39 protein-coding genes, 2 pseudogenes and 1 other annotated feature are annotated in these 50,693 nt (G+C 46.0%); of the genes and pseudogenes, 11 read left to right on the forward strand and 30 right to left on the reverse strand.

All coding sequences use genetic code 11. From position 1 onward, the window contains the following. Positions 1-1,901 (reverse strand): annotated as a pseudogene (locus RT269_RS16480) (penicillin-binding transpeptidase domain-containing protein); the annotation flags it as partial. Between the two features lie 306 nt (positions 1,902-2,207). On the opposite strand from RT269_RS16480, the gene RT269_RS16485 reads away from it, so the two are divergent. The 5 genes from RT269_RS16485 to RT269_RS16505 all read left to right on the forward strand — a co-directional run bounded on the left by RT269_RS16485 (position 2,208) and on the right by RT269_RS16505 (position 6,151). Beyond that, positions 2,208-2,741, forward strand: a complete 534-nt coding sequence (locus RT269_RS16485; RefSeq protein ID WP_313184167.1) for a hypothetical protein — start codon at positions 2,208-2,210, stop codon at positions 2,739-2,741. A gap of 106 nt (positions 2,742-2,847) precedes the next feature. Continuing rightward, positions 2,848-3,267 (forward strand): metal-dependent transcriptional regulator, encoded by a 420-nt coding sequence (locus tag RT269_RS16490; RefSeq protein WP_313184168.1) that lies wholly within the window; start codon positions 2,848-2,850, stop codon positions 3,265-3,267. Between the two features lie 72 nt (positions 3,268-3,339). Then, complete coding sequence (locus tag RT269_RS16495; protein ID WP_313184170.1) at positions 3,340-4,536, forward strand: NADP-dependent isocitrate dehydrogenase; 1,197 nt, start codon at positions 3,340-3,342, stop codon at positions 4,534-4,536. An 87-nt stretch (positions 4,537-4,623) separates the two neighbouring features. Next, a complete protein-coding gene (locus tag RT269_RS16500; protein WP_313184171.1) occupies positions 4,624-5,172 on the forward strand; it encodes a GNAT family N-acetyltransferase in 549 nt (182 codons plus the stop codon). Positions 5,173-5,272: 100 nt separating this feature from the next. After that, positions 5,273-6,151 carry a LysR family transcriptional regulator gene (locus tag RT269_RS16505; RefSeq protein ID WP_313184173.1) on the forward strand — a complete coding sequence of 293 codons (879 nt, stop codon included), beginning with the start codon at positions 5,273-5,275 and terminating at the stop codon, positions 6,149-6,151. A 66-nt stretch (positions 6,152-6,217) separates the two neighbouring features. On the opposite strand, the gene RT269_RS16510 is transcribed toward RT269_RS16505, so the two are convergent. From RT269_RS16510 to aspS, 5 genes are all read right to left on the reverse strand, one after another. Continuing rightward, positions 6,218-7,510, reverse strand: coding sequence for an aminotransferase class I/II-fold pyridoxal phosphate-dependent enzyme (locus RT269_RS16510; RefSeq protein WP_313184175.1), 1,293 nt, complete (start codon positions 7,508-7,510; stop codon positions 6,218-6,220). Positions 7,511-7,541: 31 nt separating this feature from the next. Continuing rightward, positions 7,542-8,975 (reverse strand): Asp-tRNA(Asn)/Glu-tRNA(Gln) amidotransferase subunit GatB, encoded by a 1,434-nt coding sequence (gene gatB / locus RT269_RS16515; protein ID WP_313184177.1) that lies wholly within the window; start codon positions 8,973-8,975, stop codon positions 7,542-7,544. Then, the gene (gene gatA, locus RT269_RS16520) at positions 8,976-10,481 is read right to left on the reverse strand and encodes an Asp-tRNA(Asn)/Glu-tRNA(Gln) amidotransferase subunit GatA (RefSeq protein WP_313184179.1); all 1,506 of its coding nucleotides are present in this window, start codon (positions 10,479-10,481) and stop codon (positions 8,976-8,978) included. It lies immediately after the preceding gene. Between the two features lie 13 nt (positions 10,482-10,494). Then, positions 10,495-10,788 carry an Asp-tRNA(Asn)/Glu-tRNA(Gln) amidotransferase subunit GatC gene (gene gatC, locus RT269_RS16525; RefSeq protein WP_025234740.1) on the reverse strand — a complete coding sequence of 98 codons (294 nt, stop codon included), beginning with the start codon at positions 10,786-10,788 and terminating at the stop codon, positions 10,495-10,497. Between the two features lie 121 nt (positions 10,789-10,909). Continuing rightward, entirely contained in the window at positions 10,910-12,241 is a 1,332-nt protein-coding gene (gene aspS / locus RT269_RS16530; protein WP_313184181.1) for an aspartate--tRNA(Asn) ligase, read from the reverse strand. 930 nt (positions 12,242-13,171) lie between these two features. Between aspS and RT269_RS16535 the strand changes: the two genes are divergently transcribed. Both RT269_RS16535 and RT269_RS16540 read left to right on the forward strand, forming a co-directional pair. After that, positions 13,172-13,693, forward strand: coding sequence for an NYN domain-containing protein (locus RT269_RS16535; RefSeq protein ID WP_313184183.1), 522 nt, complete (start codon positions 13,172-13,174; stop codon positions 13,691-13,693). Between the two features lie 60 nt (positions 13,694-13,753). Next, positions 13,754-14,317 (forward strand): manganese efflux pump MntP, encoded by a 564-nt coding sequence (locus RT269_RS16540; RefSeq protein WP_313184184.1) that lies wholly within the window; start codon positions 13,754-13,756, stop codon positions 14,315-14,317. On the opposite strand, the gene treC is transcribed toward RT269_RS16540, so the two are convergent. The 3 genes from treC to treR all read right to left on the reverse strand — a co-directional run bounded on the left by treC (position 14,314) and on the right by treR (position 18,324). Further along, positions 14,314-15,972: an alpha,alpha-phosphotrehalase gene (treC, locus tag RT269_RS16545; RefSeq protein WP_313184186.1), complete on the reverse strand. Its 1,659-nt coding sequence runs from the start codon at positions 15,970-15,972 to the stop codon at positions 14,314-14,316. The genes RT269_RS16540 and treC overlap by 4 nt on opposite strands. Further along, positions 15,973-17,382 (reverse strand): PTS system trehalose-specific EIIBC component, encoded by a 1,410-nt coding sequence (gene treP, locus RT269_RS16550; protein ID WP_313184188.1) that lies wholly within the window; start codon positions 17,380-17,382, stop codon positions 15,973-15,975. It abuts the gene before it with no gap. 228 nt (positions 17,383-17,610) lie between these two features. Next, positions 17,611-18,324, reverse strand: coding sequence for a trehalose operon repressor (gene treR, locus RT269_RS16555; RefSeq protein WP_313184190.1), 714 nt, complete (start codon positions 18,322-18,324; stop codon positions 17,611-17,613). Positions 18,325-18,578: 254 nt separating this feature from the next. Between treR and RT269_RS16560 the strand changes: the two genes are divergently transcribed. Further along, a complete protein-coding gene (locus RT269_RS16560; protein ID WP_313184192.1) occupies positions 18,579-19,910 on the forward strand; it encodes an HD-GYP domain-containing protein in 1,332 nt (443 codons plus the stop codon). Between the two features lie 41 nt (positions 19,911-19,951). Here the strand turns inward: RT269_RS16560 and tyrS are convergent, their stop codons facing one another. From tyrS to RT269_RS16575, 4 genes and pseudogenes are all read right to left on the reverse strand, one after another. Beyond that, positions 19,952-21,175, reverse strand: a complete 1,224-nt coding sequence (tyrS, locus tag RT269_RS16565; protein ID WP_313184224.1) for a tyrosine--tRNA ligase — start codon at positions 21,173-21,175, stop codon at positions 19,952-19,954. A gap of 40 nt (positions 21,176-21,215) precedes the next feature. Continuing rightward, positions 21,216-21,472, reverse strand: a binding site (T-box leader). A gap of 146 nt (positions 21,473-21,618) precedes the next feature. Then, positions 21,619-23,523: a hypothetical protein gene (locus tag RT269_RS16570; RefSeq protein ID WP_313184194.1), complete on the reverse strand. Its 1,905-nt coding sequence runs from the start codon at positions 23,521-23,523 to the stop codon at positions 21,619-21,621. Positions 23,524-24,382: 859 nt separating this feature from the next. After that, positions 24,383-24,586, reverse strand: coding sequence for a hypothetical protein (locus tag RT269_RS30415; protein ID WP_442913824.1), 204 nt, complete (start codon positions 24,584-24,586; stop codon positions 24,383-24,385). Beyond that, positions 24,566-30,373 (reverse strand): annotated as a pseudogene (locus tag RT269_RS16575) (fibronectin type III domain-containing protein); the annotation flags it as partial. The gene RT269_RS30415 and the pseudogene RT269_RS16575, both read right to left, overlap by 21 nt. Before the next feature lie 491 nt (positions 30,374-30,864). On the opposite strand from RT269_RS16575, the gene RT269_RS16580 reads away from it, so the two are divergent. Further along, positions 30,865-32,073 (forward strand): winged helix-turn-helix domain-containing protein, encoded by a 1,209-nt coding sequence (locus tag RT269_RS16580; protein ID WP_313184198.1) that lies wholly within the window; start codon positions 30,865-30,867, stop codon positions 32,071-32,073. 99 nt (positions 32,074-32,172) lie between these two features. On the opposite strand, the gene RT269_RS16585 is transcribed toward RT269_RS16580, so the two are convergent. The 16 genes from RT269_RS16585 to RT269_RS16655 all read right to left on the reverse strand — a co-directional run bounded on the left by RT269_RS16585 (position 32,173) and on the right by RT269_RS16655 (position 48,560). Continuing rightward, positions 32,173-32,922 (reverse strand): tyrosine-protein phosphatase, encoded by a 750-nt coding sequence (locus RT269_RS16585; RefSeq protein WP_313184200.1) that lies wholly within the window; start codon positions 32,920-32,922, stop codon positions 32,173-32,175. 612 nt (positions 32,923-33,534) lie between these two features. Then, on the reverse strand, positions 33,535-33,807 hold the full coding sequence (locus RT269_RS30420) for a restriction endonuclease subunit S (protein ID WP_442913825.1): 273 nt from the start codon (positions 33,805-33,807) through the stop codon (positions 33,535-33,537). A 164-nt stretch (positions 33,808-33,971) separates the two neighbouring features. Then, positions 33,972-34,532, reverse strand: coding sequence for a pyridoxal 5'-phosphate synthase glutaminase subunit PdxT (pdxT, locus tag RT269_RS16590; RefSeq protein ID WP_313184201.1), 561 nt, complete (start codon positions 34,530-34,532; stop codon positions 33,972-33,974). A 10-nt stretch (positions 34,533-34,542) separates the two neighbouring features. Next, positions 34,543-35,415, reverse strand: a complete 873-nt coding sequence (pdxS, locus tag RT269_RS16595) for a pyridoxal 5'-phosphate synthase lyase subunit PdxS (RefSeq protein WP_334308555.1) — start codon at positions 35,413-35,415, stop codon at positions 34,543-34,545. Between the two features lie 135 nt (positions 35,416-35,550). Then, positions 35,551-36,921, reverse strand: a complete 1,371-nt coding sequence (locus RT269_RS16600; protein ID WP_313184202.1) for a PhoH family protein — start codon at positions 36,919-36,921, stop codon at positions 35,551-35,553. A 79-nt stretch (positions 36,922-37,000) separates the two neighbouring features. Further along, the gene (locus tag RT269_RS16605) at positions 37,001-37,822 is read right to left on the reverse strand and encodes a MurR/RpiR family transcriptional regulator (RefSeq protein WP_313184203.1); all 822 of its coding nucleotides are present in this window, start codon (positions 37,820-37,822) and stop codon (positions 37,001-37,003) included. Between the two features lie 624 nt (positions 37,823-38,446). Then, entirely contained in the window at positions 38,447-39,226 is a 780-nt protein-coding gene (locus RT269_RS16610; RefSeq protein WP_313184205.1) for a DeoR/GlpR family DNA-binding transcription regulator, read from the reverse strand. 121 nt (positions 39,227-39,347) lie between these two features. Beyond that, positions 39,348-40,388 (reverse strand): alcohol dehydrogenase catalytic domain-containing protein, encoded by a 1,041-nt coding sequence (locus RT269_RS16615; RefSeq protein WP_313184207.1) that lies wholly within the window; start codon positions 40,386-40,388, stop codon positions 39,348-39,350. 89 nt (positions 40,389-40,477) lie between these two features. Further along, on the reverse strand, positions 40,478-41,494 hold the full coding sequence (locus RT269_RS16620; protein WP_313184209.1) for a Gfo/Idh/MocA family oxidoreductase: 1,017 nt from the start codon (positions 41,492-41,494) through the stop codon (positions 40,478-40,480). Between the two features lie 26 nt (positions 41,495-41,520). Next, complete coding sequence (locus RT269_RS16625; RefSeq protein WP_313184211.1) at positions 41,521-42,885, reverse strand: PTS fructose transporter subunit IIC; 1,365 nt, start codon at positions 42,883-42,885, stop codon at positions 41,521-41,523. After that, positions 42,882-43,343 (reverse strand): PTS sugar transporter subunit IIA, encoded by a 462-nt coding sequence (locus RT269_RS16630; RefSeq protein WP_313184212.1) that lies wholly within the window; start codon positions 43,341-43,343, stop codon positions 42,882-42,884. The genes RT269_RS16625 and RT269_RS16630 overlap by 4 nt, the downstream gene beginning before the upstream one ends. A gap of 22 nt (positions 43,344-43,365) precedes the next feature. Further along, a complete protein-coding gene (gene deoC, locus RT269_RS16635; protein ID WP_313184214.1) occupies positions 43,366-44,064 on the reverse strand; it encodes a deoxyribose-phosphate aldolase in 699 nt (232 codons plus the stop codon). A gap of 253 nt (positions 44,065-44,317) precedes the next feature. Further along, entirely contained in the window at positions 44,318-45,643 is a 1,326-nt protein-coding gene (locus RT269_RS16640) for a 6-phospho-alpha-glucosidase (RefSeq protein WP_313184216.1), read from the reverse strand. Between the two features lie 35 nt (positions 45,644-45,678). After that, positions 45,679-47,271 carry a PTS transporter subunit EIIC gene (locus RT269_RS16645; protein WP_313184217.1) on the reverse strand — a complete coding sequence of 531 codons (1,593 nt, stop codon included), beginning with the start codon at positions 47,269-47,271 and terminating at the stop codon, positions 45,679-45,681. A gap of 188 nt (positions 47,272-47,459) precedes the next feature. Next, on the reverse strand, positions 47,460-48,269 hold the full coding sequence (locus tag RT269_RS16650) for a MurR/RpiR family transcriptional regulator (protein ID WP_331664181.1): 810 nt from the start codon (positions 48,267-48,269) through the stop codon (positions 47,460-47,462). A gap of 3 nt (positions 48,270-48,272) precedes the next feature. After that, positions 48,273-48,560: a hypothetical protein gene (locus tag RT269_RS16655; protein ID WP_313184219.1), complete on the reverse strand. Its 288-nt coding sequence runs from the start codon at positions 48,558-48,560 to the stop codon at positions 48,273-48,275. Between the two features lie 173 nt (positions 48,561-48,733). Here RT269_RS16655 and RT269_RS16660 point away from each other — a divergent pair, with 173 nt between their 5' ends. After that, entirely contained in the window at positions 48,734-49,762 is a 1,029-nt protein-coding gene (locus RT269_RS16660; protein ID WP_313184221.1) for a 3-deoxy-7-phosphoheptulonate synthase, read from the forward strand. 274 nt (positions 49,763-50,036) lie between these two features. Then, positions 50,037-50,282, forward strand: a complete 246-nt coding sequence (locus RT269_RS16665; protein WP_313184222.1) for an HPr family phosphocarrier protein — start codon at positions 50,037-50,039, stop codon at positions 50,280-50,282. Between the two features lie 90 nt (positions 50,283-50,372). On the opposite strand, the gene RT269_RS16670 is transcribed toward RT269_RS16665, so the two are convergent. Next, a partial coding sequence (locus tag RT269_RS16670; protein ID WP_313184223.1) for an undecaprenyl-diphosphate phosphatase occupies positions 50,373-50,693 on the reverse strand: 321 nt, incomplete at its 5' end.

Here is a 50,693-nt window from a genome sequence, read left to right on the forward strand (position 1 = left end):
TCATAACCCGGATAGCTTACGCAGGCCAGCACCTGTCCGTCTTTGGGGTTAACCACTACAGCCGAACCGGAACAGGGGTTTAACGCCAGCTGGGCTGGGGTGATCTCCAGATTCTTTATTTTCTTACGTATAAACTGCCAGGCATTCAGCTCTCCATTGAAAAGAAGGGCATAATCCGGGTCTTCTTTTGATAGGATCCCCTGATCATAAAGGAGTTTTTCCACATCCTCCCCAGCCAAAGTACCTTCTGTTAACATTGCCTGAAATATCAGTAAATCAAAACCGGAATCCTTCTTTAAATTGTCCAGGATCATTTCTTCCGTCAGACTTCTGCTGTTTTCAAGCGTCATATATTTTTCAGAGGCTGCCACCTGGCCTAAATCAATCCAGCCATTTGCAATACAGTCGGAAAGATACTGGCGGAAGCTTTTTTCCTTCCGGTCCCAATCCCCGCTTTTTTCCGAAAGTATTTTTTTCTTCTTTACTACATCCAGAAGATAATCATAATAACCTTTCACCTCACTGCTTAAAGAGTCATACCCGGAGCCTGAAACATCAAAGGAATCAGAAAACTCCCTAAAAACCTGTTCTTTCTTATTCGTAAACCTTTCATAGACAGCCTTCTCCAGATCCGTTGCATCCGCTTCCTGAAACCGTCCGGTATCAATGACATGATTCTTTATTAATGCAAAATACACTTCATCCGATGAAATCCGGATCTGGGAGGCATCGGATGCTTTGGGCATGTCCGCCCTTTTGCTCTCTGACATATTGGCAAGAAGGATTCCGGCAATCTGCTGTTCCAGCATCTGATAAACCGCATTCTGCAAATCCTTGTCAATGGTTAAGTAAATATCGTTTCCAGACTGGGGTACCCTGGTAATTTCCGGGTCTGATTTCCGGTTTCCCACGACGTCCGTATAAAACTGTTCCATGCCATCCTGGCCCCGAAGCCGGTCTTCCATAGACTTCTCAATTCCGCCTTTTCCTATTGTGGACTGGTTCGTGTAGACAGTATCTTCCCGATTCCCTGCTTCCAGTTCATCGGCGGAAATCGGCCCGGTATACCCCAATATGGAAGAAAGGCTTTCTCCTCCGTCGTAAACACGGATGCTGCCTTCCTGGATATCCGCTCCCGGCAGACTGCGTTTCTTTTCCAACACTGCGACCATCGCTTCCTCGGGCACATCCGAAGCAACCAGATATGGAAGGTACTTGCGGTATGAATTTAAGGAAATGCCGTAACGGATGTCTGCTATCTGCAGAATCTCCTTGGCAGTCAGGGTATGAGGCAGTCCGTATTGATCCTGTTCCTCATCTGTGTAAGTATCCTCAATCAGGAACTTTTCCTTGCCGCATAATTTTTTCATGAGATCTTCCGCTGTTACGGTTTTTTGTTCTTCCGTCAGTTCATCCACCGTGCTTTTTCCATAAAAATCAGCTTTGAAACGGCTGAGCTTCCACCCTTCTTCTGTAAACCCATAGTTTCCCTGTTCGTCCACAGATATAGGCAAAACTGTATTCAGCTTGTTCTCATCCTGAACCAGGCGGATCAGCTGATAGGCGATTCCGTTCAAGGACCTCTGACGTTCTTTGTTGGATCTGTAATTCTGGGAATCCTCCAGGGTAATATCATAGGAAAGCCGGTTGGAAGCCAGTAAATTTCCATTCCTGTCATAGATGTTTCCGCGGCTTCCGGCAAGTCTCTGAGTCTTCATAATGGAACTCATGAACTCTTCCTGATTCGCTGCCCCCTCCAGGATCTGAAGACGGTACAGCCGTGCAATAAGAACCAGAAACAGGAATCCGAAAAAAACAGTCAGGATCGCCAGCCTTGGAATCCGGTCTAGTAATTGAAGTCCGGAAAATTTCTCATTTTTCCATAATTTATGATTACGCAAATTGGTTCTCCTTTAATCTTACATTTGTAAGATTTCATTATACACGGATTTGGTTCTGATGTAAACTTTTTTTTATAAAATCACATCTGATAATTTATCATAAAGCCTTGCAAGAGTTCGCATCCACCCCCGCACGGGCAGCCACTGCATTAAGCTAAGAGGCATGGATGCTATGCAGTTTCGATAAGATTATTATAGAATTGTATTGAGAATTTTTCATTATTTTGATAAAATTTAATTGATAAATAGTCAGAATAGATCAAATCCACAGACATCTTAATTAAAATTTAAAATGGGGGTAGAATCATGAAAAAAGTGAAACTTTTAGTTGCAGCAGCCGTTCTTTCTATTACAATGAGTTTTTCCGCGTTTGCCGGACAATGGAATCAGGATGCCAAAGGCTGGTGGTACCAAAATGATGATGGCACCTATCCGGTAAGCAGTTGGCAATGGATTGATGGAAATGCAGACGGTGTATCAGAATGCTATTATTTCAATGATATCGGCTATTGCCTGACCAATACCACGGCTCCCGATGGAAAAACAGTGGATGCAAACGGAGCATTGGTCATATCCGGCACAGTACAGACAAAAACCGCCGCCAATTCTCCAACAAACACCACAACGTCAAACAGAAATACAGAAACCGCCGCGCAGCCGGCCCGGGATACCTCTCAAAGTACTGCTGTAAGCAATAATAAGGAAAAAATGGTATGGGTGTCCAGAACCGGCACAAAATATCATTCAAATCCAAACTGCAGCAATATGAAAGGCCCTGCCCATATGACGCAATCAGATGCTGAAGCCCTGGGCCGGACTCCATGTTCAAAATGCTATTAAGGTACGTTAAACGAATCATCCTGCCTTTTACCCTACCCACTCATAGATCTCCTCATATGAGAATAAATATAAGTAATATTCAAAGGTTAAAAGAAAGGATCGAACCATGGCCCAAACCGATAATTTCTATACTCTGAAGGGCTACTCCCTTCTGGAGCATACGCAAATCACCTCTTCCATGGAAGATTATCTGGAAATGATATGCAGGATCCATCAAAACGGCCAGCCTGTCCGCATCAAAGAGCTGGCGGAATGCCTGCATGTAAAGCCTTCCTCCGCATCAAAAATGGTCGGAAACTTAAGGAAGCAGGGGCTGGTATGCTTTGAAAAATACGGCACCGTATCCCTGACAGAAGACGGCTTAGTGCTGGGAGAATATTTATTATTCCGCCACGAAGTCCTCCACCGTTTTTTCTGCTACATCAATCAAAATTCCGATGAGCTTGAGCAGGTGGAAAAGGTAGAACATTTCATTGAGCCGAAAACTGTGTATAATATTGAAAAATGGCTGGATAAGTTTACATAGAAACGCTTGTGTGATTTTATAATTCATCGTATACTATAGCATAACACGAACATTTCTAAGGAGGACAAACACATGGATAAGATTAAGATGACAACCCCTATCGTCGAAATGGATGGCGATGAAATGACCAGGATTCTCTGGCAGATGATCAAAGAACACCTTCTGCTGCCATATATTGATTTAAATACAGAATACTACGACCTGGGCCTGGAATACCGTGACAAGACAAACGACCAGGTGACCATTGACTCCGCCAATGCCACCAAAAAATATAAGGTCGCCGTCAAGTGTGCCACCATCACTCCCAACGCAGACCGTGTAAAGGAATACAGCTTAAAAGAGATGTGGAAAAGTCCCAACGGCACCATCCGGGCAATCTTAGACGGAACCGTATTCCGCGCTCCCATTGTTGTCAGGGGAATCGAACCATGTGTGATGAACTGGAAAAAACCTATTACCATAGCAAGGCATGCTTACGGTGATGTTTATAAAGGATCTGAGATGAAGATCCCCGGAGCCGGTAAAGTAGAGCTTGTCTATACCGCAGAAGATGGAAGCGAAACACGGGAGCTGGTCCATTCCTTTAACGGCCCTGGAATCGTACAGGGAATGCACAACTTAAACGATTCCATTGAAAGCTTTGCAAGAAGCTGTTTTAATTACGCTCTTGACACCCGTCAGGATGTATGGTTTGCCACTAAGGATACCATTTCAAAGAAATACGACCATACCTTCAAGGATATTTTCCAGGACATTTTTGAGGCTGATTACAAGGACAAATTTAAAGAGGCCGGCATCACCTATTTCTACACCCTGATCGATGATGCAGTCGCCCGTGTCATGAAATCAGAAGGCGGCTATATCTGGGCCTGTAAAAACTATGACGGTGATGTGATGAGCGATATGATATCATCTGCTTTCGGCTCTCTGGCCATGATGACCTCTGTCCTGGTATCTCCGGATGGGGACTATGAATACGAGGCCGCCCACGGAACCGTACAGCGCCATTACTACAAGCACTTAAAGGGGGAGGAAACCTCCACAAACTCCGTTGCCACCATCTTTGCATGGACCGGGGCACTAAGAAAGCGGGGAGAACTGGATGGTAACCCAGAACTGGCCGCATTTGCGGATAAACTGGAGCAGGCGACCATCGATACCATCGAAGCCGGTGAAATGACAAAAGATCTGGCACTCATTACTACCATTCCTAATCCAACAGCATTAAACAGTGAGGAATTTATAAAGGCCATTGCTAAACGGCTGTAAAGATACCTGGTTCCAAATAAACTAAGACAGAGAAAGAAAGCCGCAAAATAAGCTGCTTTCTTTTTCCTTTCAGGAGGTAATACAATCATGGAATACAAACCAAAAGAAGTCCTGTTAAAAAACGGGACCCCATGCCTCTTAAAAAGTCCCGGCCCTGGCGACGCGGCCGCTATCTTAAGACACATGAGCCAGACTTCAGAGGAAACCAGGTATATGTCCCGGTACGCAGATGAGATCAACATTTCTCTCCACCATGAACAGGATTTTCTTTCTTCCCTCCTTAAGAGCCAGAAGGATTTGATGATCTGCGCCGTAGTAAACGGGAAGATTATTGCAAATGCCGGAATCAACCCCATTGCATTATTTGATCGTTATGCCCACCGGGCCACCTTTGGCATCTCCATATGCAAGCCATACTGGGGGCTTGGGATCGGTTCCCACCTCCTTGGAGCCATCATAAGGGGAGCTCGGGAAATGGGATATGAGCAGTTGGAGCTGGAAGTAGTCAGTGAAAATGAACGGGGCCTGGCTCTTTATAAAAAGTATGGTTTCGAGATTTACGGCACCAGGGAGTACTGCTTTAAATACCGGGATGGAAGTTATGCGGCCGCCCATTTGATGATGGTAAGGCTATAAAAATTTTTGACATTTTTTTCTAAATCTCTGTTCATACCATTATCAAAATGATATAATGAAGATTGTTATATAACATCTTGGTAATGGAAGGATCCCTGATATGAACTTAAGACATCTTACTATCTTTAAAACGGTGTGTGAAGAAGGCAGCATCACCGGAGCGGCCAAAGCGCTGTCCATGACCCAGCCTGCCATCTCCCACGCCATCAACGAACTGGAAGAATCTGTTGGTTCTCCTCTGTTTAACCGTGTGTCCCGAAGAGTGGTCATCAATGAAAACGGAAAATTTTATTTGTCTAAGGTCATTCCTCTCCTGGAATTGTATCAGGATCTGGAAAACTACTCCGGCTCCCTGCATCTGCAGGCTCCTTTGCGGATCGGCTCCTGTGTAACCCTTGCCAGCTACTTACTTCCCAAAGTGGTATCCCGCTTTACCCTGACAAACCCTGATACCCAGTTAAAGGTCACTGTTAACAATTCTCTTGAATTGACAAATAAGCTTTTAAAAAACGAATTGGATATCGGTCTGATCGAGGGTGTCATAGCGGATGAGCAGTTGGAGAAAATTCCTTTTTCCTCCTATCCCATCGCAGTTATCTGTGCTCCCGTCCATCCTTTTGCAGAACGCCTTGCACAGCCGGTGGCGCTTGACCGGCTTATTGAAGAACCTCTGCTTTTGAGAGAACAGGGCTGTACCATCCGGGATACCTTTGACTGTGCCCTGGCATTAAACAATTTATCGGCCGAGCCACACTGGGTAAGCACCAACTCGGAGGTGATCCTGCAGGCGGTGAAGGAAAATATCGGAATCGGCATTGTTCCCAGGATTTTAGCCGATGAGTCTATAAAAAGAGGGGAAGTCACTGAAATAGAAGTGAAAAACTTAGATATCAGCTGTATGAATCATGTGGTGTTTCATAAAGACAAATTTCAGACAGAATCATTCCAGGCATTTATCAACCTGGTACTGTTCGAATAGATGATGATAATTGGTAAAGGAACGCCGCAAAATGACTGTAATTCAATCATTTTGCGGCGTTCTTTTTTATGAAACCTTCTCAGCCAGAATCTTGTCAATGCTTACGATCTTCACACAAAGGGCGAATAATTCCATCGCCAGGATCAGATCAGATAAGGGAGGATAAGAAGGCGCAATGCGGATATTGTTATCCCGGGGATCCTTTCCATAAGGGTAAGTAGCTCCTGCTCCGGTCATGACCAGACCGGATTTCTTGCACCTTGCCACAATGGCTTTTGCACATCCGTCAAGGGAATCAAAGGAAATGAAATAGCCGCCTTTAGGACTGGTCCATTCACCGATTCCAAGTCCGCCCAGCTCTCTTTCCAGGATCTGGTTCACTGCTTCGAATTTTGGTCTCATGATGTCTGCATGCTTTCTCATATGCTCTACCATGCCGTGAATATCTCCAAAGAAACGTACATGGCGCAGCTGGTTCACCTTATCATGTCCGATGGTCTGGATCTTTAACTGCTTCATTATGTCAACCAGATTGTTCTGGCTGGCCGCGATGGTTGCGATACCTGAACCTGGGAAGCTGACCTTAGAGGTGGAAGCGAATTTATATACCATATCCGGATTACCGGCTCTCTTGCACTCTGCAAGGATTTCAATGAGATGATCCTGGTCCCTGTCGTATAAATGATGAATGGTATACGCATTGTCCCAGTAGATGCGGAAGTCTTTGGCAGCCGGTTTTAACCGGGCAAAACGGCGAACCGTATCATCGGAATAGGAAATTCCCTGAGGATTGGAATACTTCGGAACGCACCAGATCCCTTTGATGGAGTCATCGTTTGCCACCAGCTCTTCCACCATATCCATATCCGGACCGGTTGGAGTCATGGGAACATTCACCATCTCGATCCCAAAATATTCGGTTATGGAGAAATGTCTGTCATATCCAGGAACAGGGCATAAGAATTTCACTTTATCCAGCTTGCTCCAGGGAGTGCTTCCCATAACGCCGTGGGTCATGGAACGTGAAACCGTATCATACATGACATTCAAGCTGGAATTACCGTAAATAATGATATGGTCAGGCGCAACCTCCATCATATCGGCAAGAAGCTCCTTTGCCTCCTTGATTCCGTCAAGCACCCCATAGTTACGGCAGTCGGTACCGTCATCACAGGTCAAATCGACGTCGCTGCTCAATACATCCATCATTCCCATGGAGATATCCAGCTGTTCCGTGCTGGGCTTTCCTCTGGACATATCAAGCCTTAAGTCCTTGCCCTGAAACTCCTTATACTGAACGTGAAGCTGTTTTCTCAGTTCCTGTAACTCTTCCTTTGTCATCTCAACATATGGCTTCATAGATTTCTTTTTCCTCCTCATATAGACTCCTTTAACCTAATAGTTCCTTAAGAATCCTGTTGACCGCTCCCGGATCGGCTTTTCCCTTCATGGACCGCATGGTCTGGCCTACCAAAAACCCAAAAGCTTTCTCTTTCCCACTATGATAATCCTCCACAGACTGTGGATTTGCGGAAACGATTCCCTCAATTACCCTGTGCAGCTCCTCTTCGTCATTAACAACCCTTAATCCTTTTTCTTCCACATACTGTTCCGGATCAATGTTTTCTGCGAAGATCTTTTCAAAGACTTCCTTGCCCACGGTACGGTTAATGGTACCATTATCTACTAAAAGGATTAATTTTGCAAGGTTTTCCGCGGAAAATGTCATTTTTTCAGGATCCATGTCATGCTCTTTTAAAAGCCGCATGGCCTCTACCATCAGCCAGTTAGCCGCCTCTTTCGGCTTACGGCAGATTGCGGTGACCGCTTCAAAAATATCCGCCATATGCTTAGAGCCGGTGATGATATCCGCATCATATTCAGAGAGCTTAAACTCCTCCTGATAGCGGGCCATCTTCTCCGTCCGCAGCTCCGGCTGTCTGGCCCTTATACTCCTGATCCATTCATCACTTATGGCCACTGGCGGCAGATCCGGGTCCGGGAAATAACGGTAATCCCTGGCATCCTCTTTGGAGCGCATGGCATGGGAGGATTCCTTATTGTCATCCCACCGCCTTGTTTCCTGAATCACCAGCTTCCCTTCTTCAAGCAATTCGATCTGGCGTTTCCGCTCTCCTTCAATGGCACGGGCAATGGCCTTAAAGGAATTTAAATTCTTCATCTCTGTTCTGGTTCCAAGTTCTAAGGAACCGGTCTCACGGACAGATAAATTCACATCGGCTCTCATGGAGCCTTCCTGAAGCTTACAGTCCGAGGCACCAAGATACTGAATGATGAGTCTCAGCTTTTCCAGATAAGCGATCACCTCATCCCCGCTTCTCATATCAGGTTCTGAAACGATTTCAATGAGAGGGACCCCGCTCCGGTTAAAGTCCACCAGGGAACAATCCTCCCATTCGTCATGGATAAGCTTTCCCGCATCTTCCTCCATATGGATCTCATGGATTCCGATTTTTTTCTTTCCTGCCGGTGTGTCAATCTCCACACAGCCATCGTGGCAGATGGGAAGATATAGCTGGGATATCTGATAGTTCTGCGGATTATCAGGATAGAAATAATTTTTACGGTCAAACTTGCAGTACTGGTTGATCTGACAGTTTACCGCAAGGCCTACCGCAAGAGCATATTCCACCACCTGTTTATTCAGGACCGGCAAGGAACCGGGCATACCAGTGCAGACCGGACAGGTGTGGGTATTGGGCGCTCCGCCGAATTCCGTAGAGCAGGCGCAGAAGATTTTCGTGTTTGTGGCTAGTTCCACATGGACTTCCAGTCCTATAACTGTCTCATACTGTTTGCTCATTTACCTCTCCTCCTTTCCCTCGGGCCTTAAAATAGCAGCTGCCGCCACAGGGGGCATCTCATAGCTTCTGCTCTGCTCAAAAGCAAAGCCTGCCCGGATGATGTTCTTCTCCTTAAAACAATCTCCAATAAACTGAACTCCAATGGGAAGCCCCTTCGAATCCTTTCCACAGGGAACCGTAAGACCTGGAAGTCCGGCAAGGTTTACGGAAATGGTATAGATATCGCCCAGATACATCTTTAAGGGGTCGCTTAAGCTCTCCCCAAGCTTTGGTGCCGTGGACGGGGAAGCAGGCCCCAGAATCACATCGTATTTTGAAAATGCCTCGTCAAATGCTTTCTTGATCAAGGCCTTTGTCTTTAAAGCCTTCAGATAATAGGCGTCATAATAACCGGAGCTTAATACAAAGGAACCAAGCATGATGCGTCGTTTTACCTCCGGACCAAAGCCCTGGGAACGGCTCTTTTTATACATGCCGTGAAGTCCGTCGTATTCTTTTGCCCGATAGCCGTATTTGACACCGTCAAACCTGGATAAGTTGGAGCTGGCCTCTGCGGAAGCGATCACATAGTATGCTGGAATCGCATATTCCACCATCCCAAGGTCAAAGGTCTCCAGGATAGCTCCCTTTTCCTCCAGAACCCTGGCGGCATTTAAAACCGCTTCCTTTACCTCTGGATCAAGGCCTTCCCCCAGATAATCCGCCGGTATGCCGATCCGCATTCCCTTCACATCATCTCTTAAAGCCTCAGTAAAGTCACAGTCTTTCCGCTCCACGGATGTGCTGTCCTTCTCATCATGGGAAGCCAGAACCTCAAGAACCGCGGCGCAGTCCGTCACATCCTTTGCAACGGGACCGATCTGGTCTAAGGAAGACCCATAGGCAATCAGCCCGTACCTGGAAATGGTTCCGTAAGTAGGCTTTAATCCGGTAACACCGCAGAAGGAGGCTGGCTGCCTTATGGAACCTCCTGTATCCGACCCTAAGGCATAAAAGCATTCCGCCGCCGCAACCGCCGCACAGGAACCGCCGGAGGAACCGCCGGGAACGTGGTCCGGGTTCCATGGGTTTCTCGTAACTCCGTATGCCGAGGTTTCCGTGGTGCTTCCCATGGCAAATTCATCCATATTGGTTTTTCCAAGAATCACTGCTCCGGCCTTTTTTAAATTCTCCACTGCCGTGGCCGTATAAGCAGGAACGAAGTCCCAGAGGATCTTAGAGCTGCAGGTGGTCTTCATTCCATCAATGCAGATGTTATCCTTTACCGCTACCGGTACGCCTGCCAGAGGACCGGTCAGTTCACCGGCTGCGATCTGCTTCTGCACCTCCTCCGCCTGTTTCAGTGCTTTTTCTTCTTCTATGGTCACAAAGCTGTTAAGCACCGGCTCCATGGCCTTTATCTGACCCAGGACTGCCTTTACTGCTTCTACAGAGGTAACCTCTCCGTCTTTTATTTTTTTCCCCAGCTGTACCGCCGTGAGGGATAATATTTCTTTCACTGTCATACAAGACTCCCCCCTATTCCACTGTTTTTGGCACCTTAAAAGCTCCATCCTTACTTTCCGGAGCATTTTTTAAGATGTTCTCTCTGTCGTCACCGTTTTCCACCACATCCTCACGGAAAACGTTGTGTACCGGGAATACATGGGACATGGGTTCCACGCCATCGGTATTCAGTTCGTTTAATTTATCAATATAATCCAGCATACGGCCCATATCGTTCTTTGCCGCTTCCCTTTCTGTCTGGTCAAGTTCAAGCTGCGCCAGGATTCCTACGTATTCGATTGTAGCATCATCGATCATGTGTGCCATCTTTTCTTCCTCCTTTCATATTTCAAGCCCACGTATTCCGGGCATGGTCCGCCCCGTTTCAGAGCCTGCCCCGCTTTATCGGGCACCGGGCGTAAAGGTATACCCGCAGGGTGATTCCTCTTTATGGTTCCAGTCTCGTTACATCTCTTGGAAAAAGGGTGGTTTCCCTTATATTCCCTTCGTCTAGAAGACGCATGGTAAGGCGCTCCAGACCGATTCCAAGGCCTCCGTGAGGCGGCATACCATATTGGAATATCATTAAATAGGAAGAAATATCCTCTGGTTTCATGCCTCTGGCCTCCATTTTCTTGAGGATCGCTGCATAATCATGGATTCTCTGGCCCCCGGTAGTCACTTCCAGTCCTTTGAACAATAAATCAAAGCTTAAGGTAAACTTAGGATCTGCCGGATCGTCCATGGCATAGAAAGGACGCTTCTTTGACGGATAATGAGTAACAAATACAAAATCACTGCCATACTCTTCCTTAAAGTACCGGCCGATAAGCACTTCCTCCTCCGGTTCCAGATCATAGGGGTTTCTGATTTTGCGGTTGTATTTCCCGGCAACCAGCTCCTTTGCTTCTGCAAAGCGGACCGTAGGGATATTGGTTACATCAGGAAGTGTGACCTTAAGCATCTTAAGCTCTGCTTCATATTCCTCGCAAAGAAGTCCAAAGGTATACTGGAGCATCGCTGTCTCCATTTCCATGATCTCCTCATAGCTGTCAATGTATCCCATTTCAAAGTCCATACTGGTATATTCATTTAAATGTCTTGTTGTATTATGCTTTTCCGCACGGAAGACGGGAGCGACCTCAAATACCCGGTCGTATACGCCTACCATGGTCTGCTTATAAAACTGTGGGCTTTGGCCCAGTTCTGCTTTTTTATTAAAATAATCCAGTTTAAATACGTTGGAGCCGCCTTCTGCTCCGCGGGCTACGATCTTTGGTGTACGGATCTCCGTAAAACCCTGGCTGTGAAGGAAGTCCCGGAAACCTCTTACAATGCCTTCCTGAATACGGAACTTTGCCCTCTCCATGGGATTTCGAAGGGTAATGGGGCGCAGCGTCAGCTTTGTCTCAAGGGAAGTGTTTAATTTCCACTTGCTGATTGCCACAGGAAGGGCCTCTGCCGGCTGGGACAAAAGTTCAATCTCCAAAAGGCGGATCTCAAACCCATGGGGAGCCCTCTCTTCTTTCATTACGATTCCAGTGACCCGGACCGCTGACTCTTCCTTTAAAAGGCTTAAATCAAAATCCGTTTTCCCTTCCTCATACACACACTGCACAAGTCCTTCTGCTTTCCGAAGGATCACAAAAGCAACCTCTCCCATATCCCTTATGGTATGGACGCTTCCTTCCATTTTTACGGTCCGGCCTTCATAACCGCCGGATTTAATGCGGTCCATAGGGACCGTCTCCTTTTCTTTAACACCTCTGATAAATTCCATATCTGCATTCTCCTTACCTGAATGTAATTGTTTTGATTCCGGTAAAGGGTACTTTATCGTTTAGCAGTGCTAAGCATAAAAATATCCCGCCCCGGAATACAGTTACATATTCCGGGACGGGATTTATATGGCTATAAGTTCCCGCGGTACCACCCGCATTGAGACAGCTGCTTCTTCCTCCGGCCGCAGATATGACAGCCGGATAAGCAATTGCCCCCACTCAAACATTTAACGCATGTGTACGGATATACCTACTCATGTCACAATCAATCCCTTTAAGAATTGACTGCCGCTTCGGCATATCGGCTCCGGAGTGTTCCCTTAGCCAAGTCCCACGTGACGGCGCTCTCAGTCGGTGACGCCCTCTTCCTGTTGAGGTCCATAGGCCAGAGTCTCCTTCTCTGCCTTTTTCAATATAGCGGAAGTTCGGTTCGCCTTTGGCTCACCGAATGCCGTTAAACTCCTGTTGATTCATGATTCCCTGTATAAGCCTGTTTTATAACAGTTCATCACTTCACTACAATGAATTTTACTTATAATATCATAATCCATTTTAACTAGCAATATTTATTTTTCACAAATTATCACCAGCTTTGGGAATCAGAACCTAAAAAATCATACAATATTGACTTTTCCTGTCGAAGCAGTTACAATTATGAACACGTTTACTAAAGAATCAGGAGGGGCTTTTTTTATGTCTGACTCCTGTCCGATGCCTCCGGGCACATGATCTCCATCGGGGTACCCGCTCTTCGCGAAAGTCTTTGGACTTCATGCAATCTGGTTTGACTTCCCTCTGGCTGAAATCTTGTCTCTGGTTTTAACCACCATACTGTTTAAACAAATTTATGTAAACTGCATCAAGAAGCTATAGGTTTTCCACGCAACTGAATATGCAAGCATTCCGCTTGCTTCATTAGGAGGCAAACAATGAGTTCCGAATATCTTTTAATAGACGGCTACAACATCATATTTGCCTGGCCTGAGCTAAAGGAACTGGCGGAGACCAACATGGACTCCGCCAGAACGAAACTTCAGGATATTCTATGCAATTACCAGGGTTATAAAAAATGCAATGTCATTCTGGTTTTTGACGGCTACAAGGTCAAGGGAAACCCAGGCACGGTCATAAAATACCACAACATTCATGTGATTTTCACCAAGGAAGCGGAAACCGCAGACCAGTACATTGAAAAGGTCTCCCAACAGATCGGCAGGAAGTATCAGGTACGGGTAGCCACCTCAGACAAGTTAGAACAGATCATCATCCTGGGAACAGGCGGCACACGACTTTCCGCCAGGGATTTAAAAAAAGAAATCGATGAGACGAATACTGAGATTAAGAAGGAACATCTGGAGAGAATTCCTACAAAGAAAAACCGCCTCTTCGACAACGTAGACCCGGAGCTTTTTGAATATCTGGAAAAAATACGGCTGAATAAAAAAGATTAACTCATTTCCTTTTTTTCCATGGCATATATTTATTAAGCCTATACATAGGAGGAATATCACATGTCATTACTTGAATTGTTCATCATCGCGGTAGCCTTATCCATGGATGCCTTTGCGGTTTCAATCTGCAAAGGATTATGCATGCCAAAGATGAGCTGGAACAATGCAGTCATCGCAGGCCTGTATTTCGGGGGATTCCAATCCGGGATGCCTCTTATGGGCTACCTGCTGGGATCGCAGTTTAAGGAGGCCATCACTTCCATTGACCACTGGATCGCTTTCATTTTGCTTGGCGCCATTGGCATCAGCATGATTAAGGAATCCTTTAGCAATGAAATGGAAGAATGTGAGGATTCCCCTATGTCTCCCCAAAACATGATCCCGCTGGCGATAGCAACCAGCATTGATGCTCTGGCAGTGGGGGTTACCTTTGCATTCCTGCAGGTACAGATCGTTCCAGCTGTTTCCTTTATCGGAGCTACCACCTTTACCCTGTCTGTCCTGGGGGTTAAAGTAGGAAATGTCTTTGGAACACGCTATAAATCAAAAGCGGAATTTGCCGGCGGACTGATCCTGATCCTTATGGGATTCAAAATTCTGGTGCAGCATCTGTTGGAGTTTTAAACCTTCTCACAGGAATGCAGCATGACTGCGCCAAAGGGGGCCAGCACAAACTTTTTCCCATTGATCTTTGGTGCGCAGTCATTGGATAACAGGATCTCCCAGTTGTCCAAGGCTTCCCTTCCTTCTATCTCCTGGCGCTTTCCGGTAAAATTTGCAAAGACCAGCAGCTTTTCTTTCTGCCAGCTTCTCTGATAGGCAAATATCCCTTCCTGCTTAAGTGGAACAGGCTCATAGCTTCCTTCACTGATCACGTTGCAGCGTTTCCTCAGTTCAATCAGCTTCTGATAGTAACAAAAGACCGAATCAGGATCAGCAAGGCTCTCCCTCACATTGATCTCCTCACAATTTTCATTGACACCGATCCATGGGGTGCCTGTGGTAAATCCGGCCTGCTCTCCCGCCTCCCACTGCATAGGGGTCCTGCTGTTATCCCTGGACCTCTCTCTTAATACCCGGTAAATTTCTTCTTCTTTTCTTCCCTGTTCTTTCAAAATTTCAAAGTAATGAAGGCTTTCCACATCACGGTACTGGGAAATATGGGTGAAATTCGCATTGGTCATGCCGATTTCCTCTCCCTGGTAAATATAGGGCGTGCCCCGCATCCCGTGTATGACAGTAGCCAGCATCTTTGCGGTACGCTTTCTGTATATTCCATCATCACCAAACCTGGACACAGCCCTTGGCTGGTCATGATTGCACCAGAACACCGCATTCCAACCGTTCTCTTCGGCCATGGAAGTCTGCCATGTGTGGAAAATCTTTTTCATTTTTTTTAAATCAAAGGGCATTAAAGACCATTTATCCCCGTCCTTATAATCCACCTTTAAATGATGAAAATTAAAACACATCTTAAACTGCTTTTCATCGGGATTGGTATATCGGATACAGTGATCAATGGTGGTAGAGGACATCTCTCCCACCGTAATGATCTCATCGGCATCTAACCCCGTATCCACCACGATTTCCCTCAGATACTCATGAATCCGGGGACCGTCGGTGTAAAACCGGCGGCCGTCTCCCTCCTCATCATCCTCCCAGGCGGAAGGCTTGGAAACCAGGTTGATCACATCAAACCGGAATCCCTTGATCCCTTTTTCCTTCCAGAACCGGATCACCTTTTTTATCTCTTCCCGTACCATGGGATTCTCCCAGTTTAAGTCTGCCTGGGTCTTATCAAACAAATGAAGGTAATATTTCCCCACTTCCTCCGAATATTCCCATGCACTGCCGCCAAATTTTGACTGCCAGTTGGTGGGCGGATTCCCCGGAGTTCCTTCCTTAAAGAAATAGTAATCCTGGAATTTCTTATCGCCGTTAAGAGCCTTTTGAAACCATTCATGACTTGTGGAGGTATGGTTAAAAACCATATCAAACATCAGCCCCATACCCAGCTCTCCGGCCTTTGCGGTCAGCCGGTCCAAATCCTCCATAGTCCCAAACAGAGGATCGATCCGGCAGTAATCCTGGATATCATACCCATTGTCATTCTGAGGAGACAGGAAAAAAGGGGTCAGCCAGAGGCAATCCACTCCCAGCATTTTTAAGTAATCCAGTTTTTCCATCATTCCCTTTAAATCTCCGATCCCGTCACCGTTGCTGTCCCGGAAGGATTTGGGATAGATCTGATAAACACATGATTTCTTAAAGCTCTCCATTTATACAATTCCTTTCTTTTTTCCAACCATGACTGTCAGTGCAAAGGGTACTGCAATGGCAATCAGCATGCACAAGCCGAAGATTCCCATATACTGAGGCTGGATAGACAGGATACCTGGAATACCGCCCACGCCGATGGAATTTGCCATAACATTCATTCCTACGGAAACCGTAGCGGCTATGGCGGAACCGATCATGGCAGAAAGGAACGGAAAGCCCCGCTTTAAGTTCACACCGAACATAGCCGGCTCCGTAACTCCCAGATAGCAGGAAATACAGGCAGGAATGGAGATCTGCTTTGCTTCCTCATCCTTTTTCTGGAGGTACATCATGCCAAGTACTGCTGAACCCTGGGCAATATTGGATAAAGCGATCATAGGCCATAGCATCGTTCCTCCAAACTCTGCCATGAGCTGCAAGTCAATGGCATTGGTCATATGATGAAGGCCGGTAATAACAAGCGGAGCATATATAAAACCAAATAAGGTTGCAAACAGCCAGCGGAAGCTGGAGGTGAGCCCTGCATAAACTACTTTTGAAATCCAGGATCCAATCGCCCAGCCAATCGGACCTACCACTGCGTGAGCAGCGATTACCGCCAGAAGCAGAGAGCAGAATGGAACCACGATCATAGAGATTGCCTGAGGCGTAATCTTCTTAAAGAACCGCTCCAGATAAACTAATACAAAGCCAGCTAAAATGGCCGGAATGACCTGAGCCTGGTAGCCGATCATCTCCATTTTCACAAATCCAAAGTCCCAGACCGGTACCTCAGCGCCTGATGCCATGGCATAGGCATTTAAAAGCTGGGGAGATACAAGGGTAAGACCCAGAACAATTCCAAGGATCTGGGTAGTTCCCATTTTTCTTGTAACAGACCAGGTGATTCCTACCGGCAGGAAATGGAAGATCGCCTCGCCAAGGAGCCAGAGAAAGCTATGAACACCTGCCCAGAACTGTGACACAGAAATGAGAGTCTGGGTTCCCCCATTCATAAGATTGATCTCTCCTATTATGTTACGGAATCCAAGGATCAGACCGCCTACGATGATCGCGGGAATCAATGGAGCAAAAATCTCCGCGATATCCGCCACCGCCCGCTGCAAAAGGCTTAAATTCCCTTTAGCCTCTTTCTTCACTTCATCCTTGGATACCCCTTCCACACCAGATACGGATACAAAGTCATTGTAAAAGGACTGTACATCATTTCCAATGATTACCTGAAACTGTCCGGCCTGTGTAAAGGTACCTTTGACACTGGAAAGCGTTTCAATCTGCTTGGTATCCGCTTTTGCCGGATCCACCAGGGCAAAACGCATTCTCGTCATACAGTGGGTCACTGCCCCTATATTTTCCTTTCCCCCCACATACTCTAATAGTTTCCTGGCATCGCTCTCATACTTACCCATATTCATACTCCCTTCATACATGTTTTTGGCGCTCCCAAACTTATACGTTTATTTTGTGATTATACTATAACATATACGTATATCTTTGTCAATATGCAGAAAAGATAATTTAACTTGTCCGTCTGCGGACTAGCGACGCCCCATGCAGTTGTTTGTACGGACCTGGTAAGATAGGGTTAGACCGTTTCGTCTGGAGTATATGAGACGCCCATTCTTCTCTTCTTATTATTACAACTTCCTGCGGGCAAAATCCACGAACTTAAACTTGTCCGGCCTGTGGCGCGATTCCGTGTACTGGAATAAGGTAGAGTCCTCCAGATACGTATAGCTCTTCACCACCACCACCATATCATAACGTCCCATATCGAGAAGCCGGTAATCCTCATCCGTTGCCGTATGGACCGTGATCTCCTTCATGGCAAAGCCGATTTTAAGCCCCTGTTCATTCTCCAGATATTCATAAACAGAATCCTGGGCAGCGCGCAAAGGCAGATTCTCCACGACTTTCCTTGAAAAATAATCCTTATCAATAATGATCTTTTCCCCATCGATTTCCCGGACCCGTTCCAATACAAAGGCCTCATCCTCCGGGCCGATCTGAAGGGCTTCCATCAGCTTTTTATCATTTTTTACTATTTCCAAATTCTCCACAAAGGTTCTGGGCCTGGAATCTGAATAACGGTAGATTTCCTTAAAGCTTGCTATCTCCGATACCGGGAAATTAAACTTACTCTTATCCAACACCTCAGCGGCCTTTCCCCTGGCTTTGCGGATGCAGCCATCTTCCTCCAAAAGCCCCAGGGCTTTGCGGACAGTGTCACGGGATGCACCGTATATCTCCATCAACTCTCCTTCCGCCGGAAGCTTGTCTCCCGGACGGTATTCCCGCCTTTCTATTTTTTCAAGCAGCTCCTTATAAAGACGCCTGTATTTACTTTCCATAGGCCAATTCCTCACTTTACCTGTCTTTTTCATAGATTTACATATCAGTCTTTATTTTAACATATACGTATACCTTAGTCAAATAATTCGGATTTATACAAAAAAATAAGCATACATCAATTTATTTTTTTACATACACCTTTTCCTATATTAAGTAGAATTAAATATGCAATAGCCCCCTTTCTTTTCTTTCCATATATGGATTGATATGGTAAACTAATTTTAGAGCAACGACTACATAGGAGGACACAAGCATGCAAATACAATATACTAAAAATTTAAATAACAAAGGCGTCTTAGGCATTATCCGGCGCTTCTGTAATTATATTGATCCACGGCTGACGGAACACGGTTCCCACGTAGCTTATATCATTTCCCGTATGCTGCAGGATTCCGGACAATATTCTAAACAGGAGCTTCGGGATATCTGTTTTCTGGCCCAGCTTCATGATATCGGAGCATACAAGACAGAAGAAATCTCCAGGATGCTTCAATTTGAAACCGATGATATTTGGGATCATTCCTTCTACGGTTATCTTTTCATACGATATTTTTCTCCCCTCAAGGAATTGGCTCCTGCAGTGCTCTTACACCACATCACCTGGAATTTCCTGGAACAAGGTGATGAGCCCAGCACGAAATTAAAAGATCTATCCCAGATTCTTCACATTGCAGACCGCATTGATGTCTCCATGTCACTGGAAAAGCGTTCCTGGGAGGAAACCCTCCGGCTGATCTCACAGGGAACGAATAACGTATTTGCCCCTCACATCGTAGATCTTGCAGCCAGACTTGACTTTCAAGATTCCATTGAAAATGAATGGAGAAAAGATTCAGAATACTTCGACTTTTTAACCAGCATTCCACTTTCCGAAGAAGAGACTACGGAATATTTGAAAATGCTGGTCTTTATCATTGATTTCAGAAGCCATTACACCGTAACCCATACCATAACCACTACCAGCATCAGCTATGAGATTGGAAAACTCCTGTCCTTAAATGAGGATCAATTAGACCAGGTTCTCTGCGGCTCACTGCTGCACGATCTGGGTAAAATCGCCATTCCTGTGGAAATTCTTGAGTATCCGGGAAAATTAAGCCAAAAGGCCATGGGAATCATGCGGACCCATGTATACTTCACGGAGAAAATATTTGGCGGCAGCATTGATAAAACCATTGAGCGCATCGCACTGCGTCATCATGAAAAACTAAATGGATCCGGATATCCAAAAAAGCTGAAGGCCGAGGATTTAACTACGGAAGAACGCCTCGTAGCCGTTGCCGATATCATCAGCGCCTTAACCGGTACCAGAAGCTATAAGGCTTCCTTTCCAACAGACGGCATACTGTCCATCCTCACCCGGATGAAGGATGACGGCCTCCTGGATGAATCCATTGTTGACCTGGCAGCGGAACATCTTGACGATATCCTTGATACGACCGCTATCCGGTGTCAGCCCATATTAAGCATTTATGAAAAGCTGAGAAAAGAATATGAAACTCTGCCTCAATTTGAAACCTACAATGAAAAGCTTCACTTTGCACTTACTTTAAGAGATCCGGAGCTTATTCCGTCATGGCCATGAAGCATAAAAAATCCGGCTGGAACCAGCCGGATTTTCTTTTCTTATTTTGCAATTACTCTTACAAATTTTTTCTTACCGCGTTTTACGATCATTCCATCTCCGGAAAACTGCTCTTTCGCGAAAACAGCTTTCACATCGGAAACCGTTTCGCCTTCCACAGTTACTCCTCCCTGTTCCACATTTCGCCTTGCTTCGGAACGGGTAGGAGCCAAGCCTGATTTCTGGAGAATTGCCAAGATGTCAATGTTTCCGTCCGTAAAATCTGCCTCTTCCAGCTCACAGGTCGGCATATCTGCCGCGTTGCCGCCGGTAAACAGCGCTCTGGCACTCTCTCTTGCTCTTTTTGCTTCCTCTTCCCCATGAACCAGATTGGTCAGCTCATAGGCAAGGATTTCTTTTGCTTCATTTAACTGGCTGCCTTCCCAGCTGTCCATCTCGTTAATCTGCTCAATGGGAAGGAATGTAAGCATACGCAGACATTTTAACACATCTGCATCGGCAATGTTTCTCCAGTACTGGAAAAAGTCAAAAGGAGTAGTCTTTTCCGGATCAAGCCATACAGCGCCGGACTGAGTTTTACCCATCTTATTTCCCTCAGAATTTAAAAGCAATGTGATGGTCATTGCATGAGCATCTTTCCCTAGCTTCCGGCGGATCAGCTCGGTGCCGCCAAGCATATTGCTCCACTGGTCGTCTCCTCCAAACTGCATGTTGCAGCCGTAACGGTTGAACAGCTCATAGAAGTCAAAGCTCTGCATGATCATGTAGTTGAATTCCAGGAAGCTTAAGCCTTTTTCCATACGCTGCTTATAGCATTCCGCGGTCAGCATGCGGTTGACAGAAAAATGGGGGCCGACCTCTCTGAGGAAATCAATGTAATTTAAGTTGAGCAGCCAGTCTGCGTTATTAACCATAAGAGCTTTTCCTTCAGAAAAGTCGATAAAACGGCTCATCTGCTTTTTAAAGCAGTCACAGTTATGCTGGATTGTTTCCACTGTCATCACCTGCCGAAGGTCGCTTCTTCCGGAAGGATCTCCAACCATACCGGTTCCGCCTCCGATCAGGGCGATGGGCTTATTGCCTGCCTCCTGAAGGCGCTTCATTAAACACAGGGCCATAAAATGACCTACGTGAAGGCTGTCAGCCGTGGGATCAAATCCGATATAGAATATGGCTTTTCCTTCATTCACCATTTTGCTGATTTCTTCTTCGTTCGTCACCTGGGCGATCAGTCCGCGGGCTTTCAATTCGTCATAAATTGTCATCATGATTCTCCTTTTCTCATTAAAATAAGCCCCGTCCTATCAAAAGGACGAGGCTGAAGTCTCGTGTTACCACCTTAAGTTTATAAACAGCTCACGCTGTCTACCTCTTTGAGTACCTGAAGCGATACTCTAGCACAATAACGGGTGCGGGAATCCGTCGCAGCCTACTTGGCATCTTAGCCGTTTGGTGCGAAGCTCAAAGATGTATTCGCAATCCGTATTCCACGCGCCTCTCATCTGCCGGCTGCTTTCTGTGTGGTCCATCGTATTGCTACTTGTTCTTATCAACGCTTTTACTTGTTTATGAAGTTATTGACTAGTATATGTTGTTTTGTTTTATTTGTCAAGAGGGGTTTTTTTCATTTTTTTATAAGTCCGGATATAACATAAGGCCCTTCTTTTTATTATTTCTCTTCAGGAGTTTTCTGTCAGTGAAACAGCATTCATACCCAGGCTCCATTCTCATCAACCCGGTATCCGTCCGGCGTGATCGTATTCATCAGGCATTCTCCTGAATGATTCAGATAATACCATTCGTTTTGTACTTTTGTCCAGCCGGTTGCCATAGATCCATCCGTTTTCAAATAATACCATGCTCCGTCCCACAAAATCCAGTCTGTTTTCATTGCACCATTCTGGTCCATAAAGTACCAGTTCCCGCCTATCTGATTCCAGTCGGTTGCCATATAGCCAGTCAGTCCGAAATAATACCATGTTCCACTGGCTTTCACCCACTCTTCCTTCGGATATGTCCCATCCTGCCGTTGGAAACGCCAGCCTTCTCCATCTTTTTCCCAGCTTCCCTTAGTTTCATCGGTACGGTTTTTTATTCCATAATCCTTATTAGATCCAGAACCGCCACCGGTACTTGATGATGAACTGCCGCCGGTACTTAATGATGAACTGTCGTCAGTACTTAACGATGAATTGTCGTCAGTACTTGACGATGAACCGCTGTCGGTACTTGATGATGAACTGCCTTGGCTCGGCAACGACTTCCATTTAGCCGCTCTGTGCATACTCAAGATCACGTTGTATTTGGATAGGACGGAATCATCCGCACTGATCATGGTTGCATACCAGTGGGTATCTTGAATATTTGATTGGACTCCGTTGTAATCCTGGCCAAAAACCAGCAGATCGTCAAGGCTGCTGCCAAACTGGAAGTGATAATGCGCTGCTATAGGTGCTGCGCTGTCACCTTCCATACCGGGAACCATAGTGACGAAGTATTTGTAGGAGCTGCCCTCAGAAAGCGTGTCTGCCGTGAAGATGTACATAATTGCGCCCTCAAGACCCTTTCGCATTTTTCCGGTCATGGTATAGCTGTCCTGGGCCAGGATTCCTCCATCCACATCGATCCATGTTAAGAGACAGCCGGTTTCCCCATCCGCAACAACAAGGGAAGACACACCGTTGGTACCGGTCATGCGATACCAATACTCTTTCAATGATGCCGAATCGGGATACATGGCTTTTGCCCGCTGTCCCATCGCTTCGCTTACCGCATAGAAGGCAGCTATGTAAGCATCATAAGCAGTTTCCCATACATCTTCCAGATAGGGGTAATTCGTCAGCATTTCCGCATCCGGATAAATATAGCTCTGCCAGGTTTCCCAATTGCCAACCCATCTTTTCAGCGTGGTATCACCAACAAGTTCCATTTTATCACCAATGGAAACAAGATAAGCATCATCTTCACCATTTTCAAAGATATCATCTGCAGACAAATCCAGCTTAGAGAAGTCATAGTCTCCCGAATCGTCCATCAGGGAGTTGTTGTTTATTTTATCGGATACATCCACGCCGTCTACAATAATAGAAACAGATTCTGCTTTAACAGGTACTGCTTTAACGGATTCAGCCGCACCGTCTACGACTTCAGCAACTGATTCCTCTTTATCTGTTTTTTCGGATTCAGCCCCACCGGATGAAGCTTCAGTAGCTGGTTCCTCTTTATCGCTTATTTCGGATTCAGCCTCACCATCTGCAACTTCAGCAGCTGGTTCCTCTTTATCGATTTTTTCGGATTCACCCCCACCGGTTGCAGCTTCAACGGCTGGTATCTCTTTATCGCTTTTTTCGGATTCAGCCTCACCGGCTGCAACTTCACCGGCTGGTTCCTCTTTATCGCCTTTTTCGGATTCAGCCTCACCGTCTACAACTTCAGATTCAGCCTCACCATCTGCAACTTCAGCAACTGGTTCCTCTTTATCGTCTTTTTCATATTCATCCGCACCAACTACGATTTCAGCGGCTGGTTCTATGGCAAATGCTGATACCGGCATCAAGGAGACTACCAGCATAACTATCAAAGTCAGAGATATAATGCTATTCTTTCTTAACATAAATAATTTACTCCTTTCAATTATCTATTTCTTTTCAGAAATAAGTTAAACCTTGGGCTGTATTGTGACACCGTCTGTTACATAGTTAGTCTAAACTAACTACATGGCAATTTATAACGACCATTATAGGTCGTTTTAATAAATCTTACATAATTTCCAAGTAAGTGAAAGGAAATCCTTTCATCCGATATCAAATACCTCAACAGTTGAATTTTAGTAAATAATTGATCCTGGATAAGAAAAATCCAGTACTGCCCTGTGCGATTCAAAATACGTCAAAGGCATGCACGGGCATAAACCAGCGGGGATCGCCACCGACTTAATAATGAAATAATACAGGAATGAAGTTGTTAGCGCTGTACAACTAAAAATAGCCTAACATAGGTAAAGCCATCATGTCAAGCCACAGGAAATGATACAATTTATCAAACATTTGATATAATATAAGGCAGGATAAAGCAACAAACCTGAATAAAAGTTTTAAAGATGTGGAGTCAACAAACGAGCAATGCGGAAATTTCCGCAGCATTGGAAAGAGGGCCTGAATCATTGGATCAGTGTTTTTTAACTCAAGGTGCAGACTTATCTGCCGAAAGGAACATAGGGAAAGGGCTGACCTGCATCGGGGCAATAAACACAAGATTTACTACCCTAAAGAACGTCAGCCCTGTATCTCTCTGCGCGATTCGCTTTTATTGAAATATCCCATTACATGAAGTTCCTGCATGCCTGCAAAGGAAAACAAACCTTTATCTTAAAGCCGGCTTACAGAAAGTGCATATCCACTTTATCAGTTATATCCGTCCGGCCGGTTGCAGTTGGTTTTTCCCATTTCTTCTTTCATCAGACCTGACATGATTTACTTTACCCAGGCTCCATTCTCATCAACCCGGTATCCGTCCGGCGTGATCGTATTCATCAGGCATTCTCCTGAATGATTCAGATAATACCATTTGTCATGGACATTGATCCAGCCCACCGCCATAGATCCGTCAAGGTTCATGTAATACCATGTTCCGTTCCACATCACCCAGTCCGTTTTCATTGCACCGCTCTGATCCATAAAATACCAGATTCCGCCGACTTCATTCCAGCCGGTGGCCATATAGCCGGTCAGTCCAAAATAGTACCATTTTCCGCTGACTTTTACCCACTCTTCCTTGGGATACGATCCATCCTGTCTTTGGAAGCGCCAGCCTTCGCCATCCTTTTTCCAGCTTCCCTTTGTTTCATCGGAACGGTTTTTTATGCCATAGTCTCTGTCTGAGTCAGAACCGCCGCCGGTATTCTTTCCCGGTACAGGCTCTGGCTCTGGTTTTGGCTCCGGCTCCGGTTTTGGCTCCGGTTCCGGCTTAGGTTCCGGTTCTGGATCCGGATCATTGATTCCCGGCAAATCCGCACCTGCACCTGCCTTCCTTATGACACTGTCCTTTGCCGGACGCAGGAAATCTCCGAATACAATTCTTCCATTAACTCTGGTAAAGCACTCCGCCGGATTCAGGGAAAGGAAGTTATCGGCTGTTATGGCATTCATTCCGTTCTGATAAAAATAATTATTGCTTATTTCTCTGGCTGCAATTTTATCATCGTATACTTTATCAAGGGAGGCACTGTAGGAAGCGGTTCGATATGATACATTATTTACCACTATGCCGTCGGCTGTTAAGTTTCCGTCTGAACCTGTCTTATAAGGACTGGGACGCATGATGATGTTAAAACGCCGGTTATCAAAGGAGGTATTATTTTCGATGGTCAGTTCTCCCGGATTAAAATTATCTGTAATTCCATCCAGATTATTGTGGAATGCCACACTATTTCTTAAGATGTTCCTGACCTCCCGGCCTTCTCCTCCCAGCTTGAATCCGTTGTTCCCATTATTGTATGCCACACAATTTTCAATAATGGTACTTCCGTTGGGACCGTCGGATAAGGTATTGTACAGATCCCAGCCATCATCTGCATTATCATGAGACACGCAGTTTACAAAGCGGTTATCATCGCCGGAACAGGATTTTGAAGCAAATCCATCGGCATTGATCCTTGAGCCGTCAATATTTTCATAAGACTCACAGTTTTCAATCAGGTTATAGGAGGGCCATAATGCCCTGCTGCCCCGCGACTTTGTGATCGTAAGGCCCGCATCACTGGAAGTGTTGTGGATCAGGGAATCTTTCATCACATTGTGACTGCCGTGGATCATCACGCCTCTGCTTCCTTCCACATTCTTACCGTCCACATCAAGACCTGTTACATCCCAGTAATCTGAATCCAGAACAAAGATCTTTCCGCTTCCCGCTATTTTTACCGCCCCTCTTGCAGTCAGTGCTTTCCTGGCATCTTTATTTCCGGACGAACTGATGGGAATCTGGAACGGTCCGTACGTTCCTTCTGCCATGTAGATCGTTCCGCCTGGAACCAGTCTCTTTATAGCTGACTCCATAGACATGGGCGCCTCCATGGTTCCGGCTCCGGAGTCGCTTCCGTCAGGTGCCGTATATAAGTCATTCCCATAGCTTTCCTTTTTCACGCGGAAGGTCTGCACCTTCTCTTTTCCAGCATCAGCACCTTCGCCCGGTACAAAACTCAGTTTGAATTCTGCCTCATCTTCTGTGATAACAGCCGGGCAAGTGAACTGGACCCCTCCTGTGACTTCCTTATTTGCCGCAATGACCGCTCCATCCTGGCTTACGGTCATACGGCCGGACTGATTGGTAAGAGCTGAAACCGTATAAGCAGGGCGATTGGTATAGGCTGCAGATGCCACATAAAGTGACGCAGATTCATCGTCTGGGGCAATATAAGCCGGTGACTCATCCGCCTGTTCTACATCGCTTAATACCAAGGAAATATTTTTCACCGACATACGGGCATTTCTTGCGGCAAAGAATCCCACGTACATGGTATCTTCATCCAGATGAGCCACAATGTTGGGGGTGACATTTTTGTCCGTAAAGGTATAGGTGCTGACCACATTTCCCTCATCATCAAGATGGGAGGCCTTAAACCCTTCATCCGTCCGCTCCAGACGAAGCTTCATCTGGGTCCCATAGAAATTAGACGAATAGGGGGCATCTTCCGGCGCATATTTTTTATCTGCTTTTGATACGGACTTTTCAAAGGTTGCCGTAGTTTTTACGGACTTTAGATTTCCTGCCGGACTGTTAACTCCATAGCGGGCTGCCGCCAGTAAGTTTAAATCCGCATTCAGGGTTTTTCCTGCTGATCCTGCATGAAGTATTACCATATTGGAAGCAGCCGGATATTCCTCATAACCTTCTTCTAAGGGGTCCTTTCTGGGAGCGCCGTTGATATCGCGGACCATAAGGCCTGCACCCTCCTGCTGGTTTGGACCAGTTCCGTTCTCCGGTCCCATTTGCTCTACGGTGACATCAGCAGTCAGGCTGAAATTCTTATTGGCAGGTACCTCTGCATAATAAAAGGTCACACCGTCATGTCCTGCCTGCAGTTTTCCGCCTCTTGATTCAATCACAACATCCTGGACCGGTCTTCCTTCCATGCCCAGAGGCTCACCGGAACCTACCGGCCAGGTGTAGTTGACCCCCACTTTATTGTCCAGTACATTGGAACTAAAGTTTAAATCTGTGGATTGCCCGAATGCCGAGGATCTCCAGAGGACTTCCGCTTCCGGTCCGTTCCAGTTTGCTGCCGGGCCGCTGTTGGTCCAATGGAACGGTCCGCTTCCATTCAGGGCTTTCCACCAGCGGTCTGCTGCTTCTACACGGAATGTGTGATGCTCCGCCGGATCCAGTCCTGTCACCGTAAAGGACGTATTCTTTGTGGTATAAGCGCCGTTGACATGATTAAAGTAATCCCCTTCGGTTGTATACACGGGTTTTCCATCTGCATATACACGGTATGCGTAGATACCTGATTCATCCTCCGGTTCGTTCCATGAAAGGAGGAAATCATTGCCGGATAAGGATACCTTTAATCCACTGCTTTTCCATACCGGCGCAAGGTAATCATAAGCCCTGGTTGTTTTTACGGTTTCTTCCTCGTACTCATAAATCTGGTCCGAATCCGTAAACGCTTCCAGATATACATCGTTTCTGTCCTCCAGCATACGGCCGATGGTCATGCTGATCTCTCCCGCCTCTGGTTTTTCAAGCTGGTAATTATAAACGGTGGCCGCAAGCTCGCCGTTTACATAGGCATGGTACCCCCGTATTCTTGGATCCGCCGCCTTCGCGGATATGAATTTGGCAGTTCCCCATGTGTACCCAATTCCGCTGAATGTGATTTTACCATCTGCCGGTTCTTTGACTTCCGGGTCTTCTCCTCCTGATGTGGTCCAGTCATATAGGAGCCCCAGCACCTTATTTCCCGGAGCATCGACAGCATATACCTTAAACACATAGGTCATATCAGGGGATAATCCACTAAGTTCACAGGAAGTACCGGCCACAGGCTTGGTTACATCGATCAATTCATCATTTAAGTACGTCTCTACAATATACCCTGTGATTCCACCGCTGCCGGTCTCCTGTTCCCCGTCTTCAGCCGCAGGCCATTTTAGTTTCACCCTTCGTTCCGATCCGCTCTTTGAGGCCTCGGACGCACTGGCGACCGCCAGAACATCATCCGGCCATACCGGTTTTGCCATGGCATCATAGGAAACGGCGGACTGAGTCGTGGTTCCCGTAAAACTTAAGTCATTGCAGAATTTTACGGATCCCCATGCCTTGTAATCAGAAGCTGCCGCGTCATTGTCCTTTTTCTCAATTCCCCTCCAGTTCATGACTACATTGTGAAATACGGCATTGGAAACACCCGCCAGCGATTCCGAGCTTTTTGCCAGGGACGGTTCAATGTTGGTAAACGTAATATCCTGGAAATACAAATCATGGTGGGTATGCCATGGCTGGAACATCTTTCCATAATCCACAGATGCCGTTATTTCGAACGTATTCTTTGTAATGGTATCTGCCGTAATATTGTACGCGTCAATCTCATAGAACTCCGCCGGCTTATCTGCCGGTTCTACCGTTACGGCCTGATTGGCGTCGGAGTAGGAGGTACTAAATGTAAATACCTGTTGGGCATCCCCTACGGCGCAGTCGCGGATCAGAATATCAGATACCCCGCCGCCGTTTACAGGAGCGCTTTTGAAGCGGAACGGCATATCACTGTGGTTTAAGACATTATCCTCCACCAGTATTTCACCAATGCCTGCTCCGGTATGGCTGCCTGCCGCAATGGCACCTCCATGGCATTCACGGAGGAAATTATTAAAGGTCCAGATATTGCTTGACGGCCTCTGTTCCGTATCCTGCACGCCCTTGCCCATACCGGTGGCGAAATTGACCGCATCATCTCCTGTGTCGAAGAAATTGTTAAAAACTATTGCATCCTGGGTATTGCCAAGCTCGATTCCGTCCCCATTGTTTGCATCGTATGTAATGTACTTTACATTTTCAGAAACTACATGTTCACTGTCAAGGACCGCGATGGTATGGTTTGCAGGATTTTCCACTGTGATTCCTTCGATATAAACTCCATTCACACCCCGGAGTACGATCAGATTTGGCCTCATGGCATAAGCTTCACTGTCGTTAAGTCCCTTTCCTTTCCCCATATCAAAAGCACTCTTGGCCAATATTCCAAAATTGCTGCTTCCGGAAACCTTGCTGTTGCTTCCTGCCACCCAGTTCTTCAGCGCATATTTTTGAAGCTCTGCTTGTGTCCAGTCAGGATCACCGCTTTGTCTTTTCTGAAAAGCCGGGGAATAACCGTCTCCGCTTATGGTACTGCCGGAACCATATTTCCACCCATTTCCATAAACCGTGCCTTTTCCCACAATGCGGATATTTTCAAACAATCCATTTTCATCTGCGCTGTAGGCATTGATCAGGGCCCAGGACCTGGTATCGGTAGAATAAGGGTATAAAAGATAGTTCTGGTCATAGTGGCTCACATTGGGCGAACCAAAGAGAACCGCTCCCTCTTCCAGTTCCAGAGTCATGTTGCTCTTTAAATACAGAGAACCGGACATATAGATTCCTGACGGAATCACTACCTTTCCGCCTTCGCTGCAGGCATCAATGGCGCTCTGGATTGCCTTTGTATTATTTACGATAAAGGCATCTGTTTCCTCACCGCTGGAGGTGAAGCCTGTTTCTACCGGCTCCGCTCCATAATCCCGGATATCAAATACTTCCGGCGTACCGGTCGTAGACCAGATGACGGATGCCCTGTCACCAAGCTCTGTCCCATCTTTATCCACAGCCGCAACGGAAAAGGTATAACTGGTATCCGGTGAGAGGCCGTCCGCCCGGAAGGTATGGATATCCGTCTTTACCATATCTATCCCCTGGGCATCGTAATAACCATAAAAAGCGTTCATATATGTATTGGCCCAGTCCGCATGCTCCGCGAAATTACTTCTTGCATCTCCTATCTTTACTTCATCACAATAAACATTGTAATTTGCCACATCCTCGTAATTCTCCGGCTTGTCCCAAACCAGAGTTATGGATGTATCATCATAAGCCAGCTTAAGTACTCTTACATTTGTTACATCATAGCTTCCTTCCGATCTGCTGTAACGGCTCTCACCCGTCAGTGAAAGCTCTGCATTGGATGGAGAGGCAGCCGCAACCGATGGCGTAGCCACTGTCTCCAGCACGGAGACAGCCCCGTATGCCTTAGAAGCATCGGCACTAGATGGCGTGGCCGCCGCGTTGGACAGCGTTGCTTCCTTAATGCCATCCAGTGCTGAGGACAACTCTGCATAAGCAGTTCCCCCACCGGATGCTCCAAACTGTGGCAGCATAGCCACGGCAAGGAATACAGCTAATGCCTTCCTGCACCGCTTTAATAAAGCATTCATTATTGTTCCCTCCCAAATAGTAGTGTAAGCGCTTACAGTTCAATATTACAGCGTAGAAAATTAATAATCAACCATATATTTACTTTTATTTCAAACTTTGTAAATAAATCCTAACTTTTATTAGTACATTTACTCAAAACAGTTAAATTTCGTTATGTCTTTACTGTATATTTTTTACATTTTTCTCACTTGCTTTTGGTCATTATTTTCGATATTTCATATGGTAAAGCGCTTACATTTTTCGACATTTTCTGATTACCAGAAAGAATAAACTGATTTCTTGCATGTAATTCGAAACAAACGAAACAATTTTTAAGATTGGGATTGACTGGCAAACAGACGAAAGATTCGTGGGTTTACACGATATGAAGTTATGGAAGATAGTAAAATATTTTGGATTGTGGTAGAATGGATGCATCTAGAATTGCGAACATTACCGCGTTAAAAAGAGCGCACAATTACGAATCCGGAAACATACTGGGAGAAAACCTATGATCACTTTAACTAATAAACAGGCAAGACATTTTATGCTTCTCAAACACGGGCTGCTGGGCGATCACAAATTTAAGGGTAAGCAGGGAGCTTTTGATTTTGTGCGCCAGGCTGGCTGTATTCAGTTTGATCCGGTTGATTCCTGCGGAAAGAATGCGGAGCTTACGCTGCAGTCCCGTGTCAAAGGCTTTACAAAGCAAACGCTTTACGAGCTGCTGTATAACGACCGAATGCTTGTGGATTATCCCGATAAAAATCTTTCCATCATTCCCACAGAGGACTGGCCGTATTTTGAACGTTACCGGAATGCTGCACGGGAAGGCGGACGGCGTTTCAAAGAACTGAAGGAGCTGGAAGCAAACACGAAGGATTACATCCAGGCAAACGGAGCGGTCGGCTCTGACACCCTACCCATACAGGGCAGCATACACTGGCACTCTTCCATTCATTGGAGCGGTAATTGGAGCGGCGATACCAATGCGTCACGGGCGGTGCTGGAGCAGTTATATTCTACCGGTGAGCTGATCATTCACCATAAAAAAGGCTCCCGGAAGTATTACGACCTAACCCATAAGCATTTACCTGCCGAACTCCTTGACATTCCTGACCCGCTGCCGGATGAATTTGAGCATCAAAAATGGCGTGTTCTTCGGCGGATAGGCGCAGTAGGGCTTCTATGGAATCGTCCATCCGATGCATGGTTAAATATTTGGGGGCTAAAAACTCCTCAAAGAACTGAAATGTTCAAAGAATTGCTTGATGAAGGAAAAATTCTGCAAGTCAGTGTAGACGGCTTAAAGGACATTCTTTACTGCCAGGCAGAGGATTTATTTCTTATAGAAACTGTATTACAAACCGATACTTATAAACCCCGCTGTGAACTGATTGCACCGCTTGACTGCATGATGTGGGACAGAAAGCTGATCCGTGCATTATTTGGCTTTGAATACACCTGGGAAATCTATACTCCGGCTGATAAACGTAAATATGGTTTTTATGTTTTACCGATGCTTTATGGGGGTAGTTTTATCGGACGCGTGGAAGCAGTTGCTGACATAAAGAAACGTACGCTGGTTGTCAAAAACATCTGGTATGAGGATGGAATCAGGCAAACAAAAAAGCTTCAGGCAGCCGTTAATGGGTGTATGAAACGATTCGCTAAATTTAATGAGTGTGATGTAATTGACTTTGCGTATCTGGAGGAATGACAGGTATGATCTCTTTTAATCAGACCAGAGGTTCGTGGAGCAAAGGACAGATGCACTGAAAATCGTGCATCTGCGTGATTGTAACCTAACTGTACTTCGCTATGAGCCAGACCCCAAAAGTCTTTCCCGTACAAAAAAAATCGTGTGACTGGAGATCCCACAGCTTTCAAGATATCCTTCAATACCGCCAGAAAAACCATCTACATATTGATAAATCTTTTCAAGATACTCCGGCCTTGATTCCATCAAATACTGTGCGGCACTGTAGGTTTTCATCATGTCATTGTAGGCCTCGTCCCGTGTCAGGTTCACATAGGACTGTATGTAGTTATTCAGGCAGTCCTGTTTATCTGCACCCGCCAACATGAGAAGGAGCAAGGCTACCACCCCAGTACGGTCTTTACCTGCAGAGCAATGGAAAAGCACACAACCGTCCTGATCAGCAGCAATCACATCGAATACGCTTTTTATAGCTTCCTTGCGTTCCAGCATATCCAAATACATATCATCCATGTGTATGTGGTCAACGAACTCCATCTGCGATGCCCTGGATAAATCCGCGTCGTCCAGCAGGGGAATATTGACATTTAGCACACCGCAGCTTGCTCCCAGGCGATCAGGTTTTTCAGCCACTTCTAAGGGGCTGCGCAAATCAATTACAGTGGATACACCATACTCCAGCAGAAATTGCATATCTTTGTCAGTCAGGCGGCTGATATCGTCCGCCCGAAGAAAGCTGTGCCATGAGGTCTGCCCGCCGATGCAGGCAGGAATCCCACCCAGTTCACGAACATTGAACGCTTTTTCCAATGGAAGCCGTATCCAATGTTTCATTGCTTTGTTTATCATAAGATTTTTACCTCCTTAAAATCAATCTTTTTTTGCTGCCCGTGTTGATGGTGGAATCCCTGCAAGGGTAGAGATTTACATTAATTTCTCTAGCTTTGTTGATGATTAAAATGATCATTAAGTTTGTAACAGGACCCAATACACCTACTATAATCCGGAAGATTGCAGGGGCATTATGTGTTATGCCTCCTGGCAAATAGCAGGAAATGTTACTGGAAATGAGAAACGCAATGATCTTCTGTTAGAGAGCGTCACGTACCCCAATCATGCATCCACACAGTTTGCCTATGAGAGGAAAATTAGTATTGAAAATACTGCCACATTAAATTGCTATTTTATTCATAAAATGTTTACCGCTTATCACGTTTATTCTGATCATTAAACTGTTGCATACATTGCTACGAAACAAACTCTGACCCTATGCGTCTTTCTTAGCTTTTTGAGCATATGTTCTTTTTATCGATATTTGCATTATAATACTTTCAATTCAGGCTGTCAACGCGCTTTCGAACATATGTTTTTTTGCAGATTTAAAGCTATCATTTAAGGGTAAGCATCTTCTTTTGGAAACATCTTCTGAAGAAATCCTTTTCTTATCTGCTTTAGATTGTCTTATTCTTCTTGCTGAAACTCGATAGTGTTATCAAGCTTATTCAGAAAGCTTGCTATTTGAAGTTGTTCTTTAGGTTTTGGTATTGATACCATATGATCATGGACATCATTCCTATTTAACGTAGGCACCCCGCTCTCAGAACTAAACTTTGACAAATCAATATAATTATACAAATGATAAACATATCTAGGAGAATTATCTAAAAAATCAGTAACCCATAGAGAAGTATTATGTGGCCAGTAGTCCTGTTCAACATATACCACCTTTCCGATTGAACCTGAGCGACCAGTAACAGCTCCAGTGCCTTAGCTTTAAAATCCGAATTCCATACACCAATTCCATTAGAAAAAACAACAGGGTAAGGTCCTTCAATAATCTTCCCCATAGGCAAATCAAAACCACGCTGTAAAGGAGCAACATCTTCACAGCAATTCATTTATCTGCACATGTGCAAAAAGTGAGAATGAACGGTCGTATCTTCTGTCAACTCTGGATGGAAAGCACAAGCCAGCATATTCTTTTCCCGGGCAGCCACGATTTTTCCATCAACCTTTGCCAAAACCTCCACACCCTGACCAACATCCACAACATATGGCGCACGGATAAACACCATCGGAATGATTCCAGTGCCGCCGAATTCCGATTCAGTTTTGAAGCTGGCCAGTTGCCTTCCGTATGCGTTGCGTTCCACTGTAATGTCCATACAGGCAAGATGGCTTTCACCTCCGATAACCGTTTTCGCCAGCAGGATCATGCCAGCACAGGTACCCATCACAGGGAATCTGCTCTGAATCATTTGAAGGATTGGCTCCTTTAATTCTAATTCCCGCATCAACTTTTCCATCACCGTGCTTTCGCCGCCGGGCAAAATTAAGCCGCTCATCTCTTCGGTAAAATCTGCCCGTTGCCGGATTTCAAAGCTGTCTGCCCCCAGTTTGGACAACATCTTTTCATGCTCTATAAACGCGCCCTGTAAGGCAAGTATTCCAATTCGCATGGTGCTCACTCTACTTTCCGCGTTCCGCCATCAAGAGGGCGATTTCCTGCTCGTTGATACCTACCATCGCTTCACCTAAGTCTTCGCTAAGTTCTGCGATCAGCTTTGCATCATTGAAATTGGTAACAGCTTTTACAATGGCGGCAGCACGTTTTTCCGGATTGCCGGATTTAAAGATACCAGAACCCACAAACACACCTTCCGCTCCCAGCTGCATCAGCAGCGCGGTATCAGCGGGAGTCGCCACACCTCCGGCGGCAAAGTTCACCACAGGCAGTTTGCCGTTTTGTGCCACCCATTTCACCAGATCCAATGGGGAAGCCAGTTGTTTCGCGGCTTCAAATAATTCATCCGCCCGCAATGCAGTGAGCATCCGGATTTCGCTTTGAATTTTCCGCATATGCCGCACGGCCTGCACCACATCGCCGGTCCCTGGCTCGCCCTTGGTACGAATCATCGACGCGCCCTCGGCAATGCGGCGCAATGCTTCTCCTAAGTCTTTCGCACCGCAGACAAAGGGGGCGCGGAATTTAGTTTTGTCAATGTGATAGATGTCATCAGCCGGAGAAAGTACTTCGCTTTCGTCTATGTAGTCGATTTCGATGGCTTCCAGAAGCTGCGCTTCCACAAAATGCCCAATGCGTACTTTTGCCATTACGGGAATGGAAACCGCTGCTTGAATCCCTCTAATCATTTTAGGGTCACTCATCCGGGAAACGCCACCTGCTGCCCGAATGTCGGCGGGGATCCGCTCCAATGCCATCACAGCACACGCACCCGCTTGTTCAGCAATTTGCGCTTGTTCCGGGGTACTGACGTCCATGATCACGCCGCCCTTTAGCATTTGAGCCAGATTTTTATTGAGTTCATATTGCTCTGACATGATAAATCCTCCTGGTATTTTAGAGTCTAAGTTAATATCCTTATTATGCTCTAAAACTGGTCTTATCGAAAGTGCCAGTTTGTGTTTATTTAAAAATACCAGTTAGAAATTTTTTGTGCAACTGCTCATCCGTATTTACATCCTTTGAGCCGCGTCCAAGGCCAGATCTGAGCGCACGCATTCATCAGGAAGCATCGCCAGTTGAACACTGAGCGGGCTGCCCTTCATCCGTTCCGCCGCATAAGAAAGGCCGTTGGTACGCTCATCCAGAAGTGGATGGTCTATCTGAGCCGGATCTCCCAGCAAAATGACTTTAGTGCCCTTGCCCACGCGGGTAACAATTCCTTTTACCTGCCGTGGAGTCAGATTCTGTGCCTCATCGATAATAAGCCAGGTATCGGTGATGGAACGGCCGCGCATGAAATTCATGGCCTCGGCTGAGATAATGCCTGTCGTAAAAAGATAATCGATTCTGCCGTGCAGTTCTTTTTCGTCCCAGCGGGATTCCTGGGGCCCATGGTCTAAGAGTATTTCAAGGTTATCCACGATGGGGCGGAGAAGAGGAGAGATTTTTTCCTGCTCACTTCCCGGAAGGAATCCAATATCCTGATCAAATTGCGCATTGGGGCGGCAGATGAGAAGCTTGCGATATTCTTTCTGCGCCTGCTCCACTGTTTTTTCCAATCCGACCGCCAGAGCGTAAAACGTCTTAGCCGTGCCCGCAGGACCCTTTACAATCACTAAAGGCGCCTCATCAGCGGGAAGCATTAAGGCCTCCTGCAAAAACTGCTGGCCTATGTTACGGGCTTTTACCCCGAAAGGGCGGATATTCTTGTAGGCCAGCGCTACAACTTTCCCCTTCTGATAGCGGCCCAGTATCGTCTTTTTTTCCGAAATATCCGAGCGGATCAGTACAAACTGATTCTCAATAAGTTTTAACGGGGCAAATATCCCATCATCATCCACGGTGTAAAGCAGTTCCGCCGGCACTCCTTTTTTCTTAAAAGAAGACAGGGCTTCATCGGGAGCATATACTTCCGCTCGCCCGGTATACTGTCCCGAAGAAGCGGGAACCTGATCGGTAGTAAAGTCCTCCGCAGGAATTCCCATCATCTGCGCCTTGATCCGGACTACAATATCCCGGGTAACTAAAATGACAGATTCCCCTTGATTGCACAACCCCTTGCACACTTTCAGGATGCGGTTGTCCTGGCTATTGGGCTGCATGCCTTCAGGCAGAGGAACGTCCACATGGTTTACTTCCAATCGGAGAAATCCACCGTTTGAAAGGGGAACGCCCTCAGTGAGGTTTCCGGAAAGACGCAGATGTTCCAGTAACCGAATCGCTTGCCTGGCGTTGCTGCCGCATTCTCCATCGGAGTTTTTAAGCCTGTCAAGCTCTTCCAGTACTGCTAAAGGAAGGACAATGTAGTTCTCTTCAAAGGATTCTAAAGCGTAAGGGGCGTGAATCAGTACATTGGTATCCAGCACATAAGTTTTTGGCATTATACTCCTACTTTCTGCATTTGTTTTATTTTTCACTTTGAGTGACAGGCTATATACAATAATCACAGTGTTAGAAGAATCAGTTGATTTCAACGTACCTATTCTTTAGTCTGTCGAACCATTGGGCAGATTCATATCCCATTCGTTCCGACAATGCCACAACCAGCCCATCTACTACAGCAATGGGGGCAGACATGGAATGGTATTCCTTTTCCTCACCCTGGTAAACATACAGCTGTATATCAGCTTTTTGCTTATCCGGTACATATAGCCTGCTGGTAAAGGCCAGCGTACGGTAAGCAGCTATTTTCTGATACTTAAGAATCATATGTCCCTCCCGGGAAACTCTGGAAATATTAAACAGGATGACAAGGTCTCCTGCTCCTGCCTGTGCCAAACCTTCAAGCACCTCAGCGCCACCGGCTGGGAGAAGCACCACTGAAAGCCCAAGGCGGCGCAGGCGGAAAAACAAAAGCTGTCCCAGAGAGAATGAGGCATTTTTTGCATAAATAAAGATGCTCTTTGCCTCCTGAATCGACTTAATAGCACACTCAAACTCCGATATGTCCAGCTGCTCCAGGGTCTTTTGTAAGCAATGCTGCTGCCCCAAGAACCAATTTTGCAGAGTGAATCCAGCCTCCTGCAAAAGCGGTGCAGCTATTTTTTGCACCGGCCTGTGTTCCGTACTTTGTTGTATTACTACATGCTTAAGCTCCTTAAAATCCTTGCAGCCCACATGGCGTGCAAAACGGGAAACCGTGGCATCCGACAGTCCCAAACAGGCTGAAAGCTGCCCGATGGTCATAAACAAAAATACGTCGGTATGGCTGCTGATATATTCTATAATTTTTTGATCTGCACTGGTCAGTTCTTCCGGCAAAGCCGGAAAATGCAGTTGCATAAAGCCACCTCCTCTGCGCTGCGGATACTTCTTAATCATGCAGCCTTATTGTTTCACTTCCAGTATAAATACACAATGTAAACTTATCCATCAAACCGAAGTAAAATGAAAGTAAACTTTCTCAGAACGTCAATAAGAAAGACAATTCATGTAAACTTTAATACATGCCTGCTGCTTATTGTTTAAGTGGCTATGTGGGAGTCGAAAAGAAAGAAGAATGGAGGAAGCGGCCTTGTAATTCCCAGCTAGTTCCAGTTTCATTTAAATGGCTGATAAAGCAAGGTGACATAGCGATTTTGCTGCTGTAATAGATATGATAGAAGGTATAGAGGAAGGAACGGTCAGTTATTCCACGGACATGGAATATTAATAAACGACATCTAATACACCAAAAAAGCTGCTATTAGAAGCCAAAATGTTTTTGCCTGGTGTAATTTAGGTTCTTTTGAATATGTCAGGTAATACCGTAGTATAAGTATTTTATGTGCTTACAATATCATGCGGAAAGAACATGCAGAAATAAAAAGGCTGGGCTGCAGTTTTTATCACATACCACGCTGCAGCCCAGCCTTTTTAGAAATAAATGTTTGAGGTGGAAGTGTAATTTTCTAGCCCCACTCCCTTTTATTCAGCAATCACCAATTCAATACCGCTGTCCTCTATGCTTTCTTTATATGCCTTACTGATCGCCCCATCCGTAATGATCACATCAATCTGATTGCTTTCCGCAAAGGTCACAAACGAATTCCGGCCGATTTTATCACTGCTTCCCAGGATGAAAACCTTATCCGATATTGACACAAGCAGCTTTTTCATCTCCGCCTGTCCCACGTCCGGGGTTGTCGCTCCCTTTGCCAGAGTAAAACTGTTTGTACCCATAATTGCCTTATCAACAACCAGATCCTGAAACGGTGCGGTGCCAAAGCCGCCTATGGTACAATTATAATGCTTGCGGATGACACCTCCGATGAAATAAACCGTAACATCCTCAAACTGGTCAAGCAGAGCGGCAATGCTTAAGTCGTTGGTCACGACGCGGAGATCCTTTTTACTGCCCAGATACTTGGCAAATGCATAACAGGTACTGCCCGTATCCACAGCAATTGTATCTCCGTCGTCAATGAACTTTACCGCCTCCCTGGCTATCGCCTCCTTGCATTCGGCAGCTTCTCCCCGTTTTTGCGGCTCTATTTCAAATGCCGACTTGGATATCCGCATTGCCCCGCCATGGGTCCTGAGCAATAGCTTTTCGTTCTCTAAATCTCTTAAGTCGCTTCGGATTGTTGCACCTGATACATTGAACAGTTCACTTAAATAGGCTACCGTCACCTTCTCGGTCTCCTGCAGTAAATTCAAAATCATCTGCTTTCGTTCTTCCATAAATACGGTTTCTTTTTCATTCATTTGGCTTCACCCCTGCTTTTACTATATCTAATATACTATAAATATCTGAAAAAATAAAGTCAGGAGAAGGCCAATTGTCAATCGGATATTCGCAATCCGCTTCGATGCCTGCCTAATGAGGTTAAAATCGTATCACATGCTTGAGTCCGTTTGATTTCACCGCTTCATGAAACGCCGTCTGATAGTCGCCTATCTCATAGACATGGGTAACCAGCTGCTTTAAGTCGATAACGCCGTCTGCTGCAAAATCCAGGACTTTGCGGTACTGGCTTAAGCTGGCTCTGGTGCTTCCATGGATACTGATCTGCTTATAGTGGATTAGGTTGGAATTGATCGAAACCATCTCCCGGTCTTTTGGCAGGCCTCCAAAGAACAAAACTCTGCCGAACAAGCCTGCCAGCTCGATGGCCATGGACTGCATTTCTCCCGACGGACAGGCAACAATGATCACATCCGCACCCCGGTTTTTCGTCAGACCCATCACCGTCTCACGCAGGGAATCTGCCTCTATGGTCTGCATATACGGATACAGAGACTTACAGTAAGCCAGGCGTTCTACGGATAAATCATTCATCATGACCATGCCTGCTCCCTGCATCTTTGCCAGCATTCCATGCATCAGACCGATCGGCCCTGCTCCGATCACCAGCACTTTATCCCCGGGATGAATTCCTGCCTGCTCCTGTCCGTTGTACACACAGGAAAGCGGTTCTGCCACAGCCGCCTCGTCAAAGCCCATGTGGTCCTCCAGAATTTTTATATTTCCCTGGATAACCGCAGCTTTCGGAATCCTGACATATTCGGCAAATCCCCCGTCTAAGTTGATTCCAAGCGCCTGATAATCCGCGCACAGATGGGTATTGCCGGACACACAGCGGTCACAGGTTCCGCAGCCCATATTGGGGGCCACGGCAACCCTCATGCCGGGACGATAGCCCCGTACCTGTTTGCCAGCCTGTTCAATGATCCCGCTGATCTCATGTCCGATGATCAGCGGATGATCCTTATCGATTCCTGACGCACCGTTTTTGTACATCCGGATATCAGTTCCGCAAAGCGCCGCACTCTTTGTCTTTATCAGAACTTCATCCTCGGATATTTCAGGTACATTTACGTCCTCCAGACGCAGATCCTCTTTTCCATATAATCTTATCGCTTTCATAAATACTCCCTTATATTTCTGCACGCTCTGCATCTGCAGGACGTTTCCTGCAGGACGTTCCCTGCGGTACAATTCCTGCAGCATGCACCTTAAAGTTTCACAATCTCTCCGGTGACAATGGATTCATTTCCGGCATTGACCACCTTTACGGCCATCAAACCGTCCTTCCCTGTCACTTCCGGTTCCCGGTCATTTAAAATCGCCTGGATAAAGCTGATGTCTTCATTGATATAAGCCTCCCGGAACAGGTGGGTCCAGCTGTTCACAACATCCATTTTACCAACCTTATTTTTGGTATAAATGACTGTGGACTTATCCTTTAGCTCCCCTAATGTGATCAGTCCTCTGGTTCCCAGTATTTCCACGCGCGCATCGTATCCATAGCCCACTCCCTGGGCGCCGTCAATGCTTCCCAGAATGCCATTGTCAAACTTTGCATTCAGTATTACGTTATCATAAAAATCTGGGAACTCTTCTTTCGCCTCCATGCACCGGTAATTTCCAGCCACAGCGTATACGGTCTGAAATTCTCCTTTTGTAAACCAGCGCAGCGTGTCGATGTCATGGCTGTTAACTTCTGCGAGGGGACCGTTGCTCTTTTTAATATCATACATCCATGGCTTGGGTATGCTTGGGCCCCTTGTGAGAGATTTAACAAGCACCACATCACCGATCTCCCCTTCCTCCACAAGCTTCTTCCCATAGACAAAGCTGTCATCAAATCTCCGCATGAACCCGATTTGAAGCTTGACGCCGTTTGCCTTTGCGGCAGCGATCATCTCCTCGCACTCTTTCTCATTCATGGCCATTGGCTTTTCACAGAGAATGTGTTTCTTTGCCTTTGCGGCCGCTATCACAATCTCACGGTGAAACACGGTGGGCGTGACAACGACTACGGCATCGATCTCTTCATTTTTCAGTGCTTCCTTATAATCTGTGTAATACAGTGAAATCTCCAGCTCCTTCACCGCCGCCTGGCATGCAGCTTCCGAAGGATCACAGACTGCCGCCATTTTCGCATAGGGTACACGGGATACGAAATTTCTTGCATGAATCATTCCTGCACGCCCTGCGCCGATCAAACAGATATTTATTATGTCTCTCATCCTTATTTCCCCTCACCGCTGTTCAATCAGCGTTTCTTTAAAAAGCTTACCAAAACTCCGGATATGATGGTTCCCACGATAATTGCCACAAGGTAGAGCGGCAGATTGGAAACTGCCCCCGGAATAACAAATACAAAGGCTCCGCCATGAGGAACTGCAAGCCCGCAGTTAAAGATCATGGAAAGCGCTCCGGTAACCGCTGCTCCTATGGTAACAGAAGGAAGTACACGGACCGGATCGGCTGCCGCAAAGGGGATTGCCCCCTCGCTGATAAAAGAAGCTCCCAGGATCCAGGCCGTCTTCCCCGACTCAATTTGGTCTGTGGTATAACGATCCTTTGCAATGATGGTGGAAAGTGCCATTGCTAACGGAGGAACCATACCCGAGGCCATAACCGCCGCCATGACCGGTGCTGTCTCTCCAGGTGACAAGGTCGTTAAAGATGCAACCCCAAAGAAATAAGCTGCCTTTCCGATGGGCCCAGCTAAATCGACCGCCATCATTGCCCCAAGAATCAATCCCAGAAGGGCGGAATTCACACCGGATAAGCTGTTTAAAAACTCTGTGATCCAAACATTCAGCGCCTTAAACGGAGTACCGATGATAAAAATCATGGTAAGCCCTACAATTACAGACGATAAAAACGGTACGATCAAAACAGGCATCAGGCCCTCCAGACCCTTTGGCATTTTAATCACCTTTTTTAAGAATAATGCCGCATATCCGCCTAAAAATCCACCGATCAGCGCTCCTAAAAATCCCGCGTTCAATGTGCTGGCAAGCATACCGCCCACCATGCCGGGCAGAAGGCCGGGCCGGTCTGAGATGGAGTGTCCGATAAATCCTCCCAGAATTGGGAACATCAGGGCCATGCAGACTCCGCCGCCAATCATGCTGAAGGCCTGTGCTATCGGCCCCTCCGAATGGATGCCGCCGAATGCAAAAGAAAGGGCAATACAGATGCCTCCCGCCACGACAAAGGGAATCATATAGGAAACACCTGCCATCAGATGTTTGTAGACACTGACCTTTTGTTTCCCATGCTGCGCTGTATTCGTTTCCATACCTGCCTCAGCGTTCTTGTAAATATAGGTACTTGCCAGTGCCTTCTCAATGATCTCACCGGCCTTGTTGATCCCGTCCTCCACATTGGTCTCATACAGACGCTTTCCATGAAACCGTTCCTTGTTGACACCGGTATTGGCTGCGATAAGCACTGCATCTGCTGCGGCAATGTCTTCCGCTGTAAGTACATTTTCCGCACCAATGGACCCCTGTGTCTCAACCTTGATCTCGTGTCCCATGGCCTTAGCTTCCATCATAAGTTTCTCTGCAGCCATATAAGTATGTGCGATTCCTGTGGAGCAGGAAGTAATTGCTACTAATTTCATAAAGAAACCCCCTCTTCTAAAATAGTGAACAGCTGTCTTTTATCCTCACATGCCAGTAAACGGCTTCTGAATTCTTCATGCATCAGGCTTCTTGCAAGCTTTGCCAATATCTTTAAATGCAGATCCTCTGTTGTGTCCGGAACTGCAATCAGAAAGATCAGGGAGGCAAGGCTCCCATCCGGAGCATTAAAATCCACACCCTCTTTGCTTTTCGCAAAAACCAGGGCTGGCCTCTTGACTGTGTGGCTCTTACCATGAGGAATTGCCACCTGCACGCCGATTCCCGTAGGTCCGACCGCTTCCCGCTCCATCACTGTCTCAAGGAAGACCGCTTCGTCTTCGATCCGGCCTTCTGCCTTTAGCAGGGCAATCATATCAGTCAGACATTTCTCCTTATGGCCTGCCGATAAATCTGTAATCATTAAATCTTCATTGATTAAAGCTGAAATTTTAAGCATGTTTGTTCCCCACCCTCATCTTTTAATAGCCGGACTTCAAAGCTTCACGGTAGCCTTCCAGTATCTTAAAACTGCTGCTGGTGCCGATGCGTTCAGCTCCGGCTTCAATCATCTGCCTGCAGGTTTCCCAGTCACGTATTCCTCCTGCTGCCTTCACTTTGATTTCTTCTCCTACGGCCTCATTCATCAGCCTCACATCTTCTGCAGTGGCCCCGCTTGTACCAAACCCGGTAGAGGTCTTAACAAAATCCGGCTTTACTTTTTTGGCAATCTCCGCTGCTTTACGGATCTCATCTTTTTCGAGATAGCAGTTTTCAAAAATAACTTTGCTCAAGACACCTGCTTTTCGGCAGATATCGCAGATCCGCCTCATCTCTTCTTCTATGTAATCATAATTACCGTTTTTCAGTTCCCCGATATTGATTACATAATCAATTTCATCCGCCCCATGGGAAATCGCATCCTGTGTCTCGAAGCACTTTGTCTCGATGGTTGTCTGTCCCAGAGGAAATCCGATTGCGGCCCCCACATGAACCGGAGTATCCTTTAACAGGGATTTGCAATAGGCAACCGGTGAGGAGTTAATCGCAACCATCTTAAAACCATTCTCTTTTGCCTCCCTGCACAGCTGATCAAAATCAGCTTTTACCGCACCGGCTTTTAAGCAGGTATGGTCAAACAGATTTGCCAGCTTTGCTTCCGTCAACTCGCTTAGTTTCATTCTTTCATTTCCTTTCTTTTTGTTTTTGTTTGGTTTCATATCTCAATTTTATATTATCATATTTTTTGTATTTGTCAATAATATACTTTCATATATTTTTGCTTCCTTCGTTTTCATTTTAATTCAGACCATTTCATTGTTGCGTACCGATGGAATGCAATGTTAATTTATAACACAAAAAAGCCCCGTCCTGACAAAAGGACGAGGCTAAAGTCTCCCTAAGAGCTTTTTTAGTTATCTAATTGCGAAAATCTCACTTTAATTCCGGCCAATATTCTTTATTGGCCTCTATCAGATCATCTAAAATCTGTTTTGCAACAAAGGCGCTTGGCACAGTCTTTGATAAGGTTAAGGCCTGCCACAGCTTTAAGTAGCTTCCTTCGGTCCAGGCCTCTACCACCAGGCGTTCCACTGCAAGCTGCTCTTCCATCATGCCCTTTTCAAAGGTTGGAATGTTCCCCTGGCACAAAGGCTCCGGTCCTTCATTCCCTACCAGACAAGGAACTTCTACCATGGCGGTAGGGTCAAAATTAGAGATGGCTCCTTTATTTTCCACGATGCAGAGCATCTGCTCCCGGGTATTGAACCCAATCGCGCAGGCCAGATCCACAATAAAGGAAGCGTGATTGTCAATGGAGAACTCTCCGCCTTTTGCGGTCCCTGCTTTAATAATGGCTCTTGCGGCGCCAAACACTTCTTTTTCTCTTCCCTCCATCACCTCATTGGCTCTGGTATGATTGGGATCGGTGTGTTCCACCACATAATCCGGGTAAAGATAGTATTTTAAATACGTATTGGGAAGAAAATCCGGCTCCAGCTTTAATAAATCAGCCGCCTTTTTATGGGTCAGCTGCCAGCTTTCATCCATATGCTGAGTCTCCACAGCCTTTTCCGTCAGATACCCGTTTTTAGACACATAATCCAAAAGCTGCGGCATCAAGTCTGTCCCATCCTTATCCTTTACGCTGGTCCACCAGCCAAAATGGTTCAGTCCAAAATATTTCACATCCATATCCTTGGGATCTCTGCCTACAATGTATCCCATACGTCTCTTGGTTCCCACCGGCATGTCGCAGATATTTAATACCTTGGAATCAGGCCTTAACACACGGCAGGCCTCCGCCACAATAGAAGCAGGATTGGAGTAATTAAGCATCCAGCAGTCCGGAGAATATTTTTCCATGAAATCAATTAACTCCATCATACCGCCAATGCTTCTCATCCCATATGCGATTCCACCGGGACCACAGGTCTCCTGTCCCACCACATGGTATTTCATTGGAATTTTTTCATCCAGCTCCCGCATGGCATATTTGCCCACCCGGATATGAGCCATGCAGAAATCCACATCAGTAAAGGCTTCCTTAGGATCTGTTGTATAAGAAAACTCCACATCCGGTGCAATTTCCTTCATTACGATGCCTATGGCCTTTGCCAGGGTTTCCTGGCGCTCTCCGTCATTGTCGTAAAGCTTTAAAGAACGTATGGGAAAACGATGCAGGTTATCCATCATCATCATTACAATACCTGGCGTATAAGTACTTCCGCCTCCTGCGATTACAATTGAGAATTTTTTCACTATATTTTACCTCCTTGCTTTGTCTGGTTTATCAGTTAGTTACTTTCGCCGTTTCCCAGCTCCTCATCAACAGCCCTTCTTACGGCAGTTACCTTTAAACCATAGATTACCTGAACGTTATTGCCCTTTTTCACCACGCCATTGGCTCCGGTGCCGTTTTTCAGCACATCCTCCAGTACCAGGTCCGGATCTGTAAGGATCAGTCGAAGACGGGTGAAGCAGTTATCTACTTTTTCAATATTGCCGGCACCGCCCAGGGCTTTTATAATCAGCGGGGCATCCACATCATCGGCGTCTTTTCCCTCTTTTTCAGAAGCAACCTTTTCTTTATACTCCGCCTTGGTGTGAAGCTTCATTTCCATGCCTTCTGTTTCCCGTCCCAGAGTCTTTAGATTCAGTTTTGTAATGAGAAGGCGGAATATGGCATAATAGACTACAAAAAATATAAGGCCTGTGACGATGTACATGGGCCATCCGGTTTTATGGATTCCAAGAGGCACATTGAAAAGCAGGAAATCCAGGAAGCCGTTGGGACCGATGGCACGGACATTCAGCAGATTAAGAACCACCATGCTGAGTCCGCTTAACCCCGCATGAACAATAAACAGGACCGGAGCCACGAACATAAAGGAAAATTCAATAGGCTCTGTAACACCTGCGATGAAAGAAGTGAATGCAGCAGGAATCAGAATGGCTTTTATCTTATTGCGGTTTTCCGGTCTGGCCGTATGATACATGGCAAGACAGGCACCCATAAGGCCGAACATCTTTGAAATTCCTCTTGCATCCCATATCACGGACCGGGACAGTACCTGAATGGAAGGGTCTGCGATTTCTGCATAATAAATGTTCCTTGCCCCCTCAAACACCTGTCCCCCAATGGTTTCAATGCCTCCAAGAGAGGTATATAAAAACGGGGTATAGACCAGATGATGGAGGCCTGTTGGTATTAAAAGACGTTCCAGGGCACCGTAAATAAAGATCCCGAAGTTTCCGGAACGATTAATGAATCCTCCAAGGCTGGTGATTCCCAGTTGGACAAAGGGCCATACATAAGTAAGGAGCACAGCCAGTAAAACGGTCACAGGAATCAATACGATGAATACAAACCTGGAACCACCGTAAATCTGGAACGCATTTTGAAATTCGGTTTCACAAAACCGGTTATGGACCATGGCTGTTACGATTCCCAGAATAATTCCAAGGAACACGCCCATGTCCAGGATCTGAACGCCCAGCACCATGGCCTGACCCGTTCCCCTTAAAGATTCCCCAGTAAACAGGATCCCCGTCAGGGTCATGAACTTGTTCATGGCGTTAATGAATACCAGAAACCCCAAAAGACCGGTAAAACCAGCCTCATATTTCTTCTTATTGGCAAGGCCTGCCGCAAGTCCCACACAGAAGATCAGCCCCAGGTTATTTAAGATCGAAACCAGGGAACCAGACAAAATGGTGCCAAAGCCCTTTGTCACCGGATTGTCCATAAAGGGCAGAAGCTCCAGCAATTTTGCATTGGTAAATAAATTTCCCACAGCGATTAAAATACCTGCGATGGGCAGGATCAAAACCGGGATGAACATTGCTTTTGAAAAGCGCTGCAACTGATCCATCACTTTATCTTTCATTCTCTTTTCCTCCAACTATCAATGAATGGTTATCTGTTTTTCATTTCACGTGAAATTCATATCCGTATTATAGCCGCCGTCTCCCCCTTTGTATATACTTTGGGAAAGAATAGGAACCTGTTATTCCAAGTGGTAACAGGTTTCAAAAAAAGTCCGGATGCCGCTATTTTAAACGTCATCCGGAACCTTTATTCTTCTTTTTTATCCATATTTTGAAGCACCTTATGATATTCGTAGATTAAAAGCTCCATCAGCATGAACACATTGGGGAAAAATGTGTTTGCCATCATATTTCTGTCATCCAGCTTATTGCTGTCCTCTATGCGAAACTGCATATCTGTTATGGAGCTGACCCGGTTTTCCGCCTCATTGGTAAATGACACGGTAAAAACGCCGTTCTCTCTGGCAGTTTTCACCCGGTCCGCTACCCAGTCCGTTTCTCCTGACCTGGAAACTACAATGAGCATTTTCATATTCTCCAGATTGTTTTCAAAAACACCGATGGAATCCATTCCATTGGAATAAATGCATTTTATCCCAAGGACAAGAAGCTTTTTTGTTAAATATTCCACAGGAATGGCGGAAAAGCCCGTTGCGTACAAGAATACGTAACCGACCTCCAGATGTCCCAGCCGCCTGGCAAATTCCCGGATGTCTTCATAGGTATTATACTTTAAAAGAGAGTTGGAGCAAAAGCTGTTGATAAACTGCATTCCGGCGTCCTCATTGTCCCTGGCCCGGTTTACAAGCGGCAGCAGCTTGTAATACATATCCACAAACCCGCTGTAGCCCAGTTTTTTTGTCAGGCGCATAATGGTTGAGGTGGAGGTGTAATTTTCCTTTGCAACTCCCCTCACCCCCATTTTAAGCATGGAATCCATGTGTTCAATGATATAACGGAGAACACTGTCCTCCACCTCAGTCAGGTTCTTTCCCGCTGTCAGTTTGCTTAAATCCACCATTCCTGCTATCCTTCTTTCCTCATTCTCGTCTCTCATCCATTATAAAAAATCTTCATACCCCTGGATCATGGGATAAGGGGCGCAGTCCTTTAACGGCGCGGTTATGGTTCCCTTCACATAGGTGCTGAACCCCTGGCGGCGAAACTCTTCCTTGTTCTTGTTTTTTATCAGCCGGCCGCCCCTGCCCACTTCTCCGATGTAATTCCCATTCTGGTCGTAGATTTCCTTTCCATAGAATTTTCCAAGAATCCTTCCGTCACAGGCGGCTAAATAATCCCTCTGCCTTACTCCGATATAGTTTCCCTGCCAATTCCAGTATCGTTCCATTGAAATCCATCCTTCCTCTTTTCATTCTCTGCAATCATACACCATTTTTCCTTAAAAAGAAACACTTTAGGGAGGCACATTGCTAAATTTTCAATGAATGCTGGATTTTTCACGGGTTCTGTTATATAATCAACAGAAAAAACACAGAATAATCACATACACAGGAGGATGCCATGGGATTTCAATACGTAAACAATCTGCCAAGCCCGGAAGAGATCAAGGAACGCTTTCCACTTCCCGCAGAATATAAAGCCCTTAAAATAGAACGAGATCAAGCCATCAGCGATGTACTCACAGGAAAAAGCGATAAATTCCTTGTTGTTATCGGTCCTTGCTCTGCTGACAATGAGGAGTCTGTTTCTGATTATGCGAACCGGCTTGTAACGGTACAGGAAAAGACAAAAGACCGTCTGATCCTCATCCCAAGAATTTATACCAATAAACCCAGAACCACCGGAGAAGGATACAAGGGAATGCTTCACCAGCCTGATCCGGAAAAAAAGCCGGACATGCATGAAGGCCTCATTGCCATCCGCAGGATGCACATGAATGTGTTCCTTGAAACAGGTTTATCCACAGCCGATGAGATGCTGTATCCGGAAAACCTGGGATATCTGGATGATATTATGTCTTACATTGCCATTGGTGCCCGTTCCGTGGAAAACCAGCAGCACCGTCTGACTTCCAGTGCCTGTGACGTTGCCGTAGGCATGAAAAATCCTACCAGCGGAGACATGTCTGTTATGCTTAACTCCGTAGTGGCCGCACAGCAGGCTCATGATTTCACCTACAGAGGTTGGGAAGTGAGGAGCAAGGGCAATCCATTGGCCCACACCATCCTAAGGGGAGCGGTCAACAAGCATGGCCAGTGCATCCCCAACTACCACTTTGAAGATTTATTCCTTCTTTATGAGATGTACAGCCGCCGCAATCTCCAGAACCCGGCCTGCATCGTAGACACCAACCACTCCAATTCCAACAAAAAATATAAGGAACAGATCCGTATTTCCAAGGAAGTCCTGCACAGCAGAAAGCATTCCCCGGAAATCCGTTCCCTGATAAAAGGCCTGATGATTGAAAGCTACATTGAGCCAGGCAGCCAGAAAGTCGGAGAAGGCATCTACGGAAAATCCATCACCGATCCCTGTCTGGGATGGGAAGATTCCGAGCGTCTGATCTATGAAATTGCTGAAAATGCATAAATAGTATTTTAACTTAAGTCATGCCAGAGGCGCTTTTACTGTCTCCGGCATGTTTCTTTTTACTGAATACTATCCGTATTCTCCGTTTATTATTAGTAATTAACCTGTTTTTTAACTATTCTTCAATTTTCTCTTGTTTTTCTAACAAGAGATGATAAAATAAAATCAGAGTCATCTATATGGCTCTTCATCCTGTTGATATCTCTATAACCCCCTATGCTGTTGGCACGTTCATGCCGGGTTTATCCGGCTATCAGGAAAAGGAGGTATGGGTATGCGGACCATTGAAGTCGATATCCAGCTGCGTTACACCCCCATTCCCCTCGCGCTTTTAATCAACACCGCTAATGCTTTTGACTGTGATATCTATATTGACTACGGTTTAACAAAGGTGAATGTCAAGGACTACGATGAGATGAAAAAAGGGCTTAACACGCAGAACCGGAGCTTACAATTTAATTTCGACGGCATTGATGAACTGGCCGCCGAAGGACGGATCGAGATGCTGTTTCAACCATAATCCGTCAGAAAGGAACCTTTATGAACTATCATAAAAAAGAGAGTTGATATTAGCATAACGCTGATCATCAACTCTCTTTTCTTATTTTCCTTAACCAAGGAAAGCCGTAATGATAAAATACAAAAACACCACTGCTCCCAATACAATTCTGTAATACCCGAAGAATTTAAAATCATGCTGTCTGATATATCCCATTAAGAACTTAATCGAATAAACAGAAACTACAAAAGCCACCACCATGCCTAAAATCAGATAGAAGATCTGAGATCCGGTAAAATTCATTCCATATTTCACAACCTTTAAAAGGCTGGCTCCAAACATCACCGGTATTCCCAGGAAAAAGGAAAACTCTGCGGAAGCCGCCCGGGAACATCCCAGGATCATGGCGCCGAGAATGGTGGCACCGGAACG

This window comes from Lacrimispora sp., assembly GCF_032078915.1.
Lineage (GTDB): Bacteria > Bacillota > Clostridia > Lachnospirales > Lachnospiraceae > Lacrimispora.

Excerpts from the sequence above, each read along its gene's own strand:
- RT269_RS16485 (WP_313184167.1), top strand. The coding sequence starts at position 2,208 with ATGAAAAAAGTGAAACTTTTAGTTGCAGCAGCCGTTCTTTCTATTACA.
- RT269_RS16490 (WP_313184168.1), top strand. The coding sequence starts at position 2,848 with ATGGCCCAAACCGATAATTTCTATACTCTGAAGGGCTACTCCCTTCTG.
- RT269_RS16495 (WP_313184170.1), top strand. The coding sequence starts at position 3,340 with ATGGATAAGATTAAGATGACAACCCCTATCGTCGAAATGGATGGCGAT.
- RT269_RS16500 (WP_313184171.1), top strand. The coding sequence starts at position 4,624 with ATGGAATACAAACCAAAAGAAGTCCTGTTAAAAAACGGGACCCCATGC.
- RT269_RS16505 (WP_313184173.1), top strand. The coding sequence starts at position 5,273 with ATGAACTTAAGACATCTTACTATCTTTAAAACGGTGTGTGAAGAAGGC.
- RT269_RS16510 (WP_313184175.1), bottom strand. The coding sequence starts at position 7,510 with ATGAAGCCATATGTTGAGATGACAAAGGAAGAGTTACAGGAACTGAGA.
- gatB (WP_313184177.1), bottom strand. The coding sequence starts at position 8,975 with ATGAGCAAACAGTATGAGACAGTTATAGGACTGGAAGTCCATGTGGAA.
- gatA (WP_313184179.1), bottom strand. The coding sequence starts at position 10,481 with ATGACAGTGAAAGAAATATTATCCCTCACGGCGGTACAGCTGGGGAAA.
- gatC (WP_025234740.1), bottom strand. The coding sequence starts at position 10,788 with ATGGCACACATGATCGATGATGCTACAATCGAATACGTAGGAATCCTG.
- aspS (WP_313184181.1), bottom strand. The coding sequence starts at position 12,241 with ATGGAATTTATCAGAGGTGTTAAAGAAAAGGAGACGGTCCCTATGGAC.
- RT269_RS16535 (WP_313184183.1), top strand. The coding sequence starts at position 13,172 with ATGAGTTCCGAATATCTTTTAATAGACGGCTACAACATCATATTTGCC.
- RT269_RS16540 (WP_313184184.1), top strand. The coding sequence starts at position 13,754 with ATGTCATTACTTGAATTGTTCATCATCGCGGTAGCCTTATCCATGGAT.
- treC (WP_313184186.1), bottom strand. The coding sequence starts at position 15,972 with ATGGAGAGCTTTAAGAAATCATGTGTTTATCAGATCTATCCCAAATCC.
- treP (WP_313184188.1), bottom strand. The coding sequence starts at position 17,382 with ATGGGTAAGTATGAGAGCGATGCCAGGAAACTATTAGAGTATGTGGGG.
- treR (WP_313184190.1), bottom strand. The coding sequence starts at position 18,324 with ATGGAAAGTAAATACAGGCGTCTTTATAAGGAGCTGCTTGAAAAAATA.
- RT269_RS16560 (WP_313184192.1), top strand. The coding sequence starts at position 18,579 with ATGCAAATACAATATACTAAAAATTTAAATAACAAAGGCGTCTTAGGC.
- tyrS (WP_313184224.1), bottom strand. The coding sequence starts at position 21,175 with ATGACAATTTATGACGAATTGAAAGCCCGCGGACTGATCGCCCAGGTG.
- RT269_RS16570 (WP_313184194.1), bottom strand. The coding sequence starts at position 23,523 with ATGTTAAGAAAGAATAGCATTATATCTCTGACTTTGATAGTTATGCTG.
- RT269_RS30415 (WP_442913824.1), bottom strand. The coding sequence starts at position 24,586 with ATGGATCAGAGCGGTGCAATGAAAACGGACTGGGTGATGTGGAACGGA.
- RT269_RS16580 (WP_313184198.1), top strand. The coding sequence starts at position 30,865 with ATGATCACTTTAACTAATAAACAGGCAAGACATTTTATGCTTCTCAAA.
- RT269_RS16585 (WP_313184200.1), bottom strand. The coding sequence starts at position 32,922 with ATGATAAACAAAGCAATGAAACATTGGATACGGCTTCCATTGGAAAAA.
- pdxT (WP_313184201.1), bottom strand. The coding sequence starts at position 34,532 with ATGCGAATTGGAATACTTGCCTTACAGGGCGCGTTTATAGAGCATGAA.
- pdxS (WP_334308555.1), bottom strand. The coding sequence starts at position 35,415 with ATGTCAGAGCAATATGAACTCAATAAAAATCTGGCTCAAATGCTAAAG.
- RT269_RS16600 (WP_313184202.1), bottom strand. The coding sequence starts at position 36,921 with ATGCCAAAAACTTATGTGCTGGATACCAATGTACTGATTCACGCCCCT.
- RT269_RS16605 (WP_313184203.1), bottom strand. The coding sequence starts at position 37,822 with ATGCAACTGCATTTTCCGGCTTTGCCGGAAGAACTGACCAGTGCAGAT.
- RT269_RS16610 (WP_313184205.1), bottom strand. The coding sequence starts at position 39,226 with ATGAATGAAAAAGAAACCGTATTTATGGAAGAACGAAAGCAGATGATT.
- RT269_RS16615 (WP_313184207.1), bottom strand. The coding sequence starts at position 40,388 with ATGAAAGCGATAAGATTATATGGAAAAGAGGATCTGCGTCTGGAGGAC.
- RT269_RS16620 (WP_313184209.1), bottom strand. The coding sequence starts at position 41,494 with ATGAGAGACATAATAAATATCTGTTTGATCGGCGCAGGGCGTGCAGGA.
- RT269_RS16625 (WP_313184211.1), bottom strand. The coding sequence starts at position 42,885 with ATGAAATTAGTAGCAATTACTTCCTGCTCCACAGGAATCGCACATACT.
- RT269_RS16630 (WP_313184212.1), bottom strand. The coding sequence starts at position 43,343 with ATGCTTAAAATTTCAGCTTTAATCAATGAAGATTTAATGATTACAGAT.
- deoC (WP_313184214.1), bottom strand. The coding sequence starts at position 44,064 with ATGAAACTAAGCGAGTTGACGGAAGCAAAGCTGGCAAATCTGTTTGAC.
- RT269_RS16645 (WP_313184217.1), bottom strand. The coding sequence starts at position 47,271 with ATGAAAGATAAAGTGATGGATCAGTTGCAGCGCTTTTCAAAAGCAATG.
- RT269_RS16650 (WP_331664181.1), bottom strand. The coding sequence starts at position 48,269 with ATGAGAGACGAGAATGAGGAAAGAAGGATAGCAGGAATGGTGGATTTA.
- RT269_RS16655 (WP_313184219.1), bottom strand. The coding sequence starts at position 48,560 with ATGGAACGATACTGGAATTGGCAGGGAAACTATATCGGAGTAAGGCAG.
- RT269_RS16660 (WP_313184221.1), top strand. The coding sequence starts at position 48,734 with ATGGGATTTCAATACGTAAACAATCTGCCAAGCCCGGAAGAGATCAAG.
- RT269_RS16665 (WP_313184222.1), top strand. The coding sequence starts at position 50,037 with ATGCGGACCATTGAAGTCGATATCCAGCTGCGTTACACCCCCATTCCC.